At 64.1% G+C, this 54,369-nt stretch carries 59 protein-coding genes, 1 other RNA gene and 1 pseudogene (2 of these 61 only partly in view); 20 read left to right on the forward strand and 41 right to left on the reverse strand.

What is annotated here, in order from left to right; all coding sequences use genetic code 11:
• From EOD29_RS16560 to EOD29_RS16570, 3 genes are all read left to right on the forward strand, one after another.
• Positions 1–432, forward strand: partial view of a MotA/TolQ/ExbB proton channel family protein gene (locus EOD29_RS16560; protein WP_067319476.1) — the 3' end only. The gene continues 588 nt to the left of window position 1, outside the view; 432 of the gene's 1,020 nt are visible here — the last part of the coding sequence; its start codon lies beyond the left edge, outside the window; the stop codon is at positions 430–432.
• Position 433: 1 nt separating this feature from the next.
• On the forward strand, positions 434–1,462 hold the full coding sequence (locus EOD29_RS16565) for a peptidoglycan -binding protein (protein ID WP_067319478.1): 1,029 nt from the start codon (positions 434–436) through the stop codon (positions 1,460–1,462).
• Positions 1,463–1,710: 248 nt separating this feature from the next.
• Complete coding sequence (locus tag EOD29_RS16570) at positions 1,711–2,136, forward strand: hypothetical protein (protein WP_067001742.1); 426 nt, start codon at positions 1,711–1,713, stop codon at positions 2,134–2,136.
• Between the two features lie 88 nt (positions 2,137–2,224).
• Here the strand turns inward: EOD29_RS16570 and EOD29_RS16575 are convergent, their stop codons facing one another.
• Positions 2,225–2,578 (reverse strand): DUF1304 domain-containing protein, encoded by a 354-nt coding sequence (locus tag EOD29_RS16575; RefSeq protein WP_067001740.1) that lies wholly within the window; start codon positions 2,576–2,578, stop codon positions 2,225–2,227.
• A gap of 148 nt (positions 2,579–2,726) precedes the next feature.
• Between EOD29_RS16575 and EOD29_RS16580 the strand changes: the two genes are divergently transcribed.
• Complete coding sequence (locus EOD29_RS16580) at positions 2,727–4,211, forward strand: carboxypeptidase M32 (RefSeq protein ID WP_127247224.1); 1,485 nt, start codon at positions 2,727–2,729, stop codon at positions 4,209–4,211.
• Positions 4,212–4,230: 19 nt separating this feature from the next.
• Here EOD29_RS16580 and EOD29_RS16585 read toward each other — a convergent pair whose 3' ends face one another.
• The gene (locus EOD29_RS16585) at positions 4,231–6,033 is read right to left on the reverse strand and encodes an ABC transporter transmembrane domain-containing protein (RefSeq protein WP_127247225.1); all 1,803 of its coding nucleotides are present in this window, start codon (positions 6,031–6,033) and stop codon (positions 4,231–4,233) included.
• Between the two features lie 205 nt (positions 6,034–6,238).
• Between EOD29_RS16585 and rpmE the strand changes: the two genes are divergently transcribed.
• On the forward strand, positions 6,239–6,460 hold the full coding sequence (rpmE, locus tag EOD29_RS16590; protein ID WP_040974396.1) for a 50S ribosomal protein L31: 222 nt from the start codon (positions 6,239–6,241) through the stop codon (positions 6,458–6,460).
• Positions 6,461–6,553: 93 nt separating this feature from the next.
• Here the strand turns inward: rpmE and EOD29_RS16595 are convergent, their stop codons facing one another.
• Positions 6,554–7,192 (reverse strand): TetR/AcrR family transcriptional regulator, encoded by a 639-nt coding sequence (locus EOD29_RS16595; protein WP_127247226.1) that lies wholly within the window; start codon positions 7,190–7,192, stop codon positions 6,554–6,556.
• Positions 7,193–7,303: 111 nt separating this feature from the next.
• Here EOD29_RS16595 and EOD29_RS16600 point away from each other — a divergent pair, with 111 nt between their 5' ends.
• Positions 7,304–8,137 carry an NAD(P)H-binding protein gene (locus tag EOD29_RS16600; RefSeq protein ID WP_127247227.1) on the forward strand — a complete coding sequence of 278 codons (834 nt, stop codon included), beginning with the start codon at positions 7,304–7,306 and terminating at the stop codon, positions 8,135–8,137.
• 1 nt (position 8,138) lies between these two features.
• Positions 8,139–8,615, forward strand: coding sequence for a DUF1772 domain-containing protein (locus EOD29_RS16605; protein WP_067319488.1), 477 nt, complete (start codon positions 8,139–8,141; stop codon positions 8,613–8,615).
• Between the two features lie 29 nt (positions 8,616–8,644).
• On the opposite strand, the gene EOD29_RS16610 is transcribed toward EOD29_RS16605, so the two are convergent.
• The 3 genes from EOD29_RS16610 to EOD29_RS16620 all read right to left on the reverse strand — a co-directional run bounded on the left by EOD29_RS16610 (position 8,645) and on the right by EOD29_RS16620 (position 10,279).
• Entirely contained in the window at positions 8,645–8,956 is a 312-nt protein-coding gene (locus EOD29_RS16610; RefSeq protein ID WP_095799760.1) for a SelT/SelW/SelH family protein, read from the reverse strand.
• A gap of 32 nt (positions 8,957–8,988) precedes the next feature.
• Positions 8,989–9,738 (reverse strand): YebC/PmpR family DNA-binding transcriptional regulator, encoded by a 750-nt coding sequence (locus EOD29_RS16615; RefSeq protein ID WP_067319492.1) that lies wholly within the window; start codon positions 9,736–9,738, stop codon positions 8,989–8,991.
• A 217-nt stretch (positions 9,739–9,955) separates the two neighbouring features.
• Positions 9,956–10,279 carry a helix-turn-helix domain-containing protein gene (locus tag EOD29_RS16620; RefSeq protein WP_067001718.1) on the reverse strand — a complete coding sequence of 108 codons (324 nt, stop codon included), beginning with the start codon at positions 10,277–10,279 and terminating at the stop codon, positions 9,956–9,958.
• 51 nt (positions 10,280–10,330) lie between these two features.
• On the opposite strand from EOD29_RS16620, the gene EOD29_RS16625 reads away from it, so the two are divergent.
• On the forward strand, positions 10,331–10,813 hold the full coding sequence (locus tag EOD29_RS16625) for an SRPBCC domain-containing protein (protein WP_067001716.1): 483 nt from the start codon (positions 10,331–10,333) through the stop codon (positions 10,811–10,813).
• Positions 10,814–10,839: 26 nt separating this feature from the next.
• Positions 10,840–11,229 carry a VOC family protein gene (locus tag EOD29_RS16630; protein WP_281059218.1) on the forward strand — a complete coding sequence of 130 codons (390 nt, stop codon included), beginning with the start codon at positions 10,840–10,842 and terminating at the stop codon, positions 11,227–11,229.
• A 1-nt stretch (position 11,230) separates the two neighbouring features.
• Here EOD29_RS16630 and EOD29_RS16635 read toward each other — a convergent pair whose 3' ends face one another.
• From EOD29_RS16635 to ssrS, 5 genes are all read right to left on the reverse strand, one after another.
• Positions 11,231–11,998 carry a TerC family protein gene (locus EOD29_RS16635; RefSeq protein WP_127247228.1) on the reverse strand — a complete coding sequence of 256 codons (768 nt, stop codon included), beginning with the start codon at positions 11,996–11,998 and terminating at the stop codon, positions 11,231–11,233.
• An 83-nt stretch (positions 11,999–12,081) separates the two neighbouring features.
• Positions 12,082–12,903: a YmdB family metallophosphoesterase gene (locus EOD29_RS16640; protein ID WP_095824096.1), complete on the reverse strand. Its 822-nt coding sequence runs from the start codon at positions 12,901–12,903 to the stop codon at positions 12,082–12,084.
• A gap of 190 nt (positions 12,904–13,093) precedes the next feature.
• Positions 13,094–13,519: a DUF3592 domain-containing protein gene (locus tag EOD29_RS16645; RefSeq protein ID WP_127241615.1), complete on the reverse strand. Its 426-nt coding sequence runs from the start codon at positions 13,517–13,519 to the stop codon at positions 13,094–13,096.
• A 92-nt stretch (positions 13,520–13,611) separates the two neighbouring features.
• Positions 13,612–14,196: a 5-formyltetrahydrofolate cyclo-ligase gene (locus EOD29_RS16650; RefSeq protein ID WP_095799756.1), complete on the reverse strand. Its 585-nt coding sequence runs from the start codon at positions 14,194–14,196 to the stop codon at positions 13,612–13,614.
• A gap of 82 nt (positions 14,197–14,278) precedes the next feature.
• Positions 14,279–14,434, reverse strand: a non-coding RNA gene (gene ssrS, locus EOD29_RS16655) — 6S RNA.
• A 150-nt stretch (positions 14,435–14,584) separates the two neighbouring features.
• Between ssrS and EOD29_RS16660 the strand changes: the two genes are divergently transcribed.
• The 6 genes from EOD29_RS16660 to msrB all read left to right on the forward strand — a co-directional run bounded on the left by EOD29_RS16660 (position 14,585) and on the right by msrB (position 18,363).
• The gene (locus tag EOD29_RS16660; protein WP_127247229.1) at positions 14,585–15,424 is read left to right on the forward strand and encodes a MoxR family ATPase; all 840 of its coding nucleotides are present in this window, start codon (positions 14,585–14,587) and stop codon (positions 15,422–15,424) included.
• An 88-nt stretch (positions 15,425–15,512) separates the two neighbouring features.
• Positions 15,513–15,959, forward strand: coding sequence for a GNAT family N-acetyltransferase (locus EOD29_RS16665; protein ID WP_095799754.1), 447 nt, complete (start codon positions 15,513–15,515; stop codon positions 15,957–15,959).
• A gap of 52 nt (positions 15,960–16,011) precedes the next feature.
• Positions 16,012–16,206, forward strand: a complete 195-nt coding sequence (locus tag EOD29_RS16670; RefSeq protein ID WP_206519945.1) for a type II toxin-antitoxin system HicA family toxin — start codon at positions 16,012–16,014, stop codon at positions 16,204–16,206.
• Positions 16,207–16,217: 11 nt separating this feature from the next.
• Positions 16,218–16,622, forward strand: coding sequence for a type II toxin-antitoxin system HicB family antitoxin (locus EOD29_RS16675; protein WP_095799753.1), 405 nt, complete (start codon positions 16,218–16,220; stop codon positions 16,620–16,622).
• 10 nt (positions 16,623–16,632) lie between these two features.
• On the forward strand, positions 16,633–17,823 hold the full coding sequence (locus EOD29_RS16680; protein ID WP_127247268.1) for a VWA domain-containing protein: 1,191 nt from the start codon (positions 16,633–16,635) through the stop codon (positions 17,821–17,823).
• 135 nt (positions 17,824–17,958) lie between these two features.
• Positions 17,959–18,363 (forward strand): peptide-methionine (R)-S-oxide reductase MsrB, encoded by a 405-nt coding sequence (gene msrB, locus EOD29_RS16685; RefSeq protein WP_127247230.1) that lies wholly within the window; start codon positions 17,959–17,961, stop codon positions 18,361–18,363.
• Positions 18,364–18,414: 51 nt separating this feature from the next.
• Here msrB and EOD29_RS16690 read toward each other — a convergent pair whose 3' ends face one another.
• The 13 genes and pseudogenes from EOD29_RS16690 to EOD29_RS16750 all read right to left on the reverse strand — a co-directional run bounded on the left by EOD29_RS16690 (position 18,415) and on the right by EOD29_RS16750 (position 33,141).
• Positions 18,415–18,714 (reverse strand): hypothetical protein, encoded by a 300-nt coding sequence (locus tag EOD29_RS16690; protein ID WP_082953654.1) that lies wholly within the window; start codon positions 18,712–18,714, stop codon positions 18,415–18,417.
• Between the two features lie 7 nt (positions 18,715–18,721).
• Complete coding sequence (locus EOD29_RS16695; protein ID WP_067001692.1) at positions 18,722–19,162, reverse strand: hypothetical protein; 441 nt, start codon at positions 19,160–19,162, stop codon at positions 18,722–18,724.
• A gap of 121 nt (positions 19,163–19,283) precedes the next feature.
• Positions 19,284–19,544 carry a DUF2312 domain-containing protein gene (locus EOD29_RS16700; RefSeq protein ID WP_067001689.1) on the reverse strand — a complete coding sequence of 87 codons (261 nt, stop codon included), beginning with the start codon at positions 19,542–19,544 and terminating at the stop codon, positions 19,284–19,286.
• A 355-nt stretch (positions 19,545–19,899) separates the two neighbouring features.
• Entirely contained in the window at positions 19,900–23,358 is a 3,459-nt protein-coding gene (gene pyc, locus EOD29_RS16705) for a pyruvate carboxylase (RefSeq protein ID WP_127247231.1), read from the reverse strand.
• 262 nt (positions 23,359–23,620) lie between these two features.
• Positions 23,621–24,739, reverse strand: coding sequence for a branched-chain amino acid ABC transporter substrate-binding protein (locus EOD29_RS16710; RefSeq protein ID WP_067001684.1), 1,119 nt, complete (start codon positions 24,737–24,739; stop codon positions 23,621–23,623).
• 139 nt (positions 24,740–24,878) lie between these two features.
• Entirely contained in the window at positions 24,879–25,226 is a 348-nt protein-coding gene (locus EOD29_RS16715; RefSeq protein ID WP_067001681.1) for a DUF6867 family protein, read from the reverse strand.
• 17 nt (positions 25,227–25,243) lie between these two features.
• Positions 25,244–25,972 (reverse strand): ABC transporter ATP-binding protein, encoded by a 729-nt coding sequence (locus EOD29_RS16720; RefSeq protein ID WP_095799749.1) that lies wholly within the window; start codon positions 25,970–25,972, stop codon positions 25,244–25,246.
• Positions 25,973–26,004: 32 nt separating this feature from the next.
• Positions 26,005–27,078: pseudogene (locus EOD29_RS16725) on the reverse strand (ABC transporter ATP-binding protein); the annotation flags it as partial.
• Positions 27,078–28,469 carry a high-affinity branched-chain amino acid ABC transporter permease LivM gene (gene livM, locus EOD29_RS16730; RefSeq protein ID WP_067001672.1) on the reverse strand — a complete coding sequence of 464 codons (1,392 nt, stop codon included), beginning with the start codon at positions 28,467–28,469 and terminating at the stop codon, positions 27,078–27,080. The gene livM and the pseudogene EOD29_RS16725, both read right to left, overlap by 1 nt.
• Positions 28,470–28,474: 5 nt before the next feature.
• Positions 28,475–29,377 carry a branched-chain amino acid ABC transporter permease LivH gene (locus tag EOD29_RS16735; RefSeq protein WP_067001669.1) on the reverse strand — a complete coding sequence of 301 codons (903 nt, stop codon included), beginning with the start codon at positions 29,375–29,377 and terminating at the stop codon, positions 28,475–28,477.
• 453 nt (positions 29,378–29,830) lie between these two features.
• Positions 29,831–30,832: a 4-hydroxyproline epimerase gene (locus tag EOD29_RS16740; protein WP_067319515.1), complete on the reverse strand. Its 1,002-nt coding sequence runs from the start codon at positions 30,830–30,832 to the stop codon at positions 29,831–29,833.
• Positions 30,833–30,868: 36 nt separating this feature from the next.
• Complete coding sequence (locus EOD29_RS16745) at positions 30,869–32,185, reverse strand: FAD-dependent oxidoreductase (protein ID WP_127247233.1); 1,317 nt, start codon at positions 32,183–32,185, stop codon at positions 30,869–30,871.
• Positions 32,186–32,247: 62 nt separating this feature from the next.
• Positions 32,248–33,141: a dihydrodipicolinate synthase family protein gene (locus tag EOD29_RS16750; RefSeq protein WP_067319518.1), complete on the reverse strand. Its 894-nt coding sequence runs from the start codon at positions 33,139–33,141 to the stop codon at positions 32,248–32,250.
• 115 nt (positions 33,142–33,256) lie between these two features.
• Here EOD29_RS16750 and EOD29_RS16755 point away from each other — a divergent pair, with 115 nt between their 5' ends.
• Positions 33,257–33,916 carry a GntR family transcriptional regulator gene (locus tag EOD29_RS16755; protein ID WP_127216854.1) on the forward strand — a complete coding sequence of 220 codons (660 nt, stop codon included), beginning with the start codon at positions 33,257–33,259 and terminating at the stop codon, positions 33,914–33,916.
• Positions 33,917–33,958: 42 nt separating this feature from the next.
• Here the strand turns inward: EOD29_RS16755 and EOD29_RS16760 are convergent, their stop codons facing one another.
• The 3 genes from EOD29_RS16760 to EOD29_RS16770 all read right to left on the reverse strand — a co-directional run bounded on the left by EOD29_RS16760 (position 33,959) and on the right by EOD29_RS16770 (position 36,739).
• Entirely contained in the window at positions 33,959–34,276 is a 318-nt protein-coding gene (locus EOD29_RS16760; protein WP_067319522.1) for a hypothetical protein, read from the reverse strand.
• A gap of 241 nt (positions 34,277–34,517) precedes the next feature.
• Positions 34,518–34,817 (reverse strand): hypothetical protein, encoded by a 300-nt coding sequence (locus EOD29_RS16765; protein ID WP_127247234.1) that lies wholly within the window; start codon positions 34,815–34,817, stop codon positions 34,518–34,520.
• 425 nt (positions 34,818–35,242) lie between these two features.
• Complete coding sequence (locus EOD29_RS16770) at positions 35,243–36,739, reverse strand: CoA-acylating methylmalonate-semialdehyde dehydrogenase (protein WP_127247235.1); 1,497 nt, start codon at positions 36,737–36,739, stop codon at positions 35,243–35,245.
• 374 nt (positions 36,740–37,113) lie between these two features.
• Here EOD29_RS16770 and EOD29_RS16780 point away from each other — a divergent pair, with 374 nt between their 5' ends.
• On the forward strand, positions 37,114–37,995 hold the full coding sequence (locus EOD29_RS16780; protein ID WP_127247236.1) for a LysR family transcriptional regulator: 882 nt from the start codon (positions 37,114–37,116) through the stop codon (positions 37,993–37,995).
• Between the two features lie 37 nt (positions 37,996–38,032).
• Here the strand turns inward: EOD29_RS16780 and EOD29_RS36520 are convergent, their stop codons facing one another.
• Positions 38,033–38,230 carry a hypothetical protein gene (locus tag EOD29_RS36520; protein WP_127247237.1) on the reverse strand — a complete coding sequence of 66 codons (198 nt, stop codon included), beginning with the start codon at positions 38,228–38,230 and terminating at the stop codon, positions 38,033–38,035.
• 178 nt (positions 38,231–38,408) lie between these two features.
• Between EOD29_RS36520 and EOD29_RS16790 the strand changes: the two genes are divergently transcribed.
• Both EOD29_RS16790 and EOD29_RS16795 read left to right on the forward strand, forming a co-directional pair.
• The gene (locus tag EOD29_RS16790) at positions 38,409–38,849 is read left to right on the forward strand and encodes a hypothetical protein (RefSeq protein ID WP_095782605.1); all 441 of its coding nucleotides are present in this window, start codon (positions 38,409–38,411) and stop codon (positions 38,847–38,849) included.
• Between the two features lie 68 nt (positions 38,850–38,917).
• Positions 38,918–41,008, forward strand: a complete 2,091-nt coding sequence (locus tag EOD29_RS16795; protein WP_127247269.1) for a phosphatidylserine/phosphatidylglycerophosphate/cardiolipin synthase family protein — start codon at positions 38,918–38,920, stop codon at positions 41,006–41,008.
• 1 nt (position 41,009) lies between these two features.
• Here the strand turns inward: EOD29_RS16795 and EOD29_RS16800 are convergent, their stop codons facing one another.
• The 10 genes from EOD29_RS16800 to rsfS all read right to left on the reverse strand — a co-directional run bounded on the left by EOD29_RS16800 (position 41,010) and on the right by rsfS (position 50,565).
• Complete coding sequence (locus EOD29_RS16800; protein ID WP_127247238.1) at positions 41,010–42,269, reverse strand: D-amino acid dehydrogenase; 1,260 nt, start codon at positions 42,267–42,269, stop codon at positions 41,010–41,012.
• Positions 42,270–42,289: 20 nt separating this feature from the next.
• On the reverse strand, positions 42,290–42,820 hold the full coding sequence (locus EOD29_RS16805) for a nucleoside-diphosphate kinase (protein ID WP_127247239.1): 531 nt from the start codon (positions 42,818–42,820) through the stop codon (positions 42,290–42,292).
• Positions 42,817–43,236: a nucleoside diphosphate kinase regulator gene (rnk, locus tag EOD29_RS16810; RefSeq protein ID WP_127247240.1), complete on the reverse strand. Its 420-nt coding sequence runs from the start codon at positions 43,234–43,236 to the stop codon at positions 42,817–42,819. The genes EOD29_RS16805 and rnk overlap by 4 nt, the downstream gene beginning before the upstream one ends.
• 271 nt (positions 43,237–43,507) lie before the next feature.
• Positions 43,508–44,599: an alanine racemase gene (gene alr / locus EOD29_RS16815; protein WP_127247270.1), complete on the reverse strand. Its 1,092-nt coding sequence runs from the start codon at positions 44,597–44,599 to the stop codon at positions 43,508–43,510.
• Positions 44,600–44,850: 251 nt separating this feature from the next.
• Entirely contained in the window at positions 44,851–45,366 is a 516-nt protein-coding gene (locus EOD29_RS16820; protein WP_067319545.1) for an RNA pyrophosphohydrolase, read from the reverse strand.
• A gap of 51 nt (positions 45,367–45,417) precedes the next feature.
• Entirely contained in the window at positions 45,418–46,617 is a 1,200-nt protein-coding gene (locus EOD29_RS16825; RefSeq protein WP_127247241.1) for a divergent polysaccharide deacetylase family protein, read from the reverse strand.
• 211 nt (positions 46,618–46,828) lie between these two features.
• Positions 46,829–48,160: a S41 family peptidase gene (locus tag EOD29_RS16830; RefSeq protein WP_067001610.1), complete on the reverse strand. Its 1,332-nt coding sequence runs from the start codon at positions 48,158–48,160 to the stop codon at positions 46,829–46,831.
• Position 48,161: 1 nt separating this feature from the next.
• Positions 48,162–49,496: a murein hydrolase activator EnvC gene (locus EOD29_RS16835; RefSeq protein ID WP_127247242.1), complete on the reverse strand. Its 1,335-nt coding sequence runs from the start codon at positions 49,494–49,496 to the stop codon at positions 48,162–48,164.
• Positions 49,497–49,643: 147 nt separating this feature from the next.
• Positions 49,644–50,126: a 23S rRNA (pseudouridine(1915)-N(3))-methyltransferase RlmH gene (rlmH, locus tag EOD29_RS16840; protein ID WP_067001603.1), complete on the reverse strand. Its 483-nt coding sequence runs from the start codon at positions 50,124–50,126 to the stop codon at positions 49,644–49,646.
• Positions 50,127–50,187: 61 nt separating this feature from the next.
• Complete coding sequence (gene rsfS, locus EOD29_RS16845; protein WP_059189846.1) at positions 50,188–50,565, reverse strand: ribosome silencing factor; 378 nt, start codon at positions 50,563–50,565, stop codon at positions 50,188–50,190.
• Positions 50,566–50,806: 241 nt separating this feature from the next.
• On the opposite strand from rsfS, the gene EOD29_RS16850 reads away from it, so the two are divergent.
• Positions 50,807–51,658, forward strand: coding sequence for a mechanosensitive ion channel domain-containing protein (locus EOD29_RS16850; RefSeq protein WP_127247243.1), 852 nt, complete (start codon positions 50,807–50,809; stop codon positions 51,656–51,658).
• A gap of 5 nt (positions 51,659–51,663) precedes the next feature.
• Here EOD29_RS16850 and EOD29_RS16855 read toward each other — a convergent pair whose 3' ends face one another.
• From EOD29_RS16855 to EOD29_RS16865, 3 genes are all read right to left on the reverse strand, one after another.
• Positions 51,664–52,941: an MFS transporter gene (locus tag EOD29_RS16855; RefSeq protein WP_095799735.1), complete on the reverse strand. Its 1,278-nt coding sequence runs from the start codon at positions 52,939–52,941 to the stop codon at positions 51,664–51,666.
• An 82-nt stretch (positions 52,942–53,023) separates the two neighbouring features.
• Entirely contained in the window at positions 53,024–53,611 is a 588-nt protein-coding gene (locus EOD29_RS16860) for a nicotinate-nucleotide adenylyltransferase (RefSeq protein WP_127247271.1), read from the reverse strand.
• A gap of 249 nt (positions 53,612–53,860) precedes the next feature.
• On the reverse strand, positions 53,861–54,369 hold the end of the coding sequence (locus EOD29_RS16865; RefSeq protein WP_127247244.1) for a glutamate-5-semialdehyde dehydrogenase. The gene runs 772 nt beyond the window's last position; the window shows 509 of its 1,281 coding nt (coding positions 773–1,281); its start codon lies beyond the right edge, outside the window; its stop codon occupies positions 53,861–53,863.

A 54,369-nucleotide genomic window follows, 5' to 3' on the forward strand; every position in this document is an offset into this window, starting at 1 on the left:
GCCGGCATGGGCACGGCCTTCTCGTCCTCGCTGTTCGGCCTGTCCGGCTCGCTGGTGCTCGGCTTTCTCGACCTGCAGGCCGGCCGCGCCCAGACCCGCTTCTACACCGAACTCGAGAACTGGCTGTCCTCGGTCACCGATCTCTCGTCCGATATCGTCGTGTCGGAATCGGCGCGCGCCGAGCCGTCGGAGGAGATCCGCCTGCTGTCGGAACGGCTGCGCAGCCTGCAGGAAAACGGCGGCGGCTCCAACCCGCGCGTCGCCACCGCCATGGCCAACCTCGCGGACGGCATTTCCGGACTGGTCAAGAACATGCGCTCCGAACAGCAGATCATGCGCGACTGGGTCGAGGCGCAGTCGGACGAACAGAAGGCGATGCGCAACACGCTGGAAAAGATCGCTGACGCCCTGAAGAAGACCGGAGTGCACTGACGTGGCGCTGGCAAGGCGGCGCGCCGATCGCCGCATCGACTACTGGCCCGGCTTCGTCGACGCGCTGTCGACGCTTCTGCTCGCCATCATGTTCCTGCTGACGGTCTTCGTGTTGGCGCAATTCCTGCTCAGCCGCGAAATCTCCGGCAAGGACACGGTGCTCAGCCGCCTCAACTCGCAGATCAACGAGCTGACGCAGTTGCTGGCGCTGGAGCGCTCGAACAGCCAGGACAAGGAAGACACGCTCGCCAATCTGCAGGCCTCGCTGTCGGCGGCGGAGGCGGAAAAGAGCCGTCTTCAGCAATTGCTGGAGCAGGGTGCCGGCGCCGGCGACGCGGCCAACAAGCGGGCAGACGCGCTGTCCGGCGAACTCAGCAACCAGCGCCAGATCAGCCAGCAAGCGCTGAGCCAGGTCGAGATCCTCAACCAGCAGATCGCCGCACTGCGCAAGCAGATCGCGGCGCTCGAGGACGCGCTCAACGTGTCCGAGCAGCGCGACCGCGAGTCCAACACCAAGATTGCCGATCTCGGCCGCCGCCTGAACGTGGCGCTGGCGCAGCGCGTTCAGGAGCTCAACCGCTACCGTTCCGATTTCTTCGGCCGACTGCGCGAGATCCTCGCCGACCGCGAGAACATCCGCATCGTCGGCGACCGCTTCGTCTTCCAGTCGGAAGTGCTGTTCCCGACCGGCTCCGACGAGATCAACGATGCCGGCAAGGTCGAGATGAAGAAGCTCGCCGATGCCGTCATCGAGCTGCAGAGGGAAATCCCGCCCGAGATCAGCTGGGTGCTGCGCGTCGATGGCCACACCGACAACAAGCCCTTGTCCGGCACCGGCCGCTATCGCGACAACTGGGAGCTGTCGACCGCCCGTGCGACCTCGGTGGTGAAGTTCCTGATCGAGAACGGCGTGCCGGCGAACCGGCTGGTAGCCGCCGGCTTCGGCGAATTCCAGCCGCTCGATCCGGCCGACACGGATGAGGCGCGCAGCAAGAATCGCCGAATTGAACTGAAGCTCACCGAGCGTTGATCCGGCATCACGCGAACTCACGCGAATTTGTTCGCAGGCTCAACTCTAGCGCGCAGAAGCCCGCCGGCAAGGCCTGAAAACATTATCTTTTTTTAATTACACTCGGCGACTTGGCGGCCCTAATTTGCTGCGCAGGGCCGGGAACCGCCGGCGATGCCTCCCATCGCGACGCGACGGAACCGGACGGCCCACTAGCTCGGAAGCAGAGCGGGATGGCCGCTCCTTCCCCAGCAGGAGGACGCGCCGTCATGCGCGCTTTGACATCTCTCAAGACTGCAACTCTCGCCGCGGTTCTGATTGCCGCTCCGCTCGCCGGCGCCTACGCCGCCGGACATCACAAGGGCGCTCTCGACGCAACCGATCCAACCGACTTCACCGGACCGCGGGTGACCAGCCTGATCGAGCAGGTCCAGGGTGTGGATCAGGGCATCGCCGACGCGCGGCAAGCAAACGACATCTCGGCCTCGGAAGCGCAGCAACTGCATATGCGCGCCGCGCACATCAGCCAGGTGGCCGAGCACGTAGCCGCTTCGGATCACGGCAGGATTCCGGCTGCGCAATATCACGATCTGCTGCGCCGTCTCGACAATGTCGACCAGAAGCTGAGAACCGATACCGGCAGCGGCTTCCTGATGGGCGACGGCGCCGACGGCGGTCACTATCCGAACGGCTGAGCGGTTTCGGTCCGCGACTGCCGTTTCGAGACCAGGAAGGGACGATCTGGCGCCCGAGGGACCTGGCCCGAGGGCGTCCTTTTTTCAGTCACCGGCCGAGCCAAAGCGCGATAATGGCAAGCACCGCAGGCAGCGTCTGGACGAACAGGATCTTGCGGCCGACGGTCGCCCCGCCATAGAGGCCGGCGACGGCAACGCAAAGCAGGAAGAACATCTTGATTTGGAACCCGCCGGTGCCGAGATAGAGCCCCCAGATCAGGCCTGTAGCAAGAAAGCCGTTATAGAGCCCCTGGTTGGCGGCGAGCACTTTCGAGGCGCTGGCGAAGTCCGGCTTGAGGTTGAACGCCTTGTGGCCGCGCGGCGTGTCCCACAGCACCATCTCCAGATAGACGATGTAGCAGTGGATCAGCGCCACCAGCCCGGTCAGGATATTGCCGATCATTGTCCCCTCCGCTCGTTGGCCCCAACCTTTGATCACGCAGCGCTGTTGCAAGGCAAGACAAGCTGATCCGGAACGGGCGGATCAAGGTTGCCAAGCTGCGCGCCTTGGTATCTTTTCGCGCCAACCCCTTTGCAGCCGGAAACCATCCATGTCCTTCCAAAAACTCGATCTACTCGGCCATAGGCTCGAAGCGCTGGAACATGCGCTGGCTATCCTCGGCGCCGACGAGGCGACCCACATGTCGGTTGGCGGCGGCGAGAAGCGCGCCGAGGCGATGTCGGCCCTGGCCGGCATGCTGCACGCCCAGGCTACCGCCCCGGAGATCGGCGACTGGATCGCCGCCGCCGAAGCCGAGCCGCTGAACGACGAGCAGCAGGCTGCGGTGAGGGAACTGCGCCGGCAATATACCAACCTCACCTGCCTGCCGGTCGAATTTGTCGAGCGCCAGACGACGGCACGCATGCGCTCCGAGCAGCTCTGGCGCGACCTGCGCGCCAAGAATGACTGGGCGGGCTTCCTGCCGGCACTGGAAGGCGTCGTGACGCTGGTGCGGGAAGAAGCGGCGCTGCGCGCCGAGGCGCTCGGCCTCGCCCCCTATGACGCGCTGATGGAGCAGTACGATCCCGGCAACCGCGCCGCCGACATCACGCCGGTGTTTGTCGAGCTGAAGGCTTTCCTCAAGGATTTCCTGCCGCATGCGCTGGCGATGCAGGATGCGCGGCTGGCGAAGCACGCGCTCAAGCCGCTCTCCGGCAGCTACGCCGTCGAGAAGCAGCGCGAGCTTGGTCTTGCCATGATGGCGGCGGTCGGCTTCGACCTCACCCATGGCTCGCTGGCGGTATCGCACCATCCCTTCTGCGGCGGCGTGCCGACCGATGTGCGCATCACCACCCGCTACAAGACTTCCGATTTCCTGTCGGCGCTGATGGGAGTGCTGCACGAGACCGGCCACGCGCTTTACGAACAGAATCTGCCGAAAGCCTGGTCGCACTGGCCGCTCGGCAAGGCGCGCGGCATGGCCGTGCATGAGAGCCAGAGCCTGTTCGTGGAGAAGCAGATCGGCCGCAACCCCGCCTTCTGGCGCTGGGCGCTGCCGGTTGTCGAGAAGCATCTCGGCGAAGCCTGGTCGATCGACGACACCCTGCCGCATGTCCATCATGTGGAACGCGGCTTCATCCGAGTCGACGCCGACGAGGTCACCTATCCGCTGCATGTCATCCTGCGTTACGAGCTCGAGCAGGAGCTCGTCTCAGGACGGCTGGAGGCCGCCGACCTGCCGGAGGCCTGGGATGCCAAGATGCGCGACTATCTCGGCCTGTCGACCATCGACGACCCGGCCGACGGGCCGATGCAGGACGTGCACTGGCCGGGCGCCGCCTTCGGCTATTTCCCGTCCTACACCCTGGGCGCCATGATGGCGGCACAGCAGTGGGCCGCCTTGACCAGGGAGCATCCGTCAGCCGACGGAGATCTCGCCAAGGGCGACTTCAGCGCCATCAATGAGTGGCGACGCGCCAAGATCTGGTCGCAGGGCTCGCGCTGGTCGACGCCGGACCTGCTCGAGCGCGCCACCGGCGAGAAGCTCAACGCCGTTTACTTCACCGAGCACCTGCGCAAGCGGTACGGCGACTGATAACGCCTGCCGGCGGGCGCTACTCCGCCGCGCCCTTGAAGGCGCTCGCTCCGGTCTCGAACTGCAGCTTGGCGAGCCGCGCATAGGTGCCGCCCTTGGCGACAAGGCTCTGATGCGTGCCTTCCTCGACGATGCGTCCGCCGTCCATGACTAGGATCCGGTCGGCCTTGAGCACCGTCGCCAGCCGGTGGGCGATCACGATGGTGGTGCGGCCGCGCATCAGCCGCTCCAGCGCCGTCTGCACCAGCGTTTCGCTTTCGGCGTCGAGCGCCGAGGTCGCCTCGTCGAGCAGCAGGATCGGTGCGTCGCGCAGAATGGCGCGGGCGATCGCCACGCGCTGGCGCTGGCCGCCCGAAAGCGTCACACCGCGCTCGCCGACCTGGCTGTCATAGCCCTTTTCAAGCTTGCCGATGAATTCGTCGGCGAGCGCCGCCTTTGCCGCCGCCTCGATCTCGGCATCGCTGGCGCCCGGCCGGCCGAAGCCGATATTGTCGGCAGCACTGGCCGCGAAGATGGTGACGTCCTGCGCCACGATGGCGATGCGCTGGCGGATTGCGGCCGGATCGGCCTGGCGCAGATCGACGCCGTCGATGACGACACGGCCGCTCTCCGGATCGTAGAAGCGCAGGATAAGCGAGAAGACGGTGCTTTTTCCCGCGCCCGAAGGACCAACGATCGCCACCGTCTCGCCGGGCTTCACCTGAAAGCTCAGCCCATGCACGGCGGCCCGGTCCGGCCGCGCCGGATAGGAGAAGGAGACATCGTCAAAGCTGATCGCGCCCTTGGCCTTGGCCGGCAGCGGCTGAGGATCTGCGGGCGCCTGAATGGCGGGCTTCTCGGCCAGGATCTCGGTCAGACGCTCGGCGGCGCCCGCCGCCTGCGACAGCTCGCTCCACACTTCCGACAGCGCGCCGAGTGCGCCGGCGGCGAACACCGAATAGAGCAGGAACTGGCCGAGCGTGCCGGCCGACATCGTGCCGGCAAGCACGTCGCGCGAGCCGAACCAGAGCACCGCCACCACCGATGAAAAGATCATGAAGATGGCGAAGAAGGTGAGAAAGGAGCGGGCGAAGACCGACGTGCGCGCCGCCTCGAAGGCGGCCTCGACGGCGGCCGAGAAGCGCCCCGTCACCAGCTTCTCGTTGGTGAAGGCCTGCAGCGTGCGCACGGCGCCGATCTGCTCGCTGGCATAGGCAGTGGCTTCCGCCAGCGTATCCTGCGCCAGCCGCGACTTGCGCCGCACCGAACGGCCGAAGGCGACGAGCGGCAGCACGATCAGCGGGATGGCGGCCAGTACCAGGCCGGACAGTTTTGGGCTGGTGAAGACCATCATCGCCACGGCACCGACGCCGAGGATGAGATTGCGCAGCGCGACCGATGCCGTGGCGCCGACCGCCGACTTCACCTGCGTGGTATCCGCGGCAAGCCGCGACACGATCTCGCCCGACTGCGAGCGATCGAAAAAGGCCGGCGAGAGCGTCGTGACATGGGAGAAGACATCGCGGCGGATGTCGGCGACGACCCGCTCGCCGAGCGTGATGACGAAGTAGTAGCGGCTGGCGGACGCCGCCGCCAGCACGGCCGCCATCAGCACCAGCGCGGCGAAATACTCGGCAATGAAGGTAGTGCCCGCCGCCTGGAAGCCGTGATCGATCATGCGCCGCACGGCCATCGGCAGGGCCAGCGTCGTCCCTGCCGCAACGATCAGCGATATGATCGCGCCGACCGCCAGTTTGCGGTACTGCATGACGTACGGAAAAAGGTTCCTGAGCGGCCGGACCGAGCGCCTGCGCTCGTCACCACTGACACCAATATCCGCCATGAGCGTTTCCTCTGGCCGCGTGTTCGTCATGCGCTTCAATATGCGCCTGCCGCGGCCTTGTGATTCAATTCCGGCTGATGTATAGGCTCGCCGACCGTTTTAGAAGCCGTGGCTTTTCATTAGCTGCGGCTTCGAGTTTTAAAAAGGGGCGCATCGACGCAGGCCATCGGCCCGTCACCAGCGCCGGCAAGCCAGGAACACGACAATGAAGGCCGATATCCATCCCGACTACCACACCATCAAGGTCGTCATGACCGACGGCACCGAATACCTGACCCGCTCGACCTGGGGCAAGGAAGGCGACACGATGAACCTCGACATCGACCCGACCACGCACCCGGCCTGGACCGGCGGCCAGCAGACCCTGCTCGACCGCGGCGGCCGCCTGTCGAAGTTCAAGAAGCGTTTCGAAGGTTTCGGCCTCTAAGCCTTTCTAAACGTGTCGCAGATCAAAAAACCCGCCTCCGAGGCGGGTTTTTTGTTGGCCACAGACGCTGCGGGAAACCCGACCAGGTTGTACCTACCCTTCCACCAGCTCCCGCAGCGCCATGCGCTTATAGGCCGCGACCAGCCTGTCGCCCTCCTCCCGGTCGACGGAGATCGCCAGCCGCATGACCGCCTCGCCCATCTGCCAGACTAGCAGCGCCGCCGTCTCCATCGCCACGGTATCTGCGCCGGGACGCAACCGCTTCAGCACCGCGACGAGGAATCGGGCATTGGCCCGGCTGTCGGCCAGTTCGAGTTCGCGCAAGGCCTTGTCGGCCTGCGTGCTCGACCAGATGTCGCGCATCACCGGTTCGGCCAGGAACATCCCGTAATAGATGTCGACCAGCTCCGAAAACGCCCGCTTCAGCCCCTCGGCGTCGCTGACGTCCTTCAGCGCCGCCGAGATGCAGGCCTGGCTTTCGGCGGTGTAGCGCTCGGCCAGCGCCCAGACGATCGCCCGCTTGTCGGGAAAGAACTGGTAGAGCGAGCCGATCGACACCCCTGCTCTTTCCGCCACCTCGCCCATGCGCATGGCATCGCTGCCTTGCTCGGCGATCAGCGCCGCGGCGGCGGCAAGCATCCGCTCGACCCGCTCGCGGCTGCGCTGCTGCGTCGGCGCTCGCCGGGGCATTGCGATTTCCTGGTCGAGCTTCGCGGCTACCCTGCCTTGCATGAGCTTCCTCCGAAAGATCCTCGAGAAACTGGCTTGACTCACAAAATACGAGGGTTTATCACGTTTTGCAAACATGAGGATTACTCATATTCAGAAAACGAGGAGATCGAGATGACCGACACGTCACAGAAACCGATTTTGATCCTGGGCGGCACCGGCAAGACCGGCCGGCGGCTGGCCGAACGGTTGATCGCCCGCAGGATCCCGGTGCGGATCGGCTCCCGCGCAGGCACGCCTCCCTTCGACTGGTCGGACAAGAACACCTGGGGCGCGGCCCTCGACGGCGTCGGCGCCGTCTACATCAGCTACTATCCTGACATCGCGGTGCCGGGCGCCGCCGAAACTGTCGAGGCGTTGGCCAAACTTGCCGTCGAGCGCGGCAACAAGCGGCTGGTGCTGCTCTCCGGCCGCGGCGAGACGGAGGCTCAGCGCGCCGAGGAAATGGTCAAGGTTTCCGGTGCCGATTGGACGATCCTGCGCTGCTCATGGTTCTCGCAGAATTTCAGCGAAGGCTTCCTCATCGAATCCATACTCGAAGGCGAAGTCACCCTGCCGGTCGGCGCTGTCGGCGAACCGTTCGTCGATGTCGACGATATCGCCGATGTCGCCGAAGCCGTGCTGACGGAGCCGGGCCATGCCGGCCAGCTTTACGAACTCACCGGCCCGCGTCTGCTGAGCTTTGCTCAGGCCGTCGCCGAAATCGGCAAAGCCACTGGCCGCGACATCCGCTATCGGCGGATCTCGCATGCCCAATTCACCGAAACGGTGGCTGCGCACAAGCTGCCGCCGGAATTCGCTTGGCTGCTCAACGAGCTCTTCAGCGAGGTGCTCGACGGCCGCAACGAAACGTTGACCGACGGCGTGCAGCGCGCGCTCGGCCGCCGGCCGAAAGACTTCTTCGCCTATGCAACCGAAACCGCAGCCAGCGGCGTCTGGAGTAACTGAGATGATGAAAATTCTTCCCGCCCTCACCTTCATTGCCGCGATCGGCTCTGGCGTGGTCGGCGGCGTCTTCTTCGCCTTTTCCAATTTCGTCATGGCAGCACTTGCCAGGCTGCCCGTCCCAGCCGGCATCGCAGCGATGAATTCGATCAACATCACCGTAATTACGCCCGCCTTCATGACGGCGCTTTTCGGCACCGGCCTCATTTGTCTGGTGCTGATTGCCGCCGCCATCGCGGGTTGGAGCCAATCGGGCTCGTACTGGCTGCTTGCCGGCGCCGTAATCTATCTCGTCGGCAACCCGATCGTGACCATGATCTTCAACGTGCCGCTCAACGACGCGCTGGCCGCCGTCGACCCGGCCAGCAGCAACGGCGCCGCCGTGTGGGCGAACCATCTGCGCCAATGGGTAATGTGGAACCACGTCCGCACCATCACCGCGATCGTGGCGATGGCCTGCTTCATCCTGGCGCTGATTTGAAGAGAGCGGCCAGCGGATAAAACACCGCCTCAGGCGGGGTCCGTCTTCTTGTGCGTCTTGCGGTCGGCGTGTCCCAGATCGCGCTCCGGGTCGATGACATCGCGGACCAGCTGCTTGAGCTTCGCCGCCTCCGGAAAACCGCCGTCGCGCTTACGCTCCCAGATAAGCTGGTCGTTGCAGGAGATCGTGAAGATGCCGCCGGTTCCCGGCACCAGCGTCACCTCGCCGAGATCGGTACCGAAGGTCGAGAGCAGCTCCTGTGCCATCCAGCCGGCTCTGAGCAGCCACTGGCATTGCGTGCAGTAGGTGATGCGGATGGCGGGCCGCGGCTTCTCGCTCATGTCGGATCGAGTTCCGCTCATAGATCAGCCGATCAGGCCGCGCTGAGCTTGGCCATCGTTTCGTCGTCGACCTCGAAATTGGCGTAGACGCTCTGCACGTCGTCGTCGTCCTCGAGAGTGGCGACCAGCTTCATCAGCGACTGCGCCCGTTCTTCATCGACCGGCACATTGTTCTGCGGCTGCCAGATCGGCTTCACCGACTCCGCTTCGCCGAGCGCGGCTTCGAGCGACTTCGATACCTCGCCGAGATTTTCGAAGCTGCAATAGACGGTGTGGCCTTCCTCGTCCGACTCGACGTCGTCAGCACCGGCCTCGATCGCGGCTTCCATCACCGTGTCCGCGCTGCCGGCCGAAGCCGGGTAATAGATCTCGCCGACGCGGTTCCACATGAACGACACCGAGCCGGTTTCGCCGAGCGCCCCGCCGGCCTTGGTGAAGGCGGCGCGCACATTGGACGCCGAGCGGTTGCGGTTGTCGGTCAGCACCTCGACGATCAGCGCCACGCCGCCGGGGCCATAGCCCTCATAGCGCACGGCCTCGTAGTTCTCGGCATCTCCGGCGGAGGCCTTGTTGATGGCGCGCTGGATGTTGTCCTTCGGCATCGACACCGCCTTGGCGTTCTGCACCGCAAGGCGCAGCCGCGGGTTCATCGCCGGGTCCGGCGTGCCGGTCTTGGCGGCGACGGTGATTTCGCGTGCCAGCTTGGAAAACATTTTCGACCGCACCGCATCCTGGCGGCCTTTCCGGTGCATGATGTTCTTGAACTGCGAATGGCCAGCCATGGCACCCCTGTCGTGTTCGGCTAGAGCATTTCTCGGCCGGGCGCGATCACCCGGCAAATGCTCGAATTCAAAATTTCAGAACGCTGCAAGCGTGCCTGCGAAGGCCCGCGGGGCTCTCTGTCGGAATGGCCGGCTTATAGATAAATCGGCTCAATTCGTCCAGCCGGACCGTCGACCCTGACGGCGGACAGACCGAGATTGCCCTTGCAGCGCGGCATCATCCCTCCAGATCCGACTTCAGCCGGTCGAGGATGCTGATCGCATGGCCCGCATATTGGCCGATCCAGCGGTCGTGGATCTGCCTGATCGGGAGCGCGTTGAGATGGTTCCAGCGCTCGCGCCCCTCGCGCCTCGCCACGACCAGATCGGCCTCTTCCAGCACCTTCAGATGCATCATGACCGTGCAGCGATCCATGTCCGGGAAAGCCTCGCAGAGCGCCCCGGTGGTCTGCGGCTGATCCTTGAGCCGGTCGAGCAACTCGCGCCGGCGCGAGTGCGCCAAGGCCTTGAAAACACGATCGTCCGAGGTTGGGCTTGACATGTTATGTTTTTATAACATATTGTTTCACGAGGCAAGGAAGGAGCTGTGGATATGTCTCTTGGATTCAGGATTTCCGGACGCATCGGCAAGCCGGTCGCCGAAGTCTTCGACGCCGTGGTCAACCCGACGAAGCTCAGCGGCTATTTCACCACCATTGGCGGCGCCTCTGCTCCGCTGGTCGCCGGCACCACCGTCACCTGGTGGAAGACGGTGCCGGTCGAGGTCGACGAGGTGATCAAGGATAGGCGTATCGTGCTGCGCTGGGACGCGGCCGACACTGACGGCAAGCCGGCCTACAAGACACGCATCGAGATGAACTTCGAGCCGTTGGACGACGGCGGCACCTTCGTTACCATCGCCGAGGCCGGCTGGCACGAAGGCGAGGTCGGACTGAAGAAATCCTACCTCAATTGCGAGGGCTGGTCGCAGATGCTCGCCTGCATGAAGGCGTATCTCGAATACGGCATCAATTTGCGCGACGGCTATTATCGCGCCGAGATGAAAGGCGAGCCGGCCAACGAGACCAATATTTGACTCCCTTTGAGCGAGGAGGCCCGGCCGTGAAGGTAACGCCGTTCCTGATGTTCGAAGGTCAGGCCGACGAGGCCATGACCCTCTATTGCGACACCGTTCCAGAAAGCCGCGTTGTCGACGTCACACGCTATGGCGCGGGTGAGGACGGACCCGAACGTGCGCTCAAGCTGGCCCGTGTCGTGATCGGCGGCACTGAGGTCATGGTCTTCAACAGCCCCGTGCATCACGCCTTCTCCTTCACGCCGTCGTTCTCGCTCTTCGTCGACTGTTCCTCCGAGGAGGAGCTCGATCGCATTGTCGGGGTGCTGGCCAAGGACGGCGCGTTTCTGATGCCGACCGACGATTACGGCTTCAGCCGCCGTTTCGCTTGGCTCAACGACCGCTTCGGCGTTTCCTGGCAGATCAACCTACCCTAGTTTAATGCCCGCCGCCGGACCGCTGCTTCTTTCGACGCCGCGCCAGCATGTTGAGGCCCTCGACCAGCGCGGAAAAACCCATGGCGGCGTAGATGTAGCCCTTGGGCACGTGATAGCCCATGCCGTCGGCAATCAGCGTCATGCCGATCATCAGCAGGAAGCCGAGCGCCAGCATCACGATTGTGGGGTTCTTGGCGATAAAGTTGGCGAGCGGCGTCGCCGCCAGCATCATCACGCTCACCGCCACGATGACAGCGATGTACATGATGGCGATTTCGTCGGTCATGCCGACGGCGGTGATGATGGAATCGATCGAGAAGACGAGGTCAAGCAGCAGGATCTGGAAGATCGCGCCGGCCAGGCTCATCTGCAGTGTGCCGCCCATCATCGAGTCCTGATGATCGTGCGGATCGACCGTGTGGTGGATTTCCTTGGTCGCCTTCCAGACAAGGAACAGGCCGCCGGCGATCAGGATCAGGTCGCGCCAGGAAAAGCCATGCCCGAACGCCGTGAACACCGGTGTCGTCAATTGCACGATGATCGAAATCGTGGCGAGCAGCACCAGCCGCATGCCCAGTGCCGCCGAGATGCCGAGTTTGCGGGCGCGGGCGCGCTGCGCTTCCGGCAGCTTGTTGGTCAGGATCGAGATGAAGATCAGGTTGTCGATGCCGAGCACCACCTCCAGCACCACCAGCGTCAGCAGCGCGATCCAGGCTGTGGGATCGGAGACAAAGGCAAAGTGCGGCGCCAGGAACTCGACAAGCTGCATGGAGGTCGCCCCCTCTACGATCTAGAGCAGTTTTCGCGGGTTTCGTCGCCAGTTAGGTACGACCGGTGCTCATATCAATATCATCACCAGAAGGACGGCGCGGTTTCCTCGAGTCTCGGCCCGCGGCGAAACGGCGCGATCTTCTCGGCGAGCCCGGTGCGGTCGGAGATTTCCACGCCGACGCCGCAGAGCGTCGCCGGTCCATTCGCGGCCTCGAAACGACCTTTCGGCACTTTCGACAGGAAGCGGTTGAGCGGCTCTTCCTTGTCCATGCCAAGCGAGGAATCATAGTCGCCGCACATGCCGGCGTCCGAAATATAGGCGGTGCCGCCGTTGAGTATCTGATGATCGGCGGTCGGCTGGTGCGTGTGGGTGCCGACCACAAGGCTGGCACGGCCGTCGACGAAATGCGCGAAGCACATCTTTTCCGAAGTCGCCTCGGCATGGAAATCAATCACTGCTGCGTCGGCCTGTTCGCCAAGCGGACAGGCGGCAAGCTCGCGCTCGCCGGCCTGGAACGGATCGTCGAGCTCGGGATGCATGAAGACGCGCCCCATGATGTTGGCGACCAGCACCCGCGCGCCGTTCCTGGCGATATAGACGCCGGAACCACGCCCCGGCGTGCCCTTGGGAAAATTGGAGGGGCGCAGGAAGCGCTCCTCGCGCGGCGCGAAGACCAGCGCGTCGCGCTGGTCCCAGACATGGTTGCCGGTGGTGACGACATCCGCGCCCGCCGCGAGCGTCTCGCGAAATATCTCCTCGGTGATGCCGAAGCCGCCGGCGGCGTTCTCGCCATTGACGATGACGAAGTCGAGCTTGAAGTCGGATATCAAGCCCGGCAGCTGTTCCCACACCGCCGTGCGCCCAGTTTTTCCGACCATGTCGCCGAGGAAGAGAAGTCTCATACGATCCCGCGTCGAAAGTCCGCCAAGCAAAAGCTGCATGACTTTCCGCAAAAGATCATGCGTTTCTCAACCGCTGTTCTACAATTGCGGCGTGAACCGGCGCAACCCGCTCCCGGTGAGTATTTCCGGGATGATCACATGATGGTCTTATACGGCACCACCGCCCCGTCCTAGCAGCCGAAGGCGACGTCTAACGCGCGCTCCGTCCGCGCAGCCAGAAGAACCAAACGTAGAAGACGGTGAAGCCGCCGGTACCTGCAAGGATCAACAGCATGCCGCGCCAGCCCTTCATTCCGGCGGTATCGAGGGTCGCTGGATCGCCAGGGTCGTAGTAGAATTTCACCTTGTCGCCGATCGACGCCTCGTGGAGACCGACAAGGTTTCCCTTTCCGGACCAGGTCATCGGCACGTCGTCAACCACATAGGCGAGGGCGACATTGATGCGCTCTATGGCGAGGCCATTTTTGTGCATTTCAGTGAAAGGACTGACATCCGTCACGGTAGCGACCGTCTGCCCCCAGGCGGCTTGGTGGTACAGGGTGGTTCCGGTGATATGCAATCCCATCGCAAACAGTGCTGCCGCGATCAGAGCAAACGGCATCAGGATGAATCGCATGAAGACAAAATCCCTTGCTGACCTCAACTTGGCTGGATAGCAGGAATACTGTTGGATAGGGATTGGAATCGCGCGAAGCGGGTCGGAATATTCTAAGAGGCGGTAAACCGGCGTAACCCGCTCTCGGTGAGTATTTCCGGGATGATCACGTCATGGTTCTCATCCGGCACTTGCGACACCTCCTGGCAGTCGAACGCAATGCCGATCAGCCGCGGCGCCAGCCCTTTGTCGGCCAGCCTGGCGATCGCCCGGTCGTAATAGCCGGCGCCGTAGCCGATGCGGTGGCCGCGCGCGTCGAATGCTGCGAGCGGAACAAACATGAGCGAGGGGTCGAGCTCTTCGGCCTCCTCGTGCGGTCCGACCGTGCCGAAACCCATCTCGACCATTGGCGCGCCGCGCACCAGCTCGCGGAAGACGATGGTTGTCTTGTCGAGGATCGCCGGCAGGCAAAGCCTGGCGCCTTTCTCGCGCAGCGCGAACATCAGCGGCCGCACATCGACCTCGGAGCGCATCGGCCAGAAGCCGGAGACGATCTGGCCCGGTTCGACGGCGATCTGGTCACGCGCCGTCTCAGCCATTTCGAGCGCGATCTCGACCCGCCAGAATTCGTCCAGCGCATCCCGCCGCGCCAGAGCTTCCTTGCGAAGCTGTTTTTTCAGGTCTTTTGATGAGGTCATGCACAGACGTTAGAAAAGGTCGTATCCGGACGAAGTTGCAGGAGCGACGCTTTCTACCGCATCAAATTCAAAAACGGGAGAGTGGCGATCCACACAACCGGTGGAGAGGTCGATCCCGGGTGCCTACAAAGTAGGTGGGCGCCGTGTGAGAAAACCCACAGGTCTTCCCAGGGACAGCTCCCTAAGGATCGATAAGGCCCCGGGGATAAGTTTCTCCTGCCGGGAAGCGCAGACCGCCAAAACCAATATAGGCCCATGGTTGACCGAGCGCCAGAAGGACACCGCTCCAAGCGGCCGCAAATCTGCGTCATGGGCCTTGCAGCGTTGTCATGCCTTGCACAGCCCGGCCAGCGTCCTTAGGGTCGCGGCCCAACGATCAGGAGAAGAAATGCGTTTCGAAGGCACCGCGGCTTACGTCGCCGACAAGGATTTGATGGTGGCGGTCAACGCCGCGATCGCTCTGGAGCGACCGTTGCTGGTCAAGGGCGAGCCGGGCACCGGCAAGACCGAACTCGCCCGTCAAGTGGCGGCGGCGCTCGACCTCGATTTCATCGAATGGAATGTCAAATCGACCACCAAGGCGCAGCAGGGCCTCTACGAGTATGACGCCGTCTCGCGGCTGCGCGACAGCCAGCTCGGTGACGACCGGTTCAGCGACATCAAGAACTACATCAAACGCGGCAAGCTGTGGGACGCCTTCGCGGCACCGAAAAAGGTCGTTCTCCTGATCGACGAGATCGACAAGGCCGACATCGAATTCCCCAACGATCTTCTGCAGGAACTCGACCGGATGGAGTTCTTCGTCTACGAGACCGGCGAGACCATCCGCGCCGAATTTCGGCCGATCGTCATCATCACCTCCAACAACGAGAAGGAGTTGCCGGACGCCTTTCTGCGCCGCTGCTTTTTCCACTACATCCGCTTCCCCGATATCGAGACGCTGCACCGGATCGTCGACGTGCATTATCCCGGCATCAAGCAGAATCTCGTGCGGGCCGCGCTTACCCAGTTCTACGAGATCCGTGACGTGCCCGGGCTGAAGAAGAAACCATCCACCTCCGAAGCGCTCGACTGGATCCGACTGCTGGTCGCCGACGACATCGCGCCGGAGGATCTGCGCGCCGATCCGAAGAATATGTTGCCGAAGCTGCATGGCGCGCTGCTCAAGAACGAGCAGGACGTGCACCTCTTCGAACGCTTGGCCTTCATGGCCAGGCGCCAGCAATAGGCTTGGCAGCAATAGCGCTTTGTCCCTCTGTGGACCGTTGCCGACAGGCGGCGGTTGCCGCAGCTTCCGACCAAACGTTGGAGAAAACATGTCCGAGATCACCGTCCGCCCGCTTGCCCAGTCCGACCGCTCCGACTGGCGCCGGCTATGGACCGCCTACCTCACCTTCTACGAGACCAAGCTGCCGGAAGAGGTCTACGACGTCACCTGGAAGCGCCTGTTCACGCCTGGCGAGTTCGAGCCGAAAGGCTTTATCGCCACGCTTGAGGGCAAGGCCGTCGGCCTGACCCACTATCTCTACCACCGCTCCTGCTGGTCCGAGGTCAACACCTGCTATCTGCAGGATCTGTTCGCCGACCCCGAAGTGCGCGGCAAGGGCATCGGCGCGGCGTTGATCAAAGCGGTGCAGGACGAGGCCGGCAAGATCGGCGTGAAGAACGTCTACTGGATGACGCACGAGACCAACGCCACCGCGCGCCGGCTGTACGACCATGTGGCGCGGCGCACAGGCTTCATCGAGTACGATCTGTTGTGAAACGGTTGAAACCGGTCCAGCTGCGCAATATATTGCGCATTGGAAAGCCGCCGTGCCGCTGATTGAGACTAACACGCGCAAGATCATAGCGCGGCTTTTGCGCGACGGCTGGTCGAGCGTCGGAGGCGGCAAGCACGACAAATACGAGCACCCGGGAAAACCGGATGTGACCATCATCGTGCCGCGGCACCGCGAGCAATCTCCGGGCGTTGCACGCTCGATCGCCAAGCTCGCCGGATGGATTTGAGGCCTGATCGCATGACGCATTATATCGGAGTTCTGGACGGCGCGGATAATGTCTGGGGAATCCGGGTCCCCGACCTCCCGGGCTGCCATGGCGGCGGCGCCAGCCCCGAGGAGGCGATTGCCGATGCAGCATCGGCGATACGCGAATGGGCCGAAACTCGGTTGGCAAAGCACGTCTCGTTACCCGAAGCACGAACGGTGGCGGACTTGTTACGATCAGGTGAGATCGATAGCGCCGCAGGCGAGTCTGCCGTCATGATCCCGCTGCTGATCGACTCCGGTCGGTCAGTCCGGGCAAACCTGTCGTTGGACGCTGGTCTGCTTGCGGCGATCGATACTGAAGCCAGCCGCCGGGGCCTGACGCGCTCTGCCTTCATTGCGAGTGCCGCGCGTGAAAAGATCGAGGGGCAGAGATAGCCGTCTGGCGATGTTCATCCCCTTCTTCCTTGAACTGAAAGCCGCGCGGGTTCCCGTTTCGCTCCGGGAGTATCTGACGCTGCTGGAAGGCCTGGAAGCTGGGTTGGTCGACTACGACGTCGAGGGTTTTTACTATCTCGCGCGCTCGGCCCTGGTGAAGGACGAGCGCCATATCGACCGTTTCGATCAGGTGTTCGCGCATGTCTTCAAGGGCGTCGAAGCGCTCGCCGGTCCGGACGCCGTCGACGTCGCCAACATCCCCGAGGAATGGCTGCGCCGGCTCGCCGAAAAGCACCTGAGCGACGAGGAGAAGAAGCTGGTCGAGGTGCTGGGCGGCTTCGACAAGCTGATGGAGACGCTGAAGCAGCGCCTGGAGGAGCAGAAGGGCCGGCACCAGGGCGGCTCGAAATGGATCGGCACCGGCGGCACCTCGCCCTTCGGCGCCTATGGCTACAATCCGGAAGGCGTGCGCATCGGCCAGCACGAAAGCCGCCACCGTCGCGCAGTGAAAGTCTGGGACAAGCGCGAGTTCAAGAACTTCGACGACGCGATCGAGCTCGGCACCCGCAACATCAAGGTGGCGCTGAAGCGGCTGCGGCGCTGGGTGCGCGAGGGCGCCGAGGAAGAGTTCGACCTGCCCGGCACCATCCACGCCACCGCCGAGCACGGCTATCTGGACGTGAGAACCCGGCCGGAGCAGCGCAACGCGGTGAAGCTCCTGATGTTCTTCGACGTCGGCGGCTCGATGGATGGTCACGTCAAAACCGTCGAGGAGCTGTTCTCCGCCGCGCGCGCCGAATTCCGCCAGCTCGAGTATTACTACTTCCACAACTGTCTTTACGAGCGCGTCTGGAAGGACAATCGCCGCCGCCTGGCCGAGACGATCCCCACCTTCGACCTCATCCACAAATATGGGCCGGACTATAAGGTGATCGTGGTCGGCGACGCCTCGATGAGCCCTTACGAAATTGCGCATCCCGGCGGCTCGGTCGAGCACTGGAACCCGGAGGCCGGCGGCGTCTGGCTCGGTCGGCTGCTGCAGCAGTGGCCGAACGCGGTCTGGTTGAACCCTGAGGCTGAGAAAAACTGGCGCTACACCCATTCCATTGCGATGATCAGCGACATCTTCGGCGGCCGCATGTTCCCGCTGACGCTTGCCGGGCTCGAAGCGGCAACGAAGCAGCTATCGAGGAAGCATTGAGCGTGACAGTAATTCGCGGAAACCAGCGGCGATTGCGTTGTCAGTCCCAGCGCTGTCAGTGGTGTAACAAACACCTATCTTCGTGCGAACATGACATGCCAACCAACAACGAGCCGCCAAGGCCGAGGAGATTTCATGGACACCCACGCCTATCCCGTCACCCGCACCGATGCCGAGTGGCGCGCCCGGCTGACGCCGGAGCAGTATGCCGTCATGCGCAACCACGGCACCGAGCGCCCCGGCAGCTGCGCCCTGCTTTATGAGAAACGCGCCGGCACTTTCTTCTGCGTCGGCTGCGACCAGCCGCTGTTCGAATCCAAGCTGAAGTTCGAGAGCGGAACCGGCTGGCCGAGTTTCAACGATCCGATCCCGGGTTCGATCGAGACCACCGTCGACCGCGGCTACGGCATGGTCCGCACCGAGTGCCACTGCTCGCGTTGCGGCAGCCATCTCGGCCATGTCTTCGAGGACGGTCCGCCGCCGACCGGCCTGCGCTATTGCATCAACGGTGTGGCGCTGCGCTTCGAGCCGGCGGCCTGACAGGCAGTTCGTCATAGTTTCGTAAGGGCGGCTTCGGCCGCCCTTTTCGATTCAGACAACGACCGTCGCAATCAGCCAGAGCGCCGAGCCCAGCATCATCAGCTGCGCCTTGAACCCGCCGGCCGTTTCTGCCGTCCGCCAGACGGCAAGGGCGAGAAAGATGTTGTAGGGGGCGGGAAGGAAATGCACCGTGAGCACCAGCCAGAGCGGCAGCTTCAGCCCAAGCAGGACAAGCGCCAGCCCGGACGAAGCGATGTTGATCGCCGTGCCGGCGAGCAGCATGTCGCGCCAGAACAGCCGGTCGAGCGGCACATTGCCTTGCCAGCGCGAGCGCAAGAAGCCGGCAACCATCTGTGCTCTACTCCTGCCTCAGCACTTGGGTGACGGCTTGCTCGAAGCGCGAGCATTCCGTCGCCAGCCAGTCGGCCATGGCCGGCCAATTGTCCTCGGCAAAGCAGTTGACCCGCCACTGCGAATTGATGCCGAGATTCTGCGCGCTCTGCTCCGGCCTGAGCTTCAGCCGCGCCTCGATCGCCGGTTGGAACGGCATCAGCCGCGTCCAGACCTCCGTCGCGCCGAGCTTCTCGTTGCGGCCGAAGAAGACGCCGACCACGTTCTCGCTGGGCGCGACATACATGGACAGCACCAGGGCGAACTCCGGCATTCCGCGCTGCCAGAACCATGGCCCGCGTCGCGCCAGCCGCGCCCTTTCTTCCGGGTGCCGTTCGGCGAACAGCGCCCAGAACCCGCGATGCCGGAACTCCGAAGCGCGATGGCCGCCGAAGTCGAACTCACTCATGGCCGTCCCTAGAGGGCAATTCCAGGAAAGTGTAACGGTTTCCGTCGGAATTGCGCAAAAGCAAATGGTTGGAGCAGTTCAGCGATTCCATCAAAACGCTGAACTGATCTAGCCGCGCGCCTTAGACCATGCCGAGCGCGGCCTTATACAGATCGAGGATCGACTCCTCCTCCTGGCGCTCGGCCTGATCCTTCTTGCGCAGCCGGACGATAGTGCGGATCGCCTTGGTATCGAAGCCGGTGCCCTTGGCCTCGCCATAGACGTCCTTGATGTCGTCGGAAATCGTCTTCTTTTCTTCCTCGAGCCGCTCGATGCGCTCGATGATGGCGCGCAGCTGGCCGGCGGCTACAGTCTGGCTGGTCTCGGTGATCTCGTCGGCCATTTTTTGTCTCCGCGTTTTTTTGCGCCACGGCGATTCCCGCCCGGCAAAATTGGAGCGGGTTCGATGCCCGAGCAGGCGCGGCGGGTCAAGACATTATCGATGCGGCATGAAGGGTTGGAGCACCCCAGGCTGTGCTGAGATTCTGGTCAGGCCGAGCCGGAGTCGAAGACGGGCGCGAAGCGGGCGAGAACGGTTGTTCCGAGAACGGGAGCCGAGCGTGCTTGGAGTACGTGGGCACGGGCCTAAGCTGGCCGTAGCCTTAACTGCGACGTGCCTGGTGAGTGCTTCGGCGGCGAAGGCCGGAACCCCAGGAAGCCGGCGTTTGCAGGCCGGCCTCACCTGAAGATCAGCACATTCAGCCAAAGGCGATGAGCAAATCCTTCGCATCGATCTGGTCGCCGGCCTTGACCAGCACCTCTGCCACCACGCCGTCGCGCTCGGCGTGCAACGCGGTCTCCATCTTCATCGCCTCGATCGAGAGCAGCACGTCGCCCGCCTTGACCGCCTGGCCTGGCGCCACGGCAAGAGCCGACACCACGCCCGGCATCGGCGCCCCGACATGCGCCTCGTTGCCCGGCTCGGCCTTGCGCCGCGCCTTGGCGGCCGAAGCGCCATGCGCGCGGTCCGGCACCTTCACTCGACGCGGCTGGCCGTTGAGCTCGAAGAAGACGGTGACCATGCCTTTTTCGTCGACGTCGCCGAACGCCTGGCAGCGTATCACCAGGGTCTTGCCCTTCTCGATGTCGACGAAGATCTCGTCTTCCGACTTCATGCCGTAGAAATAGGTCGGCGTCGGCAGCACGCTGACCGGGCCATAGGTCTCCTGAGCGGCGGCGAAGTCGGTGAAGACTTTCGGATACATCAGCCAGGAGGCGAATTCGAACTCGGTGAGCTTGCGCTCGAGCTTCTCCTCGATGTCCTTGCGGCTGGCCTTGAGGTTCGCGGGCTTCAGCAGCGAGCCGGGCCGGACGGTGATCGGCTTTTCGCCCTTCAGCGCCTTCTTCTGCAGCGCTTGCGGCCAACCGCCCGGCGACTGGCCGAGATCGCCGCGCAGCATCGAGACGACCGAGTCCGGGAAGGCGATGTCCTTCGCCGGGTTCTCGACATCGGTGATCGTGAGATCCTGGCTCACCATCATCAGCGCCATGTCGCCGACCACTTTCGATGACGGCGTCACCTTGACGATATCGCCGAACATCAGGTTGACGTCGTGATAGGCCTGCGCCACCTCGTGCCAGCGCGTTTCGAGCCCAAGCGAGCGCGCCTGTTCCTTGAGATTGGTGAACTGGCCGCCCGGCATCTCGTGCAGATAGACTTCCGAGGCCGGTCCCTTGAGGTCGCTTTCAAAGGCGGCGTATTGGTTGCGAACCGCTTCCCAGTAGAACGAGATGTGGCGGATCCACTGGGGGTCGAGGCCGGGGTCGCGCTCGGTACCCTTGAGCGCCTCGACGATCGAGCCGAGACAAGGCTGCGAGGTGTTGCCGGAGAACGAATCCATCGCCGCGTCGATGGCGTCGACGCCGGTCTCGACCGCCGCCAGAACCGTCGCCGCCGACAGGCCGGAGGTGTCGTGCGTGTGGAAATGGATCGGCAGGTCGGTCTCTTCGCGCAGCGCTTTGAACAGCACGCGCGCCGCCGAGGGCTTCAACAGGCCCGCCATGTCCTTGACGGCGATGATATGCGCGCCGGCCGCTTCCAGTTCCTTCGCCAGCCCGACATAATATTTCAGGTCGTATTTGGCGCGCTCCGGATCGAGTATGTCGCCGGTGTAGCACATCGCCGCTTCGATCAGCTTGCCCTCGGCGCCCACCGCGTCCATGGCGACGCGCATGTTCTCGACCCAGTTCAAGCAGTCGAAGACGCGGAACAGGTCGACGCCGCCGGCGGCTGCCTGTCTAACGAAATGCTGCACCACATTGTCGGGATAGTTGGTGTAGCCGACGCCGTTAGCACCGCGCAGAAGCATCTGCAGCAGAAGATTGGGGGCTGCCTCGCGCACTCTGCTCAGACGCTCCCATGGATCCTCGGTGAGGAAGCGCATGGCGACGTCGAAGGTGGCGCCGCCCCAGCATTCCAGTGAGAGCAGTTGCGGCAGCGCTCGCGCATAGGTGCCGGCGATGCCGGCGATGTCGTAGGTGCGCATGCGGGTGGCGAGCAGCGACTGGTGTCCGTCGCGCATCGTCGTGTCGGTAACGAGCACCTGGGCTTGCTCGCGCATCCATGCCGCGAACTTCTGAGGCCCGAGCGCGTCGAGCCGCTGCTTGCTGCCGTCCGGCACCTTGCCGTTGAGATAGGGCACGACAGGCGCCGCCGCATCCGCCTTCGGCACCGGCCGTCCGCGCGTCTCGGGATGGCCGTTGACGCTGACGTCGGCGAGATAATTGAGCAGCTTGGTGGCGCGGTCCTGCCGCTTGACCTGCTCGAACAGCTCCGGCGTCGTGTCGATGAACTTGGTGGTGTAGGAATTGTCGGCGAAGCTCGGGTGGTTGATGATCGCTTCGAGGAAGGTGAGGTTGGTGGCGACGCCGCGGATGCGGAACTCGCGCAATGCCCGGTTCATGCGCGCGATCGTCTCGGCCGGCGTCGGCGCCCAGGCCGTCACCTTTTCGAGCAGCGGATCGTAGAACCGGGTGATGACCGCGCCCGAATAGGCGGTGCCGCCGTCGAGGCGGATGCCGAAGCCGGTGGCGCCGCGATATGCGGTGATGCGCCCGTAATCGGGGATGAAATTGTGTTCCGGGTCCTCGGTGGTAATGCGGCACTGCAGGGCGTGGCCGTTGAGCTTTATGTCCTTCTGCGCCGGCACGCCGGATTCCGGCGTGCCGATGGCGAAGCCGTCGAGGATGTGGATTTGCGCCTTTACGATATCGATGCCGGTCACCATCTCGGTGACGGTATGCTCGACCTGGATGCGCGGGTTGACCTCGATGAAATAGAACTTGCCGGTGTCGGCGTCCTGCAGGAACTCGACGGTGCCGGCTCCGATGTAGCTGGTCTCGCGCGCGATCTTCAGCGCGTAGCCGCAGAGTTCCTCGCGCAGTTTCTCGCCGAGGTAGGGAGCCGGCGCACGTTCGACGACCTTCTGGTTGCGGCGCTGGATCGAGCAGTCGCGCTCGAACAGATGCACGGCATTGCCCTGGGTATCGCCCAGCACCTGCACCTCGACATGGCGGGCGCGCTCGATCAGCTTTTCGAGATAGACCTCGTCCTTGCCGAAGGCGGCCTTCGCCTCGCGTTTGCCTTCCATGACTTCGCGCGCGAGGTCGGCTTCAGCGCGGATGGCGCGCATGCCGCGGCCGCCGCCACCCCACGAGGCCTTGAGCATCACCGGATAGCCTATTTCCGCGGCGAGCTTTTTCACCTCGTCCATATCGTCGGGCAGCGGATCGGTGGCGGGCACGACCGGCACGCCGACTTCGATCGCCAGGTTGCGCGCCGCCACCTTGTTGCCGAGCCGGCGCATCGTTTCGGGCTTCGGCCCGATGAAGGTGATGCCGGCGGCAGCGCAGGCCTCAGCGAATTCGGGGCTTTCCGACAACAGGCCGTAGCCGGGGTGGATCGCATCGGCACCCGAGAGGCGCGCGACGCGGATCACCTCGTCGATCGACAGATAGCTTTCGATCGGACCCATGTCCTTGGTGAGATGCGGACCGCGCCCGACCTGGTAGCTTTCGTCGGCCTTGAACCGGTGCAGCGAATATTTGTCCTCTTCCGCCCAGATCGCCACGGTTTTGAGGCCTAGCTCGTTGGCCGCGCGAAAGACGCGGATGGCGATTTCGGACCGGTTGGCGACGAGGATCTTCGTGATTGCCAAGGACTGGGCTCCAGTAGCGGAAGGTGAGGTGAACCGGCGCAATGATTAGCGTGAAAATGCTGCAGCGCAAACAAAATAGCGCGACACTTCAATCGATTTAAATCGTTTGTTTGCGCAAAACCTTCGCGACGGCCTCCGAGCGCCTGGACGACAACGCCGACGAACCTGGCGAGGGACACGAAGGCAGGCTGGATGCCCGGCCAACAAAAAATGCCCGGCGCTCAGCGCCGGGCATCTCGGAAAGTCGGCTCTCTTTGCCGGCTTATTGCTCGAAGTAGGAGTACTTGCCGTCTTCGCCCTTCTTCCAGGTGTACATGACATAGTCCGGGCGGGTGATGTCGCCCTTGGAGTCATAACCAATGTCGCCGATGGCGGTCTTCCAGGGGCCGCCCGACTTGATCGTCTCGGCGACTTTCTGCGCATCGTCGGCGGAGCCGGTCTTCGTGATGGCCGCAGCGATGATCTGGATCGCGGCGTAGGAGTAGAGCGTGTAGGCCTCCGGTTCGAAACCGGCAGCGCGGAACTTCTCCACGAGCTCCTTGGCGTTCGGGTTCTTGCGCGGATCCGGCGCGAACGTCATCAGCGTGCCTTGGACGGCGTCGCCGGCGATCGAGGCGAGCTCGTTCGACACGATGCCGTCGCCCGACATGAACTGGGCCTTGAGGCCCTGGTCGGCGAGCTGGCGGATGATGAGGCCGGCCTCCGTATGCAGGCCGCCATAGTAGACGACAGAGATACCGGCTTCCTTCATCTTGGCGATGAGCGCCGAGAAGTCCTTGTCGCCGACATTGATGCCTTCATACATGGCTTCGTTGACGCCATTGGCGTTGAGCGCCTTCTTGGTTTCGTCGGCGAGGCCCTGGCCATAAGGGGTCTTGTCATGGATGAGCGCGATCTTGGCGTCCTTGAAGTTCTTGGCGACATAGTCGCCCGCAACCTTGCCCTGCTGGTCGTCGCGTCCGCAGGTGCGGAACGTATTCCACATGCCGCGTTCGGTGAACTTGGGATTGGTCGCGGCCGGAGTGATTTCGAGGATGCCATTCTCGGCATAGACTTCCGACGCAGGAATTGAGACGCCCGAATTGAAGTGGCCATCGACGAACTTGATGCCGTCGGCGACAAACTTGTTGGCGACCGAGATGCCCTGCTTCGGATCCGACACGTCGTCACCCACGCTCAGCTTAAGTTGCTGGCCGAGGACTCCGCCGGCCGCGTTGATGTCAGCGACCGCCTGTTCGGCGCCCTTCTGCAGCTGCGCGCCGAAGGCCGCGTTCGGACCGGTGATCGGACCGGCGACGCCGATCAGAATGTCGGCCCACGCGCTGCCGCTGAACGCGATGAACGCGGTCAGGGCCACGGCGGACAAGAGTGATTTTTTCATTGAAACGCTCCCATTTACGGAGTGGGCGTGGATGATACTTTCATGCGATGCCCACCCTTATCGCAGAAAGCATAGAATGCCGATTTTCAGGCACTTGTCACGCCAAATTCATTCCCCTGAACGGCGTTGATCATGAACGTCAACCCTTTGGTTTCCAGCTCAATAAGGAGGCTCTTTCGTAGAGCCAATTATACTGAGTGACCATCTGGTTCGTGCGCGTGTATTGATAACCAAGGAAGCCCAGTATCATTAGCACGATGGTGTCGACGATATAGTAGTGCAGCGAAAACATCGTGCCGTCGAACAGCGCGTGGTGGATGAACCTTATGCCGATGCCGAGTCCGAGCATATAGAGGAACAGCTGAAAGAAGCTGCGCCAAGTCTGCGCGCTCGCCTTGCCGGTCATCCACGCCGCCCATCCGCCGAGCAGGCAGGTGACGAACAGGAACTGCCAGATCGAGGCTTCCTCGTAGAGAATGCCCTGCATGATGAAGTCTCCTGAACTCAGTGGTGGCCGCCTTCGAGATAGGCGGCGCGCACTTCCGGATTGGCGAGCAGCTCCTTGCCGGTGCCGCTCATCGTCACATTGCCGTTGACCATGACGTAGCCGCGATTGGCGAGCTTCAGCGCGCCGAAGGCATTCTGCTCGACCAGGAACACGGTCAGCCCCTGCGTCCGGTTCAATTCGCGGATGGCATCGAAGATCTGCTTGACGATCAGCGGCGCCAATCCCAGCGACGGCTCGTCGAGCAGAAGCAGCTTCGGCCGGGCCATCAGCGCACGCCCGATCGACAGCATCTGCTGCTCGCCGCCCGAGAGCGTGCCGCCACGCTGGCCGATGCGCTCCTTCAGCCGCGGGAACAGCGCAAACACCTTGTCGGCATCCTCGTCAAAATGTTTGAGGTTGTCGAGGCTGGCGCCCATCTGCAGGTTTTCCATCACCGTCATGCGCGGAAAGATGCGGCGTCCCTCCGGCGACTGGGCGATGCGCATCCGCGCGATCTCGTGCGTCGGCAACTGCGTGATGTCGTTGCCGGCAAAGGTGATGGTGCCGCTGCGCGCACGCGGCGCGCCGAAGATTGTCATCATCAACGTCGACTTGCCGGCGCCATTGGCGCCGATCAGCGCCACGATCTCACCTTGATTGACAGTGACGTCGACACCGTTCAGCGCGCGGATGTTGCCGTAATAGGTCTGCACGCCCTTGATATCGAGCAGCGTTGTGCCGGCCATTACTTACGCCCTCCGCGCGGCTTGGCTGTCGAGGATTTCGCGGCCGGCTTGCCCGTGGCCCGCTCGGACGACTTTTTTGGCGTTTTGGCTTTGGCATCGACCTGAGCCGCTTTCGAGGCGCCTCTCGATACCATGACCCGTTCGCCCTCGTCCGCGTGTTCGACAGTGTCGGAAACCGGCCCCGCCATCATCGAGGCGGAACTGCCCGGCCCGTGCGCCGCATCAGGCCCGGTATCCAGCTGCTCGATGACATCCTCGTCGCCGACTTCGGTCAGCACCTCTTCCACTTCCTCGTCGTCGACGCCGAGATACGCGGCGATCACGCGCGGATCGGTCCGGACCGACTGCGGGCTGCCGTCGGAGATCTTGCGGCCGTACTCCAGCACCACGACGTGGTCGGAGATCTGCATGACCACCGACATGTCGTGCTCGATGAGCAGGATCGACGTGCCGGTGTTGTCCTTAATGTCCATCAACAGTTCATTGAGCGAGGCCGATTCCTTCGGATTGAGACCGGCGGCCGGCTCGTCGAGGCACAAAAGCTCAGGTCCGGTGCACATGGCGCGCGCGATCTCCAGCCGCCGTTGCGCGCCATAGGGCAGGTCGCCGGCCGGATCGTCGGCGCGGTCGACGAGATTGGCCTTTTCCAGCCAGTGCTTGGCGAGATCGATCGATTCAGCCGAGGCCTGCCGGTAGCTGGAGAAGCCGAACAGGCCGAGGAAGGTATAGCCCGAGGCCTTCATCAGCTTGTTGTGCTGGGCGACCAGGAGGTTCTCCAGCAGCGTCATGCCCGAGAACAGGCGGATGTTCTGGAAGGTGCGCGCCACCTTGGCGCGCGCGGGGATCTCGTGATTGGGCAAGCGCTCGAGCAGAAAGTTCGAGCCGTCGCGCCGGCTGAGCGTGATCATGCCCTCCGACGGTTTGTAGAAGCCGGTGATGCAATTGAACACGGTCGTCTTGCCGGCACCGTTCGGCCCGATCAGCGCGGTGATCTCGCCGCGCTTGGCCTGGAACGACAGGTCGCCGATCGCGATCAGGCCGCCGAACTTCATCGACAGATGCTCGACCTGCAGGATGAAGTCGTTCATGGAAACTTGCGCGTTCATCAGCCGTGGCCCTCCTTGGTGAAGGAGCCTGACACCGCTTTTCGCTCCTTGAGGAAGGCTGTTGGTTCTCGACTGCCGACGAAGCCGCGCGGCTTCCACAGCATGACGATCACCATCGCAACGCCGAACAATAGCATGCGGTAGAGCTCCGGCGTGAAGTCCGGACCGAACACCACCTTGAGGAAGCCCAGCTCGCGCAGGATCTCGGTGCCGCCGATCATCACCAGTGCCGCCACCGCGATGCCGCCCAACGAGCCCATGCCGCCGAGCACGACGATGGCCAGGATGATCGCCGATTCAAGGAAGACGAAGGATTCCGGGCTGACGAAGCCCTGGCGCGCGGCGAAGAACGAGCCGGCGAAGCCGCCGAACATGGCGCCGGTGGCGAACGCCGTCAGCTTGGTGGTGGTGGTATTGATGCCGAGCGAGCGGCAGGCGATCTCGTCCTCGCGCAGCGCTTCCCAGGCGCGGCCCACCGGCAGGCGGCGCAGCCTGATGGTGACGAAGGCGGTGAGGAAGCAGAGCGCCAGAATGAGATAATAGAGGAAGATCTTGTAGTAGGCGCCCGACTGAGCGATCCCCAGCACCTTGGCGATGTAGTTCGGGTCCGAGACGTTGAACGACATGAGCCCGAAGAAGGAGACCTTCGGGATGCCGGAAATGCCGGCCGAGCCATTGGTCACCTCACGCCAGTTGATCAGCACCAGACGGATGATCTCGCCGAAGGCGAGCGTGACGATAGCCAGATAGTCGCCGCGCAGCCGCAGCACCGGGAAGCCGAGCATGACGCCCCAGAAGGCGGCCATGGCGCCGGCGGCAGGCAGCAGGATCCAGAACGACAGGCCAAAATGCGTGCCGAGCAGCGCATAGGCATAGGCGCCAACGGCGTAAAAGGCGACATAGCCGAGGTCGAGCAGGCCGGCTAGCCCGATGACGATGTTGAGGCCCCAGGCCAGCATCACATAGATCAGGATCTGGATGCCGAAATTGTCGACCCATTTCAGCGAGCCCTGGAAGCCGAACAGAAGCACCATCGCCACTGGATAGAGGATCAGCACCGTGGCGCCGATCTTGTTGAAGTTTCGCCGCACGAAGCCGGGCTCCACGGCGATCGCAGGCGCCTTGGCCCTTTCAGCCCTTGATCGTTCGAGCGCCGGAACCGCATAGGCAACATAGAGGAAGCGCCCGACGACAACGGCGAGGACCACCAGGGCGAGCAGGCCCCAGCGCTGCACCAGGATCAGCTCGTTGTTGATGTTCTGATCGGTCCTGAGACCGATGAACAGCACGAACAGGCCGAGCGCGATGGCGCCGGCGTAGAGCGCTTCGCGGAACGCGCGCTGGATGGGAGTAGCGACGACGTCGCGCTCCGGAGAAACGGTAACGGCCATGAGGATCAGACCTTTTCGACTTCAGGCCGGCCCAGGATGCCGGAGGGCAGGAAGATGAGCACGATCGCCAGGATCGAGAAGGCCGCGACGTCCTTGTAGTCGATCGAGAAATAGGCCGACCACATGCTCTCGATGAAGCCGATCAAAAGCCCGCCGAGCACTGCGCCCGGCAGCGAGCCGATGCCGCCAAGCACCGCCGCCGTGAAGGCCTTCACGCCCGGCACGAAACCGTCTGAGAAGACCACCACGCCATAATACATCAAGAAAAGCGTCCCGGCGACCGCGGCAAGCGCTGCGCCCATGATGAAGGTGATGGAGATTGTGCGGTCGACGTCGACGCCAAGCAGCGCCGCCATCTTGCGGTCCTGCTCGCAGGCGCGCTGCGCCCGCCCCAATGCCGTCCTGTTGACGAGATACCAGAAGATCGCCAGCAGCACGGCAGTGACGAGCACGATGATGATCTGCTTCAGCGAGACGCTGATGCCGTCGATCGTATAGACCTGGCTGACCAGCGGCGGGATCGGCTTGTTGCGCGGCCCTTGCGTGACCTGCACGAAGTTGGACAGGGCGATCGACATGCCGATGGCGGTGATCAGCGGCGCAAGCCGGAACGATCCGCGCAGCGGCCTATAGGCCACCTTCTCGATCGTCCAGTTGTAAAGACTGGTGAGCAGCATGCCCACGATCATCATGATCAGGAGCGCCACCACCACCGGCACCGAATAGAACATCGCGCCGAGGATCAGGAAGACGATGAGGGCCGTGAAGGCGCCCACCATGAAGATATCGCCATGGGCGAAATTGATCATGCCGATGATGCCGTAGACCATCGTGTAGCCGATCGCGATCAGCCCGTAGATAGATCCCAGCGTCAGCCCGTTGATAAGCTGCTGGACGAAATACTGCATATTTAAGCGGCTCCCCTGGAATGTCGCCTTCGAGGACGCATTCCTTTTCGTATTGCCCCTAGTCGTAAAGTTTCAAGCCCGGATTGCAACGTGATTTTTCAATCGCCGCGCGTGGTTTGGAAGCACGCTGCCCGATTGCCCGCTTTCTCGCACCTGGCCCCTGGACTATCGCGGACCCTATCATTGGCACAACGCAATGTCTTTGACGATTAAGCCGTATCATGCGCGTCGTTTCGAAGAAATCGCCGTCAAAATAAATTGATGAGAAGATTCCTTGCGTCAGCAGCAGCGCTCGATTTTGCCGTCCCGCGCATTCCGCCAAGTCAGGATTCTGCTCGGTATGAAGGTCATGTGACGGCGAGGCGAACGGCGGCCGAAATCACCTTTGCCGATTGGTTGGGTAGTCAGGTTTCGACGAACGACGAGGCGGCCTGACGCGCCGAACGGGAGCGATCAGGTGACGATGAACCCGTGCGCGAACGGATCGCGGTCGTCGATGAAGATGGTGTTCAGTCCGGTCATGCGCGCCCAGCCGCCGATCGAGGGGATGATGGCTGGTTTGCCGGCAACGCTGACCTCCTTTTCGACCCTGCCCTTGAACAGCGAGCCGATGATCGACTCATGGACAAAACTGTCGCCGACCTCGAGCCTGCCCTTGGCGTGGAGCTGCGCCATGCGCGCCGAGGTGCCGGTGCCGCAAGGCGAGCGGTCGATCGCCTTGTCGCCATAGAACACGGCATTGCGGGCATCGGCCTCGGCATCTCTCGGCTTGCCGGTCCACAGCATGTGCGACAGCCGGTTGATGCCCGGGTTCTCCGGATGCACGAACGAGTATTTCTCGTTCAGGCGCTGGCGCACAAGCGGGCTCCAGGCGATGAGGTCGGCGGCCGAATGGTCGGCCATGTCGCGGTAGTTCTCCTGCGGCTCGACGATGGCATAGAAATTGCCGCCATAAGCGACGTCGACGCTGATCTCGCCAAGCACCGGGCACTCCACCGACAGCCCTTCGGCGTAAAGGAAGGACGGCACGTTGGTGATGCGCACCTCCTCGACATATTCGCCGACCTGTTTGTATTCGGCGACGACTAGGCCGGCCGGCGTGTCGAGCCTGAGCACGCCCGGCGTCTTCGGCCTCACCAGCCCATGCTCGATCGCCATCGTCACGGTGCCGATGGTGCCGTGGCCGCACATCGGCAGGCAGCCCGAGGTTTCGATGAAGAGGATCGCGATATCGCAGTCCTCGCGCGTCGGCGGATAGAGGATCGAGCCGGACATCACGTCATGACCGCGCGGCTCGAACATCAGCCCGGTCCGGATCCAGTCATATTCGGCGAGGAAATGCGCCCGCCGTTCCATCATCGTCGCGCCTTCTAGCAGTGGGCCGCCGCCGGCAACCAGCCTCACCGGATTGCCGCAGGTGTGGCCGTCGATGCAGAAGAAGGATGTCTTGGCCATGATGGCTCCCTGAAATATCAGAATTCTGGCGAATTGTCAGAACCGTTGCGGGCGGAAAGGAGTGAGATCGATCGGCGGCTCCTGCCCGAGAAGGAGATCTCGGATCGAGCGGCCGGTCGCTGCCGCCTGGGTCAGGCCGAGATGGCCGTGGCCGAAAGCGTAGACGATGTTCGGCGCCCGCGCCCTGCCGATGACCGGCAGCGAATCCGGCAGCGATGGCCGGAAGCCCATCCACTCGCGGCCGCCCGACGGATCGAGCCCGGGCAGGAAACGCTTGGCTTTTTCCAGCATCGCCTTCGAGCGCGCGAAATTCGGCGCTCGTTCGATGCCTCCGAGCTCGACGGCGCCGCCGACGCGCAAGCCGGTTTCCAGCGGCGTGATGACGAAGCCGTGCCCGGAAAAGATCAGCTGCCGCTTCACGTCGAAGGCCGACACCGGCAGCGTGGTGTTGTAACCGCGCTCGGTCTCCAGCGGGATGCGGTCGCCGATATCTTTGGCCAGCAGATGCGACCAGGCGCCGGCGGCGATCACGAGCTGCTTCGCTTTTCGGGCCGTGCCGTCCGCAAGCATAAGCGTGACGCCGTTTGTTCCGGTCCCGATACGCTCGACGCGCGCGTGCTCGAAACGCGCGCCGAGCCGCTCCGCATAGGCCCAGATCGCCTTGCCGAGCAGTTTCGGATCGGCGACTGTCTTCCACCCCGGCACGAAGGTGCCCTTGACGAAGCGCGGCGAAAGACCCGGCTGCAGCGCCGCCATCCCCTCACCCTCGACATGGCGGAAGCCTATGCCGAAACGCTCGCGCGCCCTCCAGCCGGACAGCGAGGCGCGGAACTCGGCCTCGCTTTCGTAGAGTTCGAGCGAGCCGTCCTCATGCAGCATCGGCCGCGTGCCAGAGCGGTCGAGCAAACCCATCCATTCGGCTTCGGCGAGCTTCATCATGCCGGCCTGCGCCGCAAGGCTCGCCTCGAAGTGCCTGGCGGCGCCCGCGCGCCAGAAGCGGAACAGCCAGGGAAGAAGTTTAGGCAGATAGGCCGGCGGGATGGCAAGAGGCCCCAGCGGATCGGCAAGCCATTTCGGCAACTGCCTGATAATCCCCTTATGCGCCAGCGGCAGCACGTCGGAGAAGGCGAAGGCGGCAGCGTTGCCGGAGCTCGTCTCCTCGCAAATGCCCGTCCTATCGAAAATGGTGACGCTGCGTCCCGCCTCCGCGAGCAAGGTGGCGGCGCAAATGCCGATGATGCCGCCGCCGATGATGGCGATATCTTCCCCTTCTCCCCGGTCACGGGGAGAAGGCGCCCGACGGGCGGATGAAGGGCGGCGCCCCTCTTCGGTCGGCTTGGCATTTCCTTGCACGCTGGCGCTGTCCCTCGTCTGTCTGCCGCCATCTGCTCCGCGTGAACGGGAGCAGAAGGCTATCAGAACGCCGGCAGTTCCGGCCGCGCGGCCAGCGCATCCCTGACGATCTTTTCCACCGCCTTCCGGCGCTCGCCCGACAGCGGCTGGCGCGGCATGCGAACGCGGTCATTGGTACCGATCGCCAGCACTTCGGCAAGCTTGATGTTTTGGACCAGGTAGGTCGAGACATCGAGGTCGAGCAGTGGCCTGAACCAGCGGTAAATCTTCAGCGCTTCTTCGCGGCGACCTTTTCTCATCAACTGGTAGATGGCGACGGTCTCACGCGGGAAGGCCGTGACAAGGCCCGCCACCCAGCCGATGGCGCCGACCGACAGCGCCTCGAACGCGAGGTTGTCGACGCCGGTGAAGAGGTCGTAGCGGTCGCCGAGGCGATTGATGATCTCGGTCGAGCGGCGGATGTCGTCCGACGATTCCTTGATTGCGACGAAGCGCTTGTCGGACGCCAGCTCCTCCATCAGGTCGACAGTGACGTCGACGCGATAGGCGAGCCGGTTAGAGTAGATCATGACAGGCAGGTCGCCGGCCTCCGCGACGGCGCGAAGTGCGGCGACCGTCTCTTCGGCATTGGTGTGGTAGATCGGGCTCGGCACCACCATCAGGCCGTTGGCGCCTTCCTTGGCTGCGCGGCGTGCGATGCTTGCCGCCTCGCGGGTGCCGGGTTCGTTGACGGTCAGAAGCACCGGCTTTGTCCCGGCGACCTTCTGCGCCGTCTTCAGCACTTCGATCTTCTCGTCATGCGACAGCATTGGCCCTTCGCCGAGCGAGCCGCAGACGATGATGCCGTCGCAGCCGGCCTCCATCTGCAAGGAGAAACAACGCTCCATTTCGGCATGATCGAGGCGGTCGTCGGGGGTGAATTTGGTCGTGACTGCAGGGAAAACTCCGGCCCACATGGCTATCTCTCCGTCTGATATATCAGCGGTATATTTATTAAGACGCGGGCTGTCAATGCTGAATCCGCTATGATATATGAAAAATATATCAGGAGCTGGCCCATTGATATCCGCATTGATATCCAACGACACGAGCGCAACCTTCGAGCCGGTTGCGACCAGGGCCTATCGTGTGCTGGAGCACATGATCGTCACTCTTGAACTGGCGCCTTCAAGCTTCGTCACCGAAGGTGCACTGATCGAGCGGCTCGGCTTCGGCCGTACCCCGGTGCGCGAAGCGATCCAAAGGCTGGCCTGGGAGGGCTTGCTCGACGTCAGACCACGCGCCGGCATCGCGGTCGCTCCGCTCCACCCCGGCGACTGGCTGCGCGTTATCGATGCTAGGCGCGGCATCGAGGTGGTGCTTGCCCGCTCGGCCGCCCGCTTCGTCACCCGCGAGGCGGCCGACCTGTTTCACGAAGCAGCCCTTGCCATGCAGAAGGCAGTGATCTCCGGCAACGTGCTTTCCTTCATTCAGGCCGACAAGCAACTTGACGAGGCGCTGGCGATCGCCGCCGACAATCCATTCGCGGCGCGCGTGGCGGCGCCCTTGCAGACGCACAGCCGGCGCTTCTGGTTCCGCTACAAGGCGGATACCGGGCTCGCCGAATCGGCCGAGCACCACGTCGCGCTGATCCGCTCGATCCTCGACGGCGACGAGGAAGCCGCCGCCAAGGACGCCAAGAAATTGATGGCGCTGCTGCGCCACCACGCCGAGGCGGCCGCGACGCGCTGACCGGAGCGGTTCCGGCTTAACTGAACTGTCCGGTTACGCAGTTCACCCGCCTGGGTGCCGGACCGCGGTGGCCAGCGTGTGCTCCCATCCCTCGCCGGCCGCCAGGATGCAACTCTGGCCCTTAACGTCGGTCATCAGGATGGTCCAGGTTCCGCTCGCCGACACAAACACCTCGAAGATGGCGACGTCTCCACCCAGGCCATAGCCCAGCCGCTTCTCTTCGAACGTCTCTGCCAGCCCCGCGACCAGATCGTCATGGCCCCCGCAGAGGACTTGCGCCTGCACCGGGACTGCCGGCAAAGCCATGACGGCGCCGGCGACTGCCGCCTTCACCACTCGGAACGAAAATCTGCGTGCCATGGGCACCTCCTTCGCCGTGGCATTCCGGCAAAAGAGGCACATTCGGCCGCCTCAGTGTGCCGGAACGCTCCAGGCCGGACTCGACGTCGCCATCACGTCACTCCTTCTGGTTTCCGGTCTGTCGCAGGGAGATTTATCACTCCCTGCATTCGATATGGTGAAGCTGCGCCCGGTAGACAAGCGGGCGTTGATGCGGGCGCCGGCGCGGCTTTCACTGAACGAGCCGTGGCGCCAGTGAGTGTTAGGCTCCCGGCACGGCTGCCGTGATCGTCGGGCTGTCCCAGCCTTCGCCAACGGACAGGATGCAGCTCTGCCCCTTGGTATCGGAGGCAAGAACGGTCCAACTGCCTTGGTCGGAGACAAAGATCTCGAGCACGACGTTCGGATTGATCAGCCCGCGCCCTACCTCGCTTTCGTGGAACTTGTCGCCGAGCGCCTTGATGATGTCGGCGCGTGGTGCGCATTGTGCTGCCGCATTGGCCTGGCCGACCGACAGCGCTGCCGCCGCAAGGCACATCGTCGCCATAAGAAATCGTGTCATCCGACACCTCCTCGCGCCAGACGAGAACCCCGGCTGCCACCGGCGCTGTTTGATTGGCCTGCACGCATGGCAGGAATACAGCCTAAGGCGAATGGCGGCCTGTTGGTTCCATCACACGGCGATGGAATCATTAGGAGGTGCGGATGCAGCCTCGACGTGTCTCGTCGCAAATCATGCATCTGAAGTTGCAAGCGACGACCGGGCGAGACGACAAGCTACGCCAAATATCGATGAGGTGAAGGACAACCAGCCTCCTCTGCAAGGCCCCAAACAGAAAGCGCGGGTGCAAACCGCGCTTTCTCACGAGGCTCTCGAAAAACCGTCCGGTCAGTTCATCGTCGGGATGACCAACTCGGCGCCGTCCTTGATGCCTGCCGCGCCCGCAGCCGCAACGCGGCGAGGACGCGCGGCCGAAAACCGTCCGGTCAGTTCATCGTCGGGATGACGAACTCGGCGCCGTCCTTGATGCCGGACGGCCAGCGCGAGGTGACCGTCTTGGTCTTGGTGTAGAAGCGGAACGCGTCCGGGCCGTGCTGGTTGAGGTCGCCGAAGGAAGACGCCTTCCAGCCGCCGAAGGTGTAGTAGGCGATCGGCACCGGGATCGGCACGTTGACGCCGACCATGCCGACCTGGACCCGGGAAGCAAAGTCACGCGCGGCGTCGCCGTCGCGGGTGAAGATGGCGACGCCGTTGCCCATCTCGTGGTCGTTGGCGAGGTTGATGGCGTTCTCATAGGTCGGCGCGCGCACCACCGAAAGCACCGGCCCGAAGATCTCTTCCTTGTAGATGCGCATCTCCGGCGTCACGTTGTCGAACAGGCAGCCGCCCATGTAGTAGCCGTTCTCGTAGCCCTGCATCTTGAAGCCGCGGCCATCGACAACCAGCTTGGCGCCTTCCTTGACACCGATATCGACATAGCCCTTGACGCGTTCCAGGGCTTGGCGTGTCACCAGCGGGCCGAAATCGGCCGAGGAGTCGGTCGACGGACCGACCTTCAGGCTTTCGACGCGCGGTACCAGCTTTTCCATCAGCCGGTTCGCGGTGTCGTTGCCGACCGGCACGGCCACCGAGATCGCCATGCAGCGCTCGCCGGCCGAGCCGTAGCCGGCGCCGACCAGCGCGTCGACCGTCTGGTCCATGTCGGCGTCGGGCATGATGATCATGTGGTTCTTGGCGCCGCCGAAGCACTGCACGCGTTTTCCCGCCGCGCAGCCGCGCGCATAGATGTACTGCGCAATCGGCGTTGACCCGACGAAGCCGACGGCTTTGATGTCTGGATCGTCGAGGATGGCGTCGACCACTTCCTTGTCGCCGTTGACCACGTTCAGCACGCCTTCCGGCAGGCCGGCCTCGATGAACAGCTCGGCGATGCGGATCGGCACGCCCGGGTCGCGCTCCGAAGGCTTCAGGATGAAGGCGTTGCCGCAGGCGATCGCCGGCGCGATCTTCCACAGCGGGATCATCGCCGGGAAGTTGAACGGCGTGATGCCGGCGACGACGCCGAGCGGCTGGCGCATCGAATAGGTGTCGATGCCCGGACCGGCGCCGTCGGTGAACTCGCCCTTCATCATATGCGGCGCGCCGATGCAGACCTCGACCACTTCGAGGCCACGCTGGATGTCGCCGCGCGCGTCGGCAATGGTCTTGCCATGCTCGCGCGCCAGGATGTCGGCCAGCTCGTCATAGTCGCGCTGGACCAGTTCGAGAAACTTCATCAGCACGCGCACGCGGCGCTGCGGGTTGGTGGCGCCCCACTTGATCTGCGCGGCCTTGGCGTTCTCGACCGCGGCGCGCAGCTCCTGCGCCGAGGCCAGCGCCACCGTAGCGCGCACCGAGCCGTCCATCGGCTGCATGATGTCCTGCTTGCGGCCGCTGGTGCCGGCGACACGCTTGCCGCCAATGAAATGACCGTACTCGATCATGGGTTCTCTCCCTGTTTTGGTGATGAGGCATTGTCCGCCTTTGCGTCCGCAATGGCAACGCGAGCTAGAACGCAACCGTTGTGCGCGAAATAGACAGCGGCAGTCGGACGTGCATTAATTGCCGCAAAAGGTGATGATGATCGGTCATTGAAAGGATCGAAGATTGAGTTCCTTCACACCCCCCTCTGTCCTGCCGGACATCTCCCCCGCATGGGGGGAGATTGGCAGTTTCATCGCCGGGGCTCTTCCTGCACCGTTGGCGATTGGCGAAAGCGAACGCGACATCCGATCTCCCGCCTTGCGGGGGAGATGTCCGGCAGGACAGAGGGGGGTGGGCGGGAACGCAGCGCTGGCGACTAACCTGGACCATCCCCATGAACTGGGATGATGTCCGCATCTTCCTCGCCGTGGCGCGCGCCGGCCAGATCCTCGGCGCGGCAAAACGTCTGGAGCTCAACCACGCCACCGTCTCGCGACGGCTCGCGGCGCTCGAGGAAGCGCTGCGGACGAAACTCTTCCGCCGCCTGACCACCGGCAGCGAGCTGACGCCGGCCGGCGAGCGCTTCCTCGACATCGCCGAGCGCATGGAGAGCGACATGATCGCCGCGCGCTCGACCATCGCCGGCGAGGGCGACGACGTCTCCGGCACGGTGCGCATCGGCGCTCCCGACGGTTTCGGTGTCGCCTTCCTCGCCAAGCGTTTGGGCGAGCTGACGGCGCTCCACCGCGAGCTCACCATCCAGCTGGTGCCGGTGCCGCGCTCCTTCTCCCTGTCGCGGCGCGAGGCCGACATCGCGATTGCCGTAGAGCGGCCGACCGAGGGCCGATTGGTGGCGGGGAAGCTCGTCGACTATACGCTCGGCCTGTTCGCCTCCCGCACCTATGCGGAAGCCAACGGCCTACCGAAGTCAGCAGCCGAGCTCGATCGGCACACGCTGATCGGCTATGTGCCCGACCTCATCGTCAGCCCTTCGCTCGACTATGCCGCGGAGTTCAGCCCGGGCTGGCGCACCAGCTTCGCCATCTCGTCAGCGCTTGGCCAGGCGGAGGCGGTGCGCTCGGGCGCCGGCATCGGCATCCTGCATACCTTCGTCGCCCGCTCGATGCCGGAGCTGGTGCCGGTAGACATCGTCGCGCCCATCCGCCGCGCGTACTGGCTGGTCTATCACGAATCAGTGAGGCCGCTGCGCCGGGTCCAGCTCGTCGCCAATTTCATCACCAGGGCGGTGGAGCGGGAAAAGGGGTTGTTCGTCTGATGCCGCCAAAAAAAGCCGACCCGCTTTGGAACCGCCTTCAAGGCGCATCGAGGACGAAAGAATTCACAACCTCGTCGGCCTCAGCGGCGAACGGCGCCCACATCCGGCCGGCTTCCTCGGCGCTGTTGCCCATGAGCCCGCAGGTGACTAAGCCGTAGTGGCGGTCGCGTATCGAAATCGCGATCCTGGCGTGGCCGTAGAAGCTGACATCGCCGTCGCCGAGGTGGAAATCCATGTCAGCCATCCGCACGGGATAGCCGTCCGGGAGTCGCGCCAGCCTGTCGTTGCTGAAACTGGCCGAACCGAAGGCGGAGCCGACCTGCCTTGCGCTTGCCACAAAATCGGCCAGTGTGGCACCAGTACTTCGCCATGCCATGGCAGGCGAGGGGGAATCTGGGAAAGCCGGCGCAGACATGCGAGCCATTCTTGCCATCCTGCCGCTGCTTTGCCTCTCCGGCTGCGCCAATCCGTGGGCCAGGGTTCCCGAAGCGGAACTGCCGAAGTCGATCCGCTATGCGATGGCCCGCCCCTCGCCTTTCGTCTTCGGCAATTATTGCGGTCCCGGAACCCGTACCGGCGATCTCTCGGCCACCCCGGTCGACCGGCTCGATGCCGCCTGCCGGATCCACGATGCCTGCTATATCGCCCGCCACAATCATTGCGATTGCGACGGCGCGCTGATCGCTTCGGCAAGGACGATCCGCGGCGACAAGACGGCGCCAAGGAAGATGCGCGGCGAGGCCGAGCTCTTGATAGCCACCTTCGCGCTTCCGGTCTGCAAGGTCTTTCCGCAGGGCTTCATGCCGCCGCGCGACCCCGCCCAGCTCAAGGTCATGAACGGGGCGACCGGGTGAGACCGGGAGCCGTCGTGACAAGGCTGCTGCTTGGCCTGGCGCTGACCGCGCTCGCCGGATGCGCCGGCATGCCGGGCCGTTCCGCCTGCGCCTTCTTTCCGGGAGACGAAGCCTGCGCGCGTCCGCCCATCTCGGCGGATCGAAGCGGCGCCGAGATCGCCAGCGCCGGTTACTTCGCGGACAATGGCAGTGCCGCCTATGAAAAGCGATTCGAGGCGTTGCTGGCCCAAAGCCGAATCGATGCGCTCGACCGCACCAATGGTACCGGCCGCTTCGGCCGTGACTGGCGCGACGTCCACAATGATCGTTTCCAGGCAACTTATCCGGCGCTGCAACGGCTGGCGAAGCCGCTCGACAGCACGGAGCAGCCGCTGGCACCAGGCAAACCGGGCGAAGGCCATTTCACCGGTCGCTGGCGCATGTCGCGCCAGACGCTCTATCTCGACGCTGCCGCCAGGCCGTCCGCACCCAAGAGCTTCAGCTTCTCCGGCCTGCAGGCGCGCTCGGTCGAGATCGTGCTCCGCCAGGTCGGCCGGCAAACGGTCGTGATCGGCGGCAGCTGCGACGGATCGCTGGCGATGCGCGTCTCGGGCCGGTCGCGCACAATTGCCAAAGGTGCCCCGTTCCATCTCAGCCTGCCGGCGGCCGAGACATCTGCCAGCCTGTTTCCAAGCGAAGCGCTCACCCGCTGCGACCTCACCGTCAGCTCCAGCCTCGCGCCGTCCGGCGCGAAGCTGACCATCCTGCGCGAGGAGGCCGCCGACCCTTGGATCACGGCACTCGACAGCCGCTATGATCGTTGTCCGGTGCCAGATCCGGCCGGGCTCGAAGCGCTCGACCGCGCCTTTTATGCCGGCCGCTGGCTGTCGCAGACCTGCGCGCTGCCGCTCGGGTCGCCGACCCTGCTGCGCAAATCGCGCGACGGCTTCAATTCCAAGGTCGAGGCGCTGCTCGGCAAAACGCTGCCCGACAGCGCCTTCGACAAGGCCGATCCCGAACTGCCGCTCGATTTCTCCAACGCGCCGAGACTCAAGCTGATCTATCTGTCGTCGCTGGAGTTCAAGGCGGACTTTTCCGGCCGCATCATGGAGCGGCTGATCCGCCACCACGCGGCGCTCGGCACCAAGGTACGCATCCTGGTCACCGACGTGCTGGAGCGCGACAAGGACGACGCCCTGCTGCATCGGCTGGCGGCGGAGTTTCCCAATGTCCAATTGCAGGAATATCGCTGGCAGGCCGATCACGGCGCGCCGATCGACGAGCAGCTCTCACAGCTGCACAAGACCCATCACATCAAGATGCTGGCGACCCTGGCCGAGGAACCCGGCCGCTCGCGCGTCATCATCGGCGGCCGCAACATCCATGACGGGTTCCTGTTTCATAAGCCGATCGACCTGTCGCGCTACCCTCAGCTGCAGCAATACGGCAAGACCGACGGCTTCTCGCTCAACTACTATTCCAACTGGAGCGACTTCGACATCGAGATCGCCGACCCGGCGACGGTCGAAACGCTGGCCGCGCATTTCTCGACCATCTGGCTGCGCGATGCCGACACCAATCTGTCACGGCCGTTTTCCATTCCGGTTCGTTCCGGTGGCCATCCGCAAGGCGTGGTGCGGCACTTCATTTCCGTGCCTTACGCGGACGGGCATGCACTGGAAAACTACTTCGTCGAACTGATCGACACCGCCGAGCATCGCATCGAGATCGTGAATCCCTATCTCAACCTCACGCCCAGTATCGCGAGAGCATTCGATCGGGCGCTGGCCCGCGGCGTCAAGATCGACGTCGTCGGGCGCATCGATCTCAAGGGCGACATAGGCGGCCGCTTCCTCACCGCGCTCAACAAGCTATTCGTGGAGAAATATGGCGACCGCATCAACATCCGCGAATTCAAGGCGCCCGACGTGGTGCTGCATTCCAAGATCATGATGATCGATCAGCGCCTGGTGACGATCTCCTCGGTCAACCTCAACAATCGCAGCTTCGTCCACGACTCGGAAAACGGCATGATGGTGCTCGATCCGGCCTTCTACCGCCGCATGAAGTCGGTCTATGACGACTATCTCGCCCATTCGCAGCCTGTCGCCACCAATGTCACGATCGGCTGGGCTTACCGGCTGCTGTTCAGCAATGGGTGGGTGAAACAGGCCTTTTAAATCAAGCCTTGATGTAGCGGTCCGGGCTGAGGTCGAGCGCGTTGATCTCCGGCACCCGGTTGGAAATGATATCGGCAAGCACTTTCGCCGAGCCGCAGGCCATGGTCCAGCCCAGCGTGCCGTGGCCGGTGTTGAGATAGAGGTTGGACAATTCGCTGCGCCCGACCAGCGGCGGCCCGTCCGGCGTCATCGGCCGCAAGCCGCACCAGAAACTCGCCGCCTTGAGATCGCCGCCGCCCGGAAACAGGTCGCCGACGGAGTGCTCGAGCGTGCGGCGGCGCGATTCATGCAGACGAAGGTCGAAGCCCGAAATCTCCGCGGTGCCGCCGACGCGGATGCGGTCGCCGAGCCTGGTGATCGCCACCTTGTAAGTCTCGTCCATGATGGTCGACACCGGCGCCGCCGCCGCGTCCGTTATCGGCACCGTGATGGAATAGCCTTTGACCGGATAGACGGGGATCGGCCGTTTCATCTTGCGCATGAAGGGAGCCGAATAGCTGCCAAGCGCCATCACATAAGCCTCCGCCGTTCGCCAGCCCTTGTCGGTGCCGACCTGGACGACGCGGTTTCGGTTCCTGACGACGCGCCGGATGCTCGTGCCGTATTCGAAGGCGACGCCGCGCGCCACGCAAAGCTCGGCCAGCTTGTCGGTGAACATCTTGCAGTCGCCGGTCTCGTCGCCGGGCAGCCTCAGCCCACCGACGAATTTTTCCCGCACACCGGCCAGCGCCGGCTCGGCCGCGATGCAGCCGTCCCGGTCGAGGAGCTCGTAGGGAACGCCATATTTTTTCAGCACCTCGACATCGCCGCCGGTGCCGTCGAGTTGCTTCTGCTTGCGGAAGAGCTGCAGCGTGCCCTTGGCTCGCTCGTCATAGCTGATGCCGATCGTAGCGCGTAGCGCCTTCAGCGTGTCGCGGCTGTACTCGGCCAAGGGGACCATGCGCGACTTGTTCAGCGCATAGCGCTCGGCCGTGCAGTTGCGCAGCATCTTCAAGAGCCATGTCCACATATGCGGATCGAAGGCCGGCCGCACCACCAGCGGTCCGTATTTCATCAACAGCCATTTGACGGCTTTCACGGGAATGCCGGGCCCGGCCCATGGCGAGGCATAGCCCGGCGACACTTCGCCGGCATTGGCGAAGCTGGTCTCCAGCGCCGGGCCCTGCTGCCGGTCGATCACCGCGACTTCATGGCCGGCCTCGGCAAGGAAATAGGCGGTGGTGATCCCGATCACACCGCCGCCCAGCACCAGGACTTTCATTCTATGCTCCCTCAAACCGATCATGCCGCCGAAGGGCCGGGATCGTCGTCTTCTGTCTGCCGGATTTTGCCGCCCCCGCCAAGGGGCCAACGATCGGCTGCGGCGCTGTACACCAGCCTGGGGCCACGGGGTCGCTGTCCGGCAGTCCGAGCCGCCTGATGCTCGGCCTCCGGCTGGTAGGCCACATCCTCGAGAAGGATGCGCTCGCGGCTGCCGTCGGGGCGCTCGGCCACTACCGACTGGCCCGCCCTCATGCCGAGCAGACAGAGGCCGCGCCAGGTGCCGAGCGGCAGGCCGAATCCGACAGGAGCGGAGGCGTCGCCCAGCATCAACGTCCTCGTCTCCGGGGCTCCGTCGTTGATCCGGAAGACTACCCGGCTGTTCAGCGTGGCGATGTCGGGCTCGACCATGCCGACTGGGATGATGTTGCTCTCGGCGAGCTTGCGTTCGAGCATCGGCACGATCGCGTCGGCAAAGGCGCGCCGGCGCATCAGCATCGCTTCGAGAACCGCGAGATCCTTCGTCGTGAGACGATATATGGTCCTGGTCATTGCGCTCTCCGCGACGCGGATTGCTCGACCGCGTGGATGGTCGCCGAAAGCACCCGGCCGTCGCGGCTTCGCCAGGAGACTGTGCGGCCGGCACGCGCGCCGATCAGCGCGGTTCCGAGCGGCGTCAGCACCGAGATGCGTTTTTCGGCGATGTCGGCCTCGGCGGGATAGACTAGCGTGACGCGCTGAATGCTTCCTTCCCCGTCGTGAAGCGTCACCGTCGTGCCCATCCGCACGACATCGGCTGGCATCGCCGCTTCGGCGGCGATCCGCGCGCGGTCCATCTCGGCGAGCAGGTCCTCGGCCATCTCGGGCGTCCGCTCGAGAAAGGCTCTGGCAAGGCCGCTGAGCCGGTCGTGGTCCGCGTCGCTGACGAGGATCGTGTTTCGGGAACGCGATTGGGTTGTGGCATTCATGGCAAACCTCCTGGATTTGCACGTCGACGAACCGACGCGCGCTGCAGCCCGCTCAAAGGCGGCGACGAAGAGCCGACAGCCGCGAAAGGCTGGCTGGCTCGATGACGATGTCAGGAATTCAAATGCCCCGGCTCGGCGGTCGCCAACACGACCGCGCCGGGGCTACGCTCCCGCGATGGGGCAAACCCTGAAAAAGGTTCTGCTATGGGCGAGGTTGCTCATGCCTCGACCCTTGCCGAGATGCATCGGCTTGTCAAGCAAGCCGCCCCTTTCACCCGCCGATGTAGCGGCGGTGAAAGCGCGCACCCAAGCTGGCCAGCACCTCGTAGCCGATGGTTCCGGCATGTGCGGCCGCGTCGTCGAGGCTTTGCGACGGCCCGATGAGCTCGACGAGGTCGCCCTCGCCCAGTTGATCGACCGGAAGCGCTGAAATGTCGAGGACAATGGAATCCATCGATACCCGCCCGACGAAAGGCAGCCGCACGCCCTCAAACCAGGCGGCCGACGCCGCGCGCCGGTGCCAGCCATCGGCATAGCCGAGCGAGATTGTCGCCAGCCTGAGCGGTCCGCGCGCATGATGGGTGTGGCCGTAGCCGACGCCGGCGCCGTCTTCGACGTTGCGCGTCTGAGCCACCTTCGCCTGCAGCCGGACCACCGGCATCATCGGGTTCGCCTCGCCCGGCGTCGGGTTGATGCCGTAGAGCGCCGCGCCCGGCCGCGCGAGGTCGTGGTGGTAGGCCGATCCGAGAAAGATGCCGGACGAATTGGCAAGCGAGGCCGGCGCCTTGGGCAGCATCCCGCGCAGCCGCTCAAACGCGAGCCGCTGCGCTTCGTTGGCAGGATTGCGCGGCTCGTCGGCGCAGGCGAGATGGCTCATCACCAGGCGGATGTCGATGCCGCCGAAAGCATCCGCCGCGAGCGCCTCGACGTCAGCCGGCGGCATGCCGAGCCGTGACATGCCGCTGTCGACCTGAACAGCGGCCGGCAGCTTTCGGCCGGCGGCAAGCGCCGCTTCACGCCACGCCCTCAACTGAGCGGTGCTGTTGATGACAGGATGAAGCCCAGTCGCGATCGCTTCCGGCTCGGAGCCCGGCGGCAGGCCGTTGAGCACAAAGATCTCATGTCCGGGTCCAAGCGCCTTGCGCAGCGCGATGCCCTCGCCGAGCAGCGCGACGAAGAATATCTCGCAGCCTTCCTTCATCAGCGCCGATGCCACGCGCGCTGCGCCGAGGCCATAGCCGTCGGCCTTGAGCACGCCGGCGCAGCGCACGCCCGCCAGCCGCGCCTTCAGCCGCCGGTAGTTCTCGCGGATGGCGCCAAGATCGATGGTCAGGATCGCGCCGGCTGAAGTTTCGCCGGGCATAAAGCCGCTGGTGGCGGTCGTTTGCGGCAAAGACGTTTTGGTGCCGGTCATCGGGGCAATTGCGTCGGACAAAGTCGGGTCACACTTGTTGCGGAGCTGCGTGCTTCTCGACGCCGGCGAAGTGCGCTTGTCGCGCGTCGTTCATGTTTGCCTCTTTGCCTGCGGCGCATCTGCATCAACAAAGCATGATCTCGACTACGGTGCCAACCTCTTCGCTAACCGTACTTAGTTGGAAGCGCGCCTGCCAACGCCTAGCGAGCAAGATGCTGGAACGCGGCCACCACCTGCTCGTAGACCTTGCGCTTGAACGGCACGATCAGGTCGGGCAGCTCCCGCATCGGCCGCCATGCCCATTGGTCGAATTCGGCCTTGTGGCCGCCCGGCGGCGGATTGATCTCAATCTCGCTCTCGTCGCCCTCGAAGCGGTAGGCGAACCATTTCTGCGTTTGGCCGCGATAGCGGCCCTTGAAGGCGACGCCGACCAGATGCGGCGGCAGGTCGTAATTGATCCAGTGCGGCGCTTCGGCAAGCAGCGACACGCTGCGCATACCGGTCTCCTCGTAAAGCTCCCGCTCCGCCGCCGGGAGCGGCTCCTCGCCCTCGTCGATGCCGCCCTGCGGCATCTGCCAGAGTTTCGTGGTGCCGGAGAATTCGCTGTCCGGCTCGGCGATGCGATGCCCGACCCAGACCAGCCCGGCCGGGTTGAGGATCATCAGCCCGACGCAGGGGCGATAGGGCAGCGTTTCAGGATCGATCTTTTTGGCCATCGTTGAGATTTCCAGCCGTTTTGGAGATGCATTCAGGCGAAAGGGTCGGCGTCAGCCTTTTTGCGGATCGATCGCCACCGCCGAAATCGGCACGATCTCGATGCCGCGCTTCTTCGCTTCTGCCACCCAGGACGCAACCGTGTCGACGGTGATATCGAAGGCCGAGCCGATGCCGACGGCGCTGCCCTTGGCGCGTGCCGTCGCCTCGAGGCTGTCCAGCTTCTTGAGGATTTCGCCGCGGTCCTGCACCGCATCGATCGCCATGTCGCCGGCGACGAAAGGAACGCCATCCTTCAGCGCGAGGTTGGGCGCCAGGCTTCGCGCGGAGGAGCCGTCGTCGACATAGGCAAGGCCGCGCTTGCCGAGCTCGGCCATGAACGGTCCCATCGCGTTTGCATCAGCCGAGAAACGCGCGCCCATATAGTTCATGACGCCGGTATAGTTGGTCGTCCTCGACAGCGCCCAGCGCAGGCTCTTCAGGTTCTCGTCCGGACTCGCAGCGACCGTCAGCGTGTTGCGTCCCGGATTGACGCTGGGATAATCGAACGGCTCGAGCGGTATCTGCATGACGATCTCATGTCCGCTCTGGCGCGCCGCCTTCATCCAGCGGTCGATGCTGTTGCCCTGCGGCGCGAAAGCCAGCGTCACCTCGGCCGGCAATTTGGCGATCGCCGCCTGCGTGCCGGTCTGGGAGACGGCGAGCCCGCCGATGACGATCGCCACGCGCGCGCCGCGCGCGCCGGACCAGGGCCGCGCATAGACGTCGAACGGTCGCCGGCCATCGGCGGAGCGCACCGGCAGCGGGCCGCTGTCGCTCGCCTCGATCAGCGCCCTGTCGGGAATATGCGCGACCTTGAGATTCTGGCTGAGTGTGGAAGGATCGCGGATGACGATACCGGCCTTCGGCGGACCATCGCCCTCTTCAGACTGGAGATGGATGATTTGCGGGCCATCGCTCTTCATCGGCGTGCTCGCATTGGGCTTCGCCGCCGCCACCTCGGCCGGTGCCGGCGTCGGCGCCGGTGCCGGCGCGGGAGCCGGCGCCACGATTACCTTCGGCGTCGAAACGGCCGTCTCTTGCGGTTTGCGGAAAGGTTTTTCACGCAACGCGATCGCACCGGAAATGCCGACCACGGCGAAGATAGCGACCGCAGCGCCAAGCGTTGCGGCGCCGAAGGTGCGCGAGGCAGGGCGCTCTGGCCGGAGCGTCTGTCCGAGCGGGCGTTCGATGTCCTTGCCGATGTCAGCCAAGCCGCATCCTCAGGCCCGTGACGCGGCTGATCTGATCAGCGCAGCTGATCGAATCGTCAGCGCTCACGCGCAAATTCAAAACCTTAGGCGACGCAGCGCCCGTTGCCGAACCAACCTGTCCCCGAATCAAACTGCCGGAACCTCGCGGTCCCGGCAGCATTGCATCGCTTCGGTCGGCCGGCCAGAGCGATTTGGCCCGGCCCCCCCGTCTTTACTGGTTCAGCACAGCCTTGTCCGGGTTCGGCGGGAAGGCCGGATCGGTCTTTTGGCCGCGCAGCAGCTGTTCGGCATAGATCAGCTGCAGGTCGTCCTTCGGCTCCGGCGGCACATAGGCGGCCGAGCCCGAGCCGGTCGAGCTCTCGTCGGCCCCCTTGATGTGGCCCTTGAGGTCCGATTCGCCGCGGGTCAGGTCCCTGCCCTGCAGGTCCGGCGGCAGCGGCTGCTCGACCTTGATGTCGGGCGTGATGCCCTTGCCCTGGATCGACTTGCCCGACGGCGTGTAATAGAGCGCGGTGGTGAGCCTGAGCGCGCCATTCTCGCCGAGCGGGATGATGGTCTGCACCGAACCCTTGCCGAACGACTGCGTGCCGACGACGGTGGCGCGGCGCAGATCCTGCAGCGCGCCGGCGACGATCTCGGACGCGCTTGCCGAGCCGCCATTGACCAGCACGATCAGCGGCTTGCCGCCGATGTCGTCGTTCTGCTTCGGCTTGGCGTCGAAGCGGGTAACGTCCTTCGGATCGCGGCCGCGGGTCGAGACGATCTCGCCGCGCTTCAGGAAGGCGTCCGACACGCTCACCGCCTGGTCGAGCAGGCCGCCCGGATTGAGGCGCAGGTCGAGTACATAGCCCTTCAGCTTGTCGTTGGGCACCTGCTTCTTGATGTTCTCGATGGCGTTCTCGAGATCGTCATAGGTCTTCTCGGTGAAGGAGGTGATCTTCATGTAGCCGATGTCGTTCTCAACCCGGTATTTCACCGCCTTGACCTTGATGATGTCGCGCACGACCGTCAACTCGATCGGCTTGTCGGCGCCCTGGCGCAGGATGGTGAGCTTGATCGGCGTGTTGACCGGGCCGCGCATCTTCTCGACCGCGTCATTGAGGGTGAGGCCGCGCACCTCCTCGCCGTCGATCTTGGCGATATAGTCGCCGGCAAGCACGCCCGCCTTTGCGGCCGGCGTGTCGTCGATCGGCGTGATCACCTTGACCAGGTCGTTCTCCATCGTGACCTCGATGCCGAGGCCGCCGAACTCGCCCTTGGTCTGCACACGCATATCCTGCGCCTGCTCGGCATTCATGTAGGACGAGTGCGGGTCGAGCGAAGCCAGCATGCCGTTGATGGCGTTCTCGACCAGCGACTTGTCGTCCGGGGGCGTCACATATTGCGCGCGCACGCGCTCGAAGATGTCGCCGAAGATCGCCAGCTGCTTGTAGGTCTCGGAACCCGCAGCATTCGCCGCCGAGCCAGGTGCGCCGTAGACCAGGCTCATTGCCGATGCGCCCATCAGCGCGCCGGCAAACAGAAGCGACAATTTCCGCATCATTTCACGTCCTTCCAGAAAATCGGTCCGCCCACCAGGGGTTCGGATCGACGGGTTTTCCATCCTTGCGGAACTCAACATAGAGCTCCGGCGTCGCATTTCCATTCTGCGAGGCCGAGGTGCTAGCCACCCGGGCCTCTCCCATCGCGCCGATCGGCTCTCCTGCGAGCACCGACTGTCCGGTCGCGACGCTGATTCTGCTCATCCCCGCCAGGACGACATGATACCCATCGCCCGCATTGAGGATCAAGAGTTGACCATAGGAGCGAAACGGCCCCGCATAAAGAACGTTTCCATCCGCCGGCGCGGTGACGATGGCCCCCGATTGTGTCGCAACCATGTCTCCCTGCATCATTGCGCCATTGCCGTCGTCGGTGCCGAAGCGCCGTTTGATCTTGCCGATGACCGGCAGCGCGATCTGGCCCTGGAGCGCCGCGAACGGGGCGGAAGCGGTTAAACGATTGCCCTCCGGCACCGGCGGCGCGGCGGGTTCCGCCGTCGATGCGGTCGTGTCGGCGTCCGCCGATTTCCGATCGGCCGCCTTGGCCTGGTCGGCCGCCTTGCGCGCCTTGTCGGCCTCGAGCGAGGCGATGAGGTCCTTGAGGCTGCTGGCCTTGTCCGCCAGCTGCTGCGAGCGCTGCCGCTCTGCTGCCAGGGCCGCTTCGGTATCGGCCTGCAGCTTCTGCTTGGCCTCGAGCAGCATGGTCAGTCGTTTCTTTTCCGCCGTCTGCTCGGTGACTGCAGCGGTAAGCCGCGCGCGTTCGGCCTCGATCGAGGCCGTCACCCGGGTCTGTTCCTTGAGATCGGCGAGCAGCCTGTCGGTCTGCTGGCGCAATTCCGGCACCACGGCGCCGAGCAGGATGGCACTGCGCACCGACGACAACGCGTCCTCCGGCTTGACCAGGATCGCCGGTGGCGGATTGAGCCCCATGCGTTGCAGCGCGCCGAGCACCTCGGCAAGTACGTCGCGCCGCGCCGCCAGCGAAGCGTGCAGCTTCTCTTGCTCGGCTTTCAGTCCTTCCAGTTTGGCGCCGATGTCCTCGATGTCCTGGCCGAGCTTCTGCTCGGTCATCGCCGACTGGATCAGCGCCGCACTGATCGAGGCATGGTCCTTCTTGACCGTCGCGACGTCGGCGGCAAGCTTGGCCAGCCGCTCGGAGGACAACGAGATTTCCTTGGAGACCTGCTCGTATTCGACCCGGCTCTTGTTGGGGTCCGGCAGGACATCGAGCGAATTTTCCGCGGCCATGGCCGGCCCGAGCGCGATCAGCGCGGCGACAAGTGTCAAGCCGCAGCGGCTGCGCCAGGCGCGCGTTCTCGAATTCCAGCCTTCAGACATCAGGCCTCGACTCTATCCGCCGCTTCGTTAACGAACCATCAACCATGTTGGAGCACCCGCAACAACCGTGATGTCAGTTCATTGAGGCGGAAATCGGTGCAAGCGGACGTGATCCCCAGCTTTCGGGGTCACAGCGCGAACGATGACTCACGAGCGGTGATAGGGATGCCCGGCAAGGATGGTGGCGATGCGATAGAGCTGTTCGCCGAGCATGACGCGCACCAGCTGATGCGGCCAGGTCAGCGCTCCGAACGACAACACCAGATCGGCCTCTTCGCGCAAGGATTTGTGATGGCCGTCCGCGCCGCCGATCGCGATGACCAGCGCCTTGCGACCGCTGTCGCGCAACTGGCCGATGCGGGCCGCCAGGTCCTCCGAGGACAGCGCCTTGCCGCGTTCGTCGAGCAGGAACAGCACGTTGCCTTGCTGCAGCTGACCCTGCAGCTTCTGGCCCTCCTCGCGGCGACGTTCGTCGGCGCTCTGGCCGCGGCTCTCGGATGTCTCGACAATGCCGGCAAATTCCAGCCCGACCGCGGGCCCGCTCTTGGCGAAGCGCTCGAAATAGCGGTCGGCGAGCTCTCTCTCGGGGCCGGTCTTCATCCGGCCCACGGCATGAACGGTGATCTTCATCCTCGCCTCGGCGAGCTCTCGATCGGCGCCGGACCGGAACGGTCACGGCCCGCGATACGGCTCAGTGCAAGGTCTCTTCCTCGAGATCCGGCGCCTGCCACATCTTTTCGAGATTGTAGAATTCGCGGACTTCGGGACGGAAGACATGGACGATGATGTCGCCGGAATCGATCAGGACCCAGTCGGCGCTGGCCAGCCCTTCGACGCGCGCCATGCCGAGACCGGCATCCTTGAGCGCCTTGAGGAGATGGTCGGCGACCGCCGAGACATGGCGGTGCGATCGGCCCGATGCGACGACCATATAGTCGCCGAGGCTCGATTTACCCTGGATATCGATTGAGACGATGTTTTCGGCCTTGGAGTCTTCCAGACTGGCAAGGACTGTCTTGATGGCGAGGGAGGCAGCATCGCTTCCGCTGATCCCGGCCGGCGAAGGCACGATATCGGCCTTCTTCCGCAGTGCTGTTCTCAGTGTGTTTCCTTTCCCAATAAGAACAACCAAATCACCCGGCAAATCAGGTGACCCTGCTTAGATAGGCAGAGTTCCATTGCAGTTTCAAGACGGGCGCGCTCTCAGGGCGGCCTCGGCAGGCCGGACAGGCCCTCGGAAGGCTGAAAAGAGCGGAACCCCTGCGCGCCGCATGGGTTATCGGCACACCGGACAAAGGGGATTCCCAACCATGCCAATCGACCCGCAGAGCGCCCTCATCACGATTCAGGCCGGGCTTGCGCAGCTCAGCTCGCTGATAGTCTCCTATTCCTTCTCGGCAATCGGTGCTGTGATCCTTCTGGTTGTCGGCTACCTCGTTGCCGGCCTTGCCGAGCGATCGATCTATGCCGGGCTCGGTCATATTCACGGCTTTGACGAGACGCTGCGCCACTTCTTCTCCCAGGTCGTCCGCTACGGAATCCTGATCCTTGTCGTTATCATGGTGCTCGGCCAGTTTGGCGTGCAGACGGCTTCGATCATCGCCGCGATCGGCGCTGCCGGCCTGGCGATCGGCCTTGCACTGCAAGGTACGCTGCAGAACATCGCCGCCGGCATCATGCTGCTTGCGCTGAGGCCCTTCCGCATCGGCGAATATGTGGAGGTCGGTGCGATCGCCGGCTCGATCGAGGAGATCGGCCTGTTCGCGACCAAGCTGCGCACTGTCGAAGGCATCTACCTTCTGGCGCCCAACCAGACGCTGTGGAACCAGCCGGTACGGAATTTCACCCGCAACGGCGTCAGGCGCACCGATATCAGCTTGAGCATCGGTTCATGGAACGACATCGACCGCGGGCAGAAGACGCTGCTTGCCATCGCCAATGCCGAGAAGCGCATCCGGCGCGAGCCGGCGCCGATCGCCTTCATCGCAGGGCTTGGCGAGAGCACGGTTTCACTGACCCTGCGCTACTGGACTTCCGCGGCCGACTATTTCGCCACCCAGATCGACTTGACCAAACGCGCCAAGCTGGCCTTCGACAACGAGGGCATTTCGATCCCCCTGCCGCCGCCCGAGATACCGTCCCCGGAAGTCCGCAAGCAATAATCTCGTCAGGCCTTGGCCGGCTTTGTCGGCTCCTCCGACGCGAAGGCGAGCTCCACCGGCAGGGGCGTCTGCGCCGACATCGGCGCGAAGCTGCCGGTTGCGGCAGCGGGCATCGGTCGCGCCGCAAACACCCGCCACAGCACGAACAGGCAAAACGCGGAAGCGATGGCGATGCCGACATAGATGAAGGTCCCGGTGCCGAAGACGGCGGAAAGCGCCGTCACGATGCCGGGTACGATGAAGCCGGACAGCGACCAGGCAAAGAGCAGCGAACTCGACAGCGCCAGCAGCTCTTCCTTCCTGGCGCGGTCGGCGGCGTGGGCGCTGGACAGCGAATAGATCGATTCCGATGCACCGTCCCAGATCAGGTAGATCGCCACCAGGGCCATCAGCGCGCCGCCATCGAAGGCGATGGCGAGCAGGCTCGCCGCCACCGCCAGCGCCGCCGTGCCCGCCAGCACATAGCGGCGGTCGGTACGGTCCGAGAGCCAGCCGAGCGGTATCTGCAGGATCAGCGTGCCGACCGGCATCGCCGACAAGAGCAGCGCCACCTCTGCCTGGCTGTAACCCTTGGCGGTGGCGTGGATCGGCGCAAAACCGGAAATGATCATCGACAGGCCGCCCACCGCCAGCATGCCGACGACGCCGACTGGCGAGATCCTCCACGCTTGGCCGAGCGCCACAGAAGCGGCCTGCGGCGCGGGCGGCTGGGCAAGCCGCGTCATGCCCACCGGCAGGATGGACAACGCGGTGAAGGCGATGCCGATCAGCGGCGCCGCCGCCGTCTGGATGTCGATCGCGGCGAGCGTCGCATAACCGACGCCCAATCCGGCGATATAGGCGACGTAGAACACCGCCATCACCCGGCCGCGTATGGCGTTCGGCAAGGCGTCGTTGAGCCAGCTCTGCGCGACGATGAAAAGGCCGCATATGGCGAAGCCGTAGAGCGCCCGCGCCGCGATCCACAGCAGCGGCATCGGTCCGGCGCCGATCGCCACGTTGGAGAGCGCGATGAGCGCCGAAAGCACCATGAACGCGCGGGCATGGCCGACCCGGCGCACCAAGGGTCCGGTCAGGATGCAGCCGGCGAGCCCGCCGGCCGAAAGGCCGGTGACGATCAGTCCGGCCCAGGTCGGATCGAAACCATCGGCGCCGAGCCGCACCGGAATGAAGGCGAACATCAGCCCGTTGCCGATCGCGATCAGCGCCATCGACACGATGACGCTGGCAATGGCAATCAGCGGCGCCGATTGTCCGGGATCGGTTTGGGTCTGCGTCAGCATGCCCTCGCAGCTTGGCTGATCGGAACGCGATAGGCCGCCGTAAAAGCGACATCGCTCGGCCCCTTGTGGAAGAAGGGTGGCCTCAGCCCTTCGCCGCCTTGCGGATCGCGGTGGAGGAAAGCGACGAGCGCGGGCCGTGGATGAAGGTCCAGGCCGGCGCCCGCATGCGGGCGAGCAGCGGCGCGTCGCCTTCGTCGACGCGGGCATAGTCGAAGGTCTTGGCGACGACCGAGGACAGGAAGGAGAGCGTGGCGCCCGGTCGGTCGATGACCGCGATCGGGAAGGTCAGCACGATCTCGCCCCAGCGCTGCCAACGATGGAAGTCGCGTAAGGAATCCGCACCCATGATCCAGACGAAGTCGACGCCTGGATTGCGCGCCTTGACCAGCGCCAGCGTGTCCGCGGTGTAGCGGACATGCTGCGCCGCCTCGAAGGCAGTGACCTTGATCTTCGGATTCCTGGCGATCCTTTCGGACAGCGCGACGCGCTCGGCGAGCGGCGCCAGCTCGCGCGCGCTTTTCAGCGGATTGCCGGGCGTCACGATCCACCAGAGCTGGTCGAGGGCCAGCCTTCTCAGCGCAATCTCGGCGACCAGCGCGTGGCCCGCATGCGGCGGGTTGAACGAGCCGCCGAACAGGCCGACGGCCAGCCCTTTGCCGGCATGCGGCATGTGGAGATAGGGCGCGGGGACGGGCTGCTCGGGCTGGGAAAGCATGACGCTAGGCACCCCCCTCTGCCCTGCCGGCCATCTCCCCCGCAAGGGCGGAGATTGGCAGCTCCTTCGCAGCCGCAAATCTTGCAGTGTTGGCGACTGGCGAAACCGGGAAAATCAGCTGATCTCCCCCCTTGCGGGGGAGATGCCCGGCAGGCGGGAGGGGGGTGCCTAGGCGCAAGCTTCAGCCTCTTGGGGCAAGCGACATCAAGGCCTCACTTGCCCCGACCCGCGCACGCGGTACTTGAACGAGGTCAGCTGCTCGACGCCGACCGGTCCGCGCGCATGCATCTTGCCGGTGGCGATGCCGATCTCGGCGCCCATGCCGAACTCGCCGCCGTCGGCGAACTGTGTCGAGGCATTGTGCAACAAAATCGCCGAGTCGATCTCGCTGAAGAATGTTTCGACCGCTTGCGCATCCTCGGCGACGATCGCCTCGGTGTGATGCGAGGAGAAGGTCTCGATATGCTCGATCGCGCCGGCCACGCCGTCGACCAGCTTCACCGCGATGACCGCGTCGAGATATTCCGTCACCCAGTCGGCGTCGGTCGCCGGGCTGGCGTCGGCAAAGGCTTTCATCACCTCGGCGTCGGCATGGACCTCACAGCCGGCGGCGCGCAGGGCCTCCAGGATCGGCACCAGATGCGTGGACGCGACCGCACGGTCGACGAGCAGCGTCTCGGCGGCGCCGCACACGCCGGTGCGCCGCATCTTGG

The organism is Mesorhizobium sp. M1A.T.Ca.IN.004.03.1.1, assembly GCF_003997555.1.
In the GTDB taxonomy this organism is placed as follows: domain Bacteria; phylum Pseudomonadota; class Alphaproteobacteria; order Rhizobiales; family Rhizobiaceae; genus Mesorhizobium.

Excerpts from the sequence above, each read along its gene's own strand:
- EOD29_RS16570 (WP_067001742.1), top strand. The coding sequence starts at position 1,711 with ATGCGCGCTTTGACATCTCTCAAGACTGCAACTCTCGCCGCGGTTCTG.
- EOD29_RS16575 (WP_067001740.1), bottom strand. The coding sequence starts at position 2,578 with ATGATCGGCAATATCCTGACCGGGCTGGTGGCGCTGATCCACTGCTAC.
- EOD29_RS16580 (WP_127247224.1), top strand. The coding sequence starts at position 2,727 with ATGTCCTTCCAAAAACTCGATCTACTCGGCCATAGGCTCGAAGCGCTG.
- EOD29_RS16585 (WP_127247225.1), bottom strand. The coding sequence starts at position 6,033 with ATGGCGGATATTGGTGTCAGTGGTGACGAGCGCAGGCGCTCGGTCCGG.
- rpmE (WP_040974396.1), top strand. The coding sequence starts at position 6,239 with ATGAAGGCCGATATCCATCCCGACTACCACACCATCAAGGTCGTCATG.
- EOD29_RS16595 (WP_127247226.1), bottom strand. The coding sequence starts at position 7,192 with ATGCAAGGCAGGGTAGCCGCGAAGCTCGACCAGGAAATCGCAATGCCC.
- EOD29_RS16600 (WP_127247227.1), top strand. The coding sequence starts at position 7,304 with ATGACCGACACGTCACAGAAACCGATTTTGATCCTGGGCGGCACCGGC.
- EOD29_RS16605 (WP_067319488.1), top strand. The coding sequence starts at position 8,139 with ATGATGAAAATTCTTCCCGCCCTCACCTTCATTGCCGCGATCGGCTCT.
- EOD29_RS16610 (WP_095799760.1), bottom strand. The coding sequence starts at position 8,956 with ATGAGCGAGAAGCCGCGGCCCGCCATCCGCATCACCTACTGCACGCAA.
- EOD29_RS16615 (WP_067319492.1), bottom strand. The coding sequence starts at position 9,738 with ATGGCTGGCCATTCGCAGTTCAAGAACATCATGCACCGGAAAGGCCGC.
- EOD29_RS16620 (WP_067001718.1), bottom strand. The coding sequence starts at position 10,279 with ATGTCAAGCCCAACCTCGGACGATCGTGTTTTCAAGGCCTTGGCGCAC.
- EOD29_RS16625 (WP_067001716.1), top strand. The coding sequence starts at position 10,331 with ATGTCTCTTGGATTCAGGATTTCCGGACGCATCGGCAAGCCGGTCGCC.
- EOD29_RS16635 (WP_127247228.1), bottom strand. The coding sequence starts at position 11,998 with ATGCAGCTTGTCGAGTTCCTGGCGCCGCACTTTGCCTTTGTCTCCGAT.
- EOD29_RS16640 (WP_095824096.1), bottom strand. The coding sequence starts at position 12,903 with ATGAGACTTCTCTTCCTCGGCGACATGGTCGGAAAAACTGGGCGCACG.
- EOD29_RS16645 (WP_127241615.1), bottom strand. The coding sequence starts at position 13,519 with ATGCGATTCATCCTGATGCCGTTTGCTCTGATCGCGGCAGCACTGTTT.
- EOD29_RS16650 (WP_095799756.1), bottom strand. The coding sequence starts at position 14,196 with ATGACCTCATCAAAAGACCTGAAAAAACAGCTTCGCAAGGAAGCTCTG.
- EOD29_RS16660 (WP_127247229.1), top strand. The coding sequence starts at position 14,585 with ATGCGTTTCGAAGGCACCGCGGCTTACGTCGCCGACAAGGATTTGATG.
- EOD29_RS16665 (WP_095799754.1), top strand. The coding sequence starts at position 15,513 with ATGTCCGAGATCACCGTCCGCCCGCTTGCCCAGTCCGACCGCTCCGAC.
- EOD29_RS16675 (WP_095799753.1), top strand. The coding sequence starts at position 16,218 with ATGACGCATTATATCGGAGTTCTGGACGGCGCGGATAATGTCTGGGGA.
- EOD29_RS16680 (WP_127247268.1), top strand. The coding sequence starts at position 16,633 with ATGTTCATCCCCTTCTTCCTTGAACTGAAAGCCGCGCGGGTTCCCGTT.
- msrB (WP_127247230.1), top strand. The coding sequence starts at position 17,959 with ATGGACACCCACGCCTATCCCGTCACCCGCACCGATGCCGAGTGGCGC.
- EOD29_RS16690 (WP_082953654.1), bottom strand. The coding sequence starts at position 18,714 with ATGGTTGCCGGCTTCTTGCGCTCGCGCTGGCAAGGCAATGTGCCGCTC.
- EOD29_RS16695 (WP_067001692.1), bottom strand. The coding sequence starts at position 19,162 with ATGAGTGAGTTCGACTTCGGCGGCCATCGCGCTTCGGAGTTCCGGCAT.
- EOD29_RS16700 (WP_067001689.1), bottom strand. The coding sequence starts at position 19,544 with ATGGCCGACGAGATCACCGAGACCAGCCAGACTGTAGCCGCCGGCCAG.
- EOD29_RS16710 (WP_067001684.1), bottom strand. The coding sequence starts at position 24,739 with ATGAAAAAATCACTCTTGTCCGCCGTGGCCCTGACCGCGTTCATCGCG.
- EOD29_RS16715 (WP_067001681.1), bottom strand. The coding sequence starts at position 25,226 with ATGCAGGGCATTCTCTACGAGGAAGCCTCGATCTGGCAGTTCCTGTTC.
- EOD29_RS16720 (WP_095799749.1), bottom strand. The coding sequence starts at position 25,972 with ATGGCCGGCACAACGCTGCTCGATATCAAGGGCGTGCAGACCTATTAC.
- livM (WP_067001672.1), bottom strand. The coding sequence starts at position 28,469 with ATGGCCGTTACCGTTTCTCCGGAGCGCGACGTCGTCGCTACTCCCATC.
- EOD29_RS16735 (WP_067001669.1), bottom strand. The coding sequence starts at position 29,377 with ATGCAGTATTTCGTCCAGCAGCTTATCAACGGGCTGACGCTGGGATCT.
- EOD29_RS16740 (WP_067319515.1), bottom strand. The coding sequence starts at position 30,832 with ATGGCCAAGACATCCTTCTTCTGCATCGACGGCCACACCTGCGGCAAT.
- EOD29_RS16750 (WP_067319518.1), bottom strand. The coding sequence starts at position 33,141 with ATGTGGGCCGGAGTTTTCCCTGCAGTCACGACCAAATTCACCCCCGAC.
- EOD29_RS16760 (WP_067319522.1), bottom strand. The coding sequence starts at position 34,276 with ATGGCACGCAGATTTTCGTTCCGAGTGGTGAAGGCGGCAGTCGCCGGC.
- EOD29_RS16765 (WP_127247234.1), bottom strand. The coding sequence starts at position 34,817 with ATGACACGATTTCTTATGGCGACGATGTGCCTTGCGGCGGCAGCGCTG.
- EOD29_RS16770 (WP_127247235.1), bottom strand. The coding sequence starts at position 36,739 with ATGATCGAGTACGGTCATTTCATTGGCGGCAAGCGTGTCGCCGGCACC.
- EOD29_RS16780 (WP_127247236.1), top strand. The coding sequence starts at position 37,114 with ATGAACTGGGATGATGTCCGCATCTTCCTCGCCGTGGCGCGCGCCGGC.
- EOD29_RS36520 (WP_127247237.1), bottom strand. The coding sequence starts at position 38,230 with ATGGATTTCCACCTCGGCGACGGCGATGTCAGCTTCTACGGCCACGCC.
- EOD29_RS16790 (WP_095782605.1), top strand. The coding sequence starts at position 38,409 with ATGCGAGCCATTCTTGCCATCCTGCCGCTGCTTTGCCTCTCCGGCTGC.
- EOD29_RS16795 (WP_127247269.1), top strand. The coding sequence starts at position 38,918 with ATGCCGGGCCGTTCCGCCTGCGCCTTCTTTCCGGGAGACGAAGCCTGC.
- EOD29_RS16800 (WP_127247238.1), bottom strand. The coding sequence starts at position 42,269 with ATGAAAGTCCTGGTGCTGGGCGGCGGTGTGATCGGGATCACCACCGCC.
- EOD29_RS16805 (WP_127247239.1), bottom strand. The coding sequence starts at position 42,820 with ATGACCAGGACCATATATCGTCTCACGACGAAGGATCTCGCGGTTCTC.
- rnk (WP_127247240.1), bottom strand. The coding sequence starts at position 43,236 with ATGAATGCCACAACCCAATCGCGTTCCCGAAACACGATCCTCGTCAGC.
- alr (WP_127247270.1), bottom strand. The coding sequence starts at position 44,599 with ATGCCCGGCGAAACTTCAGCCGGCGCGATCCTGACCATCGATCTTGGC.
- EOD29_RS16820 (WP_067319545.1), bottom strand. The coding sequence starts at position 45,366 with ATGGCCAAAAAGATCGATCCTGAAACGCTGCCCTATCGCCCCTGCGTC.
- EOD29_RS16830 (WP_067001610.1), bottom strand. The coding sequence starts at position 48,160 with ATGATGCGGAAATTGTCGCTTCTGTTTGCCGGCGCGCTGATGGGCGCA.
- EOD29_RS16835 (WP_127247242.1), bottom strand. The coding sequence starts at position 49,496 with ATGTCTGAAGGCTGGAATTCGAGAACGCGCGCCTGGCGCAGCCGCTGC.
- rlmH (WP_067001603.1), bottom strand. The coding sequence starts at position 50,126 with ATGAAGATCACCGTTCATGCCGTGGGCCGGATGAAGACCGGCCCCGAG.
- EOD29_RS16850 (WP_127247243.1), top strand. The coding sequence starts at position 50,807 with ATGCCAATCGACCCGCAGAGCGCCCTCATCACGATTCAGGCCGGGCTT.
- EOD29_RS16855 (WP_095799735.1), bottom strand. The coding sequence starts at position 52,941 with ATGCTGACGCAGACCCAAACCGATCCCGGACAATCGGCGCCGCTGATT.
- EOD29_RS16860 (WP_127247271.1), bottom strand. The coding sequence starts at position 53,611 with ATGCCGCATGCCGGCAAAGGGCTGGCCGTCGGCCTGTTCGGCGGCTCG.